We start from the raw sequence: 56,949 nt of genomic DNA, 5'->3' as shown, positions 1-56,949 counted from the left end.
TCAGTTCCAGGTGCAGCGCCTGCACCGAGATCCGGATCTCCTGGATCGACAGGGCCAGCGACAGCATCATCAACACGAGACTCGCGCCGAACGTGTACTGCGCAGCCGTCAGCAGGCCACCAAAAAGCAGGAACATGCACAGCACGCACAACAGCAGACTCGCCGCTCCGGCCACCTGCATGTTCCGGATGAGCAACACGCGCCGCCGGAGGTTGGCGATCTGGCGCCAGATGACCCGATCCGGGCGTTCTACATATTTCGCGTGCAGCTCCCGGATCAATGACGCCAGGCCGAGGAATCGATTGGTGTAGGCCAGCAGCAACAGGGAGATCGCCGGGAACAGCAGCGAGGGTGTGGCGAGTGTCAGATCCATCGGTTACGGAACCATCATGCAGCTGCAGGGAGATCGGGCCGGTCGCCCGACTCAGCGTAAGTATTATACGGCAAGCGGACGAATGCCTTGTGCTTCGCGACAGGCTCGGCAGCGTTAATCCGAGGCGCGCGGCAGTAAGGTCCGGAACGCCCGATTGATCGCCTGCAGGCGTTCGGCATCACCGCCCCGGTCGGGATGATGGCGCATGGCGAGGCGCCGGTATTGGCGACGGACGCTCGCCTCGTCGAACGGTTCGGTGAGCTCCAGTGTCGCCAGCGCATGCGCGCGGTGCTCGCGGCGGCGCAGCCGGGCATCGAAGCCCTTCAGCATGCGGGCCACGTCGGCGGCATCCATGTTCTCGAGGTTATTCAGATCGAGATAGTAAGCGCGCAGGCTGTCGTGCGAACTCACGGCGGATTCGCCCGGCACATAGCCGCGACGGCGAATACACATCGGATCGATCTCGATACCGCCGGTGCCGCTCTGACGCAGGCGGTCGCGCAGTCGATAGAGGACATGAAACAACAGGAAATGACTGCGGAACAGACCGAGCCCGCTGATCTGGCGTTGCGCTTCGAATCCACTGTCCGGATGCGCGCGCAGGCGCTGCAGGCAGGCCTGTTCGTCGAGCCCTTCGGGGTGATCCAGCAGAATCCGCTCGACCAGCGGTTCCAGGGTATCGGCGTTGATCGCTCCCATAGCCGTTGCAGGGCGCCTTTTACAGGCGCGCCCGGCCGGCCCAGTCGAGCGCGAACTGACGCGCCACGCGGCCGCTTCGGGATCCGCGGGCCAGCGCCCACTGCAGGGCGGCCTGACGCGCGTCGTCGTCAAACGGCAACTCGGGATCAAGGCGCTGCAGCCAGGCCTCGACGATGTCCAGGTAGTCGTCCTGGCGAAACGGGTGGAACGAGAGCCAGAGACCGAAGCGCTCGGACAGGGAGACCTTTTCCTCGATCGCCTCGCCGGGATGGATCTCGCCGTCGACCGCGCGGGTGTCACGATTGTCTTCCATGAACTCGGGCATGAGATGGCGCCGATTGGAGGTGGCGTAGACGATGACGTTATCCGGCGCGCCGGCGACGGAGCCTTCGAGTATCGCCTTGAGGGCACGATAGCCGGCGTCGTCGGCGTCGAACGCGAGATCATCGGCGAACACGATGAAGCGCTCTTTCCGGTCGACGAGCGGTTCGACGATATCGGGCAGGTCGACGAGATCGGTGGCATCGACCTGGATCATGCGCAGCCCATCGCGCTGGTACTCGCGAAGCAACGCCTTGACGACGGACGACTTGCCGGTGCCCCGGGCGCCCCACAGGAGCGCATTGTTGCTCGGCAGGCCGCGCATGAACTGGCGTGTATTGCGGTCCAGTTCGGCCTTCTGGTCGTCGATCCCGCGGAGATCGTCGAGCCGAACCGTCGCCGGATTGCGGACCGGCTGAAACCCACCGCCGCGCTGGCCGATGCGGCGCCAGCGCCACGCGACGGCGTCACCTTTCGGGGTCGCCGGCGGGGGCGGCGGCGGCAGGGCGCGCTCGATCCGGCCCATGAGTTCGTCGGCCCGGTCGAGGATGCGGTTCAGGCGGTCGCTGTTGAAGATCACTTGGCGTCTCCCTGTGTGCGGCATCAGTGTAGCCGTGCTGTCATCCGTACCCCAACGATGCCAGGATTGGCGGCCGTGCCCGGGTGGTTCACGCCCGCCGGCACCGTACTCCGGAGTCCTCGATGACCGCGACACCCACGTTTGCCGATCTCGGCCCCAGTGTGGTCCTCGACGCGGTCGAGTCGCTCGGTTTCGTCTGCGACGGCCGCCTGCTGCAGCTGAACAGCTTCGAGAATCGGGTGTATCAGGTCGGGCTCGAGGACGATACGCCGGTGATCGCCAAGTTCTACCGCCACGGGCGCTGGTCGGATGAGCAGATCGCGGAGGAACACGCGTTCGCCGGCGAATGCGCCGATCACGATCTCCCCGTGATCGCACCGCTCGCGCGTGATGGCGTGACGCTTCACCGCCACGCCGGCTTCCGCTTCACGCTGTTCCCGCGCTACGGCGGCCATGCCCCGCCCCTCGACGACCCGGCGGCCCACCGGGTGATCGGCCGTCTGCTTGGGCGGCTGCACAACGTGAGCGCGACCGGCCGTTTCTTCGAGCGGCCCCGGATCGACGTGGAGCATTTCGGACGCCGGCCCAGCCGGGCGGTGCTGGACGGCGATCTGCTGCCGGCATTTCTGCAGGACGCCTACGGCACGCTGGTCGATGATCTGCTGGCGCGCATCGAGACGACGCTGGAACAGATCCCGTTTACGCCGCTGCGCCTGCACGGCGATTTCCACCCCGGCAATGTCATCTGGCGCGACGATGCCGCGGCGATCGTCGATCTCGATGACGCCCGCATGGGGCCGGCAGTCCAGGACCTTTGGATGTTCCTCCCCGGCGAGCGCGAGGAGCGCGAAGCCGCGCTGGGAGCCCTGCTCAGCGGCTACACGTCATTCCGCGATTTCGACCCGATGGAGCTGTCGCTCATCGAGCCGCTGCGCACGCTGCGCCTGATCCACTACGCCGGCTGGATCGCGACGCGCGCGAACGAGCCGGCTTTCCGCCAGGCGTTCCCCTGGCTGCTGCAGCCGCGCTGGTGGGAAGATCACGTACTGACGCTCAGGGAACAGCTTGGCGCACTCGATGAACCGCCGATCGCGTGGCAGCCGTAGCGCTACCCGCTTCATTGCGTTGCTCGACCGCGATGGTGCCGCCTGATTCTGGTGGGCTTTCGTGGAAAACGACCAGCGCGTCATAACGGCTCAGTACGTGCTGGTTGAGCAGCCCGAACCAGTCCCCGAGAAGTGGGTGCAGGCGTGCCGTGTCCTCGATCACGAAATGACCGGGCGCGATGCCGATGTGGTCGAGGAAGTAGAGGAACGCCGCCAGCGGCTCAAACTGATATTCCCCCAGCACCTGGATGTTGCGCATCGACACCGCCTGCCGCTCGCCGGCCTGGGCTCGCAGATGCCCATACAGCCACCCCGGCTCGTCGGCACAGTGGAGCGCGCCGTAGAGTACGACGTGATTCTCCCCCGGGCGGAAATGGCGCCAGAAGTTCCGTGCCAGCGATCGGTCGCGCGAACCCTCCGCGCTCTGGCGCGCCCGGTACTGTTCGCGCGTCTCCTCGATCCCGTGGATGCGGACATCCGGATTGGCGCTGCGCGCCTGGCGGATAACGGCGCCGATATCGGCGTCCAGCAGCGGGGTATATTCCCGGCCCTTCGCCACTTGCTGGTGGATGCGCCGCAGCTCGGGCGGGCGCACCTCGAGCAGGAGCCGATCGGTCGGGTAGCGGCTGAAGAAGAACTCGGCCAGAAAGGCACGGGTATCCGGCTCGTGAATCTCGCCGACGCAGAGGACGCCATAATTCGCACGGCGAAGGTTGCGCAGCCAGCGCTGCGGCGATACGACCGTCCGTGCGAGCGTGACAAGGACGGCCTCCTGCTCGGCCGGGGCCAACTGCTCGAACTGCTCCAGCGCCTCCCGGCCGACACGGCGCGCCCGCGGATAATCGACCGTCGTGCCCGAGAACCGGGCCTCGGGCGGCTCCGGGAACGCCGTCCGATACCACTGATAGCCGCTCACGAGCGCCACCACGACGAGCGGCCAGGCGAGAACGATGAGGCAGAGTCGGATCATGTGCGCGCGGGCTCCGTCGCCCCGCGGCCGCCGATACCCCTATCTATACGCCGGCGGCGGTGCCGCCGCAAGCCGGCCCGTGGTCGCGGCCTTCAGTCCATTTCCACCCAGGCCGGGACCCACCGGCGGGCGTCGCGCAATTCGTCGTGGTTGCGGCGCCACTCGGGATCGAGTCGGGCCAGCAGTGCCCAGAAGTGCCGCGAGTGGTTGAGATGACGGGTGTGGGCGAGCTCATGGAGCATGACGTGCTCGACCAGCCGCCAAGGCAGGAACAGCAGACGGAAATTGAGGCTGATGGTGCCGCGCCCCGAGCAACTCGCCCAGCGCGTGCGCTGGCCACGCACGGTGGTGCGCTCGAATCGCAGGTTGTGGCTTTGAGCCAGTTCGCCCAGCCGCGGCACGAGCGCGCGTTTGGCCTCGGCCTTGAGCCACGCCTCCAGCCGCGCCCGGCCGTCCGCGGGGTCGGTGACCCCCTCCAGCCGCAGGTGGTCGCCGGCATCGACGACCCGTTGCCGATCCGCCTCCATGGTCTGCACCGGCAGGCTGCGATCGAGCGCGCGCAGTTCCAGCTGATCCGGCAGCGCCGCCGTATCCGCGGGCGCCCGGGCGGCGGCCTCGGCAGCCACCCGATTGCGCGCGCGCCGGATCCAGTCGCGCTTGTCGAGCACGAATCGGTTGATCACCTCGCTGGGCGTACCCTCGGGAGCGACAACGACTACCCCGCGGCGGGCGGTCACGTCGATGCGCAGGCGGCGGGCCCGGCGCGAGGTGCGGATCTGGATTTCCCCGTCGGCCATGCAGTGGTCCGGAACTGGCGCGGTTTCGATCATACCGGATCGGCCGAAACGATTCGCGTGAGCGGATCAATGCGCTACCCTGCGCGTTCCTTATGACCCCGTTTCACTTCCCCGAACACCGGCATGCGGAGGCATTGATGGCGACTGTCACATTACAGGGCAACCCGATCCACACCAGCGGCGACCTGCCGTCCCAGGGCAGCAAAGCGCCGGACTTCCGCCTGGTCGACCGCGAGCTCAACGAGCGCTCGCTGGCCGATTACGCCGGCAAGCGCAAAGTGCTGAACATCGTCCCGAGTCTGGACACCCCGGTCTGCGCCGCCCAGGCGCGACGCTTCAACGAGGAGGCGGCCGGCCTCGACAATACGCAGGTGCTGGTGATCTCGGCGGATCTGCCCTTCGCGCAGAACCGTTTCTGCGAGACCGAGAACATCGACAACCTCGAGACGCTGTCGATCGTCCGCTCGCAGGATTTCGGTGATGCGTATGGCGTGGCGCTGACAGAGGGCCCGCTGGCCGGTATCTGTGCACGCGCGGTGATGGTGCTCGATGAGAACGACGTCGTGCAGTACACCCAGCTGGTACCGGAGATCTCCGAGGAACCCGATTACGAGGCGGTGCTGAAGGCGCTCGGCTGACAGTCCGTCCAGCCGCTCGGCGAAGACGTCCTTTCCGACGGGAGTGGCCCCAACGGCGACAGGACTCCTGTAGGAGTCCCGCCGGCGTTGGGTCGCGTGACCACGCCGCGTCGCGGCCGGTCATTCGGCAAGTCCCGGGAGCGCCGCCGGCATCGCTTCGACCCGTCCACTGCCCCAGAGCCTTTGCAGGGTCGGCGTGAGCGCCTCGACATCGCCCGTTGTCCAGAACCGTTCATGCCCCTTGCGATCATGCGGCGCGCTTGATCCTGCAGTCTGGACCCGGCGCTCCAGCTCACGGGCCACCGCCGTGCCCGTGTCGATGATGGTGACATCGCGACCGGCCACCGCCTCGATCTCGGCACGCAGAAACGGGAAATGCGTGCAGCCGAGCACGATCACGTCCGCGCCGCGCGCGAGCAGCGGCTCAACCGCCGCGACCACCAGTTCCCGCCTGGTCTCTGAATTGTCCCGTTCGACCGCGGTGACGAGTTCCGGCGCGGGACGGGTGATGACCTCGAGCCCCGAGCCGTAGCGTTCCAGCAGGGCCGAGAAGCGCGAACTCGCGAGCGTCCCCCCGGTGCCCAGAATCCCCACGATCCCACTGCGGGTCGCGGTCGCTGCCGGCTTGACGGCCGGCTCCATGCCGATAACGGGCAGATCGAACGCAGCCCGCAGATCATCCGCGGCGGCGGCCGTCGCCGTATTGCAGGCGATGACCAGGGCGCGCACGCCCGCATCGATCAGCCCACCGGCGATATGACGGCAGCGGGCACGCACGACGTCCGGGTCGCGCTCGCCCCAGGGCATCCAGGCGTGATCGGCGCAGTAGATCAGATCCTCCGAAGGCAGCCTCGAGCGGATTGCCCGCAGCACGGACAGGCCGCCGAAGCCGGAATCGAAAACACCGATTGGAGCGGGAGACGTCATACGGGTATTGGACCGTCAACGACGCGCGCCCGCAAGGACCGGCACGGGTTTTCATCCGGCGCCGCCTGGCGGCCCGCCCGTCCGTTCCCTGCCGTGCGCGCGCTCTGGGAGTCGGACGGCAGGAGGGTTCCTCACCGATCGCTCCTCTTTTGACTACTCGCAGGGTTTGTGTAATCGTTCATTTTATTGAACGATATTGACAAGTCCATTCCAGCGGGAGACGCGACATGCCCTGGCCGTACAGCACGCCTCACACTGCACCGCTCTACCCGGAACTGCCGTATCACTATCGCGGCATCCGCAAACTCAGTGCGTTCTGCCGCTGCGACCGCGCGTCACTGGAGGCCTTCCTGCCGCCCGAGTTCGAGCTGCTGGGGGATGTCTGCGAGGTATTCGTGATGCAGGCACCGGATGCCGGCGCGCTCGGCAGCTATGACGAGGCGGGGCTCGTGATCCCGGTCCGCTACGACGGCACGGACGGTGCGCACGTCAGTCTCGAATACGTCACCACCGACGATGCGCTGTGCGCCGGACGCGAGATCTGGGGGTATCCGAAGAAACTCGCCGCCGTCTCGTTCGACGAAGCCGACGATCGCAGTGTCCGCGGCCATGTCAGCCGCCGCGGTCAAACGCTGATCGACGTGCAGTTCACCCCCGCCGACCGCCAGTTCGAAAAACCCGCCATGCAGCCGCGCCTGCAGATCAAACTCTTCGCCCGCGCCGACGGCCAAGGCCTCGACTACTACCAGGTCGTCCGCAACGACCTGCAGAACCCCTCGCTGTGCGCGCGCTTTACCGGCGACGCCGAACTCCGGCTCGACGGCAACGCCGACGATCCGCTTCACCGGCTTGGCGTTCGCCACATCGTCGGCGCTGAGCTTGTCGTGAGCGATTTTCTCCTGACCCACGGCCGGATTCTGGCCGACCTCGCCCCGGGACGGTAACGAGGCTTTTTCTATCCAGATCGGATACCCGCTAACCAGAGGAAAGCCAGATGGAAAACATCCCGATACCGGCCCTGGTCACCTTCGCGATCTATCTCATCGGCATGATCATGATCGGCGTGTACGTCTATCGCCGCACGCATACGCTCGGCGACTTCGTGCTCGGCGGGCGCAGCCTCAACAGTACGACCGCCGCATTGAGCGCACACGCAAGCGACAGCAGCGGCTGGTTGCTGCTCGGGTTACCCGGCTGGGCCTACGCGGCGGGCATGGACGCGATCTGGATGATCGTAGGGCTCGCGATCGGCATCTATATGTCCTGGCTGCTGGTCGCCAGCCGGCTGCGCGTATACACGGCCAAAGCGGATGACGCCCTGACCCTGTCGGCCTTCTTCGAATACCGTTTCGAGGACCGCTCGCGAATGCTGCGTCTGTTCTCGGCGGTCATCATTCTCGTGTTCTACACGCTCTACGTCTCTTCCGGCCTCGTGGCCGGCGGGCTGCTGTTCGGCAAGGTGTTCGGGATGGACGCCACGACCGCCATGGCCGTGTCGGTCGGGGTGATCGTCATCTACACGTTCATCGGCGGCTTCCTCGCCGTCAGTTACACGGACGTCGTGCAGGGCATGCTGATGGTCGTCGCACTGGTGATCGTGCCCCTCGTCGCGGTCGCGGCCATCGGCGGTTTCACGCCACTGTTCAGTGGCATCGCCGCGAAGGAACCGGCGCTGCTCGCGATCGGACGACAGGCGTCGTTCAACGCCGAGACGGGGATCTGGGAAGCCGGTGGCGCCTTCGGCCTGATCGCGATCATCTCGAGCATGGCATGGGGGCTCGGCTACTTCGGTCAGCCGCACATCCTCGCGCGTTTCATGGGCATCCGCTCCGCGGCCCACATTCGATCGGCCCGACGGATCGGCATGACCTGGGTCATCACCTCGATGCTGGGGGCGCTGCTGGTCGGCCTCGCCGGCATCGTGTACTTCGACGCGCCACTGGGCGATCCGGAAACGGTCTTTCTGGAACTCATCGACGCGCTTATCAACCCATGGATCGGCGGCTTCCTGCTGGCGGCGGTGCTGGCGGCCATCATGTCCACGGCGGATTCGCAGCTGCTCGTGGCCTCATCGGCACTCACCGAGGATTTCTATCGGGCGTTCATGAAACGGGACGCCTCGGACGACAGCCTCGTGTGGATCGGCCGCTTTACGGTCGTGGCGGTGGCGATCGTCGCATTCGTACTGGCCCTCCAGGGCGGTGGCGTGCTCGATCTGGTCGCCTATGCATGGGCCGGCTTCGGCGCGGCGTTCGGACCGCTGGTGCTGCTGTCGCTGTACTGGCGCGGGGTTACGCGCAACGGTGCACTCGCGGGGATGATCGTCGGCGCGGGTGTGGTCGTGCTGTGGCGCCAGCTCGGTACCCCAATGGGGCTGTACGAAATGGTCCCCGCCTTCGTCCTGAGCGGTGTCGCGATCGTCGTGGTGAGCGTGATCACGAGCGCATCGCTGCCCTCGAAACAGGCCACCGACCTCGTGGGCAGCGCGCACGAATAGCCGGCCGACCGATCGACCCGCTGCGCGGCCACGGCGGTATGAGTACCGCCGTGGCCGGGGAGAAAACGATGGAGACGTTCGATCTGACCGGCCGTACCGCGCTCGTCACGGGGGCGGCCGGTGGTCTGGGCACCGCCCAGGTCGACGCCCTGATGCAGGCCGGGGCCCATGTCGTCGCCACGGACCTGGATCCCGAACCGATCAAGCGCCGACTCGCGCGGACCGCAGCACCCTTCCGGCGCCTGACGACACTCGAACTCGATATCACCGACGAACAGCGGATCGCGGCCTGCGTGCAGCACTGCGAACGGGAATTCGGCGGCATCGATATCCTGAGCAACAATGCGGCGGTGTCGATGCCGGCGCCCCTGATCGATTACCCACTCGCGGATTTCGACCGGACGATGGCCGTCAACCTGCGCGGCCTGTTCGCCATGAGCCGTGACGTGGCCGGATTGATGACGCGCGTGGGCCGTGGCGGCAGCATCATCAATATCGCGTCGATCGGCGGCATGGTCGTAGACGGTCCGACCTCGGCCGTCTACGACGCGAGCAAGGCCGCGGTAATCCAGCTGACGCGCAACCTGGCAGTGGAACTCGCCCCGGCAGGCATCCGCGCGAATGCGATCGCACCCGGTTATATGTTCACGGAAATGACCGAGCGCTACACCTCGGATCCCGGCTACATGGAACGCCTCACCCGTTCGAAGATCCCGCTCGGCCGCGTGGGTGAGCCGCGGGAGATCGGCGGCGCCACGGTCTTCCTCGCATCCGATGCCGCCTCCTACGTCACCGGCCACACCCTGAACGTGGACGGTGGGTGGGTCGCGATCTAGCACCCGATGCGCCGTCCCGATGACCGGGGGTCAATCGGTTTCGGCGGGATAATCCATGATGAGCAGGGCCCGGGAGAGCCCGTCTTTCGACCAGTACAGATGTGCTTCGTCACCGGGGAAGCTCGTGTGGCAACCGGCGGTCAAATGCACGGGGCGCTCGACCGGACCGACCTCCGCCGCGCCATCCAGCAGCAGCAGATGTTCGGTCCCACCGTGGGTGGGCGAATAGATCGGCTCATCGGTCCAGGGGATCACCGTTTCGTAGAGCTCCCAGATCGACGCGGTGCGGATACTGCCAATGAACTGCATGCCGAGACCGGGTCCCTCGAGCCGCGGTGATTCGCCGCTCTGACCGTCGTTACGCACGAAAAAGTCGCTGGGCGTGACGTGCAGTTCCCCGGCCAGCGCGGCCAGCGTCATGATCGTTGGATTGCCCTCGCCGACCTCGAGCCGTGACAGGGTGCCCTTGGCGACACCGGCTCGACGGGAAAGCTCGGACAGCGAGAGCCCACGATGGTGACGGTAATAACGAATGCTCTCCGCGAGTTGCTGCGAGAACGTGGCGGGCCGCGCGGGTTCGGTTCCGTCCTCTCGCCCGTATATCGAATTTGGATCGGCCATCAGGGATTCCATTGCGCAGGCGAGTGTCCTTACCGGCATGATACACGCGCGCGAAATATCGCCCCATCGCTTTCCATCGGCGGCGCCGGCCACGGGCCACCCGGGTGCCTCTCCCGCACCCGGGCCGCCGTCCACGAAAGCCCTGATCAAACCGGCCGACCGGCCTCAGTCCGGTGAATCGCTCCGGTACAGCGCGCCGCCACCGGCCCGGAACTCATCCGACATCTCCGCCATGCCGCGAGCGGCCGCGGCTTCGACATCCTCCCCCCGGGCCGCCGCGTATTCGCGCAGCTGCTGCGTGATCTCCATGGAACAGAATTTCGGGCCGCACATGGAGCAGAAGTGGGCGGTCTTCGCCCCCTCCTGCGGCAGCGTCGCGTCGTGGTACTCACGCGCCCGCTCGGGGTCGAGACCGAGATTGAACTGGTCGTGCCAGCGGAATTCGAAGCGCGCCTTGGACAGCGCGTTGTCGCGGATCTGGGCGGCCGGATGGCCCTTGGCCAGATCGGCGGCGTGGGCGGCGATGCGGTAGGCAACCAACCCTTCGCGGACATCGTCGCGGTTCGGCAGCCCAAGGTGTTCCTTCGGGGTGACGTAGCAGAGCATGGCGCAGCCGTACCAGCCGATCTGGGCGGCGCCGATCGCCGAGGTGATGTGGTCGTAGCCGGGGGCGATATCGGTGGTCAGCGGACCCAGCGTGTAGAACGGCGCTTCCATGCAGTCGGCGAGTTCACGCTCCATGTTCTCCTTGATGAGCTGCATGGGGATATGGCCCGGTCCCTCGATCATCACCTGGACATCGTGATCCCAGGCGATCTTCGTCAGTTCGCCCAGCGTCTCCAGTTCGGCGAACTGGGCGCGGTCGTTGGCGTCCGCGATGGAGCCGGGGCGCAGGCCGTCGCCGAGCGAGAAGGAGACGTCGTAGGCCTGCATGATGGCGCAGATATCGGCGAAGTGCGTGTAGAGGAAGCTCTCGGTGTGATGCGCGAGACACCACTTCGCCATGATGGAGCCACCGCGCGAGACGATCCCCGTGACGCGATTCGCCGTGAGCGGGATATGCGCCAGGCGCACGCCGGCATGAATGGTGAAGTAGTCGACGCCCTGCTCGGCCTGCTCGATGAGCGTGTCGCGGAAAACATCCCAGGTGAGGTTCTCGGGGCGGCCGTCGACCTTCTCCAGTGCCTGGTAGATCGGCACGGTGCCCACCGGCACCGGCGCGTTGCGCAGGATCCACTCGCGGGTCTCGTGGATATGCTTGCCGGTCGACAGGTCCATGATCGTGTCGCCGCCCCAGCGCGCCGACCAGACCATCTTCTCGACCTCTTCGGCGACGGAGGACGTGACCGCCGAGTTGCCGATGTTGGCGTTCACCTTCGTGCGGAAGTTGCGGCCGATGATCATCGGCTCGAGTTCCGGATGATTGATGTTCGCGGGGATGATGGCGCGCCCGCGGGCGACTTCCTCACGCACGAACTCGGGCGTGATTTCCTCGCGGATATCAGCGCCAAAGGCCTCGCCCGGATGCCGGGCATGCAGGTCGAGATCGCTCACCGCCTCGCGCTTTGCGTTCTCGCGGAGGGCGATGTACTCCATCTCCGGCGTGACGATGCCGCGGCGCGCGTAGTGCATCTGGCTGACGTTGGCGCCGGCCTTCGCACGGCGCGGTTTCGGGATCGCCGGGAAGCGCACGCCGGCGAGTTTCGGGTCGTTGGCGCGCTCGCGCCCGTATTCGGAGGTGAGATCGTCGAGCACCTCGGTGTCGCCGCGTTCCTCGATCCACGCGGTCCGCACGGGGGACAGACCGGCGGCGAGATCGATGCGCGCGTCGGCATCGGTGTAGGGGCCGGAGGTGTCGTAGACCGGCAACGGCGCATTCACCCGCGGGCCGTCCGCCGTCTCCGTGGGGCTCAACTCGATCTCGCGCAGCGGCACCCGCAGGTCCGGACGCGAACCCGTGACGTGAATTTTGCGGGAAGCGGGGAAAGGTCGGGTGACTTCGGCCGACAGGCGCTCGGCGGCGCTGGCGACATCGGACGGGTTCGCACTCATGGTTCCTCCAGGGAAAACGCGGACCGGCGGAGGAACCGGAGCATGGACACAGTCCACACGACCCGATTGCCGGACCTTCCCTCCGCCGGTGGGCACGCGCGACGTGCCGCCGGATCAGGTTCGAGGGGACTCTCTCAACCCGCGCTCGCGGGTACCCCCAGGTCCGATGACGGCAAGCTAACCCAGGCAGGGGCGGGGCACAACCGCCCGCGCCGGGTTCACTCCGTAACCCGGCGCGGGCGAACGGGGGGGAATCAGACCTCGACCGGCTCCTCGGCCTGATGCTCGCGGGCGAGCACGAGGTAGACCCCTGGCAACACGAACAGCGTGAACAGCGTGCCGATCGTCATGCCGCTGGCGATCACCAGGCCCATGTTGAAGCGGGCACCGGCACCGGCACCGGTCGCCAGGATCAGCGGGACCACCGCCAGCACCAGCGCCGCCGTGGTCATGAGCACCGGCCGCAGGCGAATCGCCGAGGCGTGCTCGATGGCGGTCCGTTTGTCATAACCCTCGCGCTGCAGCTGATTCGCGAACTGCACGATCAGGATGCCGTGTTTGGAGATCACGCCGATCAGCGTAACCAGTCCGACCTGGGTGTAGATGTTGATCGACGCGTCCCACGGGATCATCGGTGTACCGCCGAGCGTGACGAAGATCAGCGCACCGGCCACCGCCATTGGCACCGTTACGAGGATGATGAGCGGGTCACGGAAACTCTCGAACTGCGCCGCCAGTACCAGGAAGATCACGGCGATCGCGATAAAGAAGGTCACGACCAGCGCGCTGCCCTCCTGCACGTACTGCCGCGAGCTGCCGGCGTAGTCGACGGTGTACCCGCGCGGCAGGGTCTCCTCGGCGGCCTGCTGCAGGAACCCGATGGCCTCGCCGAGCGAAACACCCGGGCGCGGCACGCCCTCGATCTTGGCCGAGTTCAACTGCTGGAAGCGGCGCAGTTCCTGGGGCTGTACGGTCCGCTCCAGCGTGACCAGCGTCGACATCGGCACCAGTTCGCCGTTGCTTGCACGGATGTGGTAGTCCTGCAGCTGCTCCGGATTCAGGCGCTCCATGCGCGTGACCTGCGGCGTGACCTTGTAGCTGCGGCCCTGGATGCTGAAGCGGTTGACGAAACCACCGCTCATCATCGAGCCGAGCTCGCGGCCGATTTCGGCCATGGTGATACCGAGGTCGGCGGCCTTCTCGCGGTCGATCTGGATGCTCACGCGCGGCTTGTCGTAGTTCATGTTCGAGCTGGCGAACACGAACAGGCCCGACTCCTGCGCCTTGCGCAGCATTTCCTGCGATACGTCGTAGAGCTGGCGGGCCTCATCGGTGGTGCCGATCACGAACTGCACCGGCAGGCCACCGCTGGAACCGGGCAGCACCGGCGGCTCGAACGCGACCGAGTCCATGCCCGGCACCTGCGATGCCTTGGCCTGCAACTCGTTCTTGAGTTCACCCGAGGTCTTCTCTCGCTCGCTCCAGGGCACGAACGCCATGCCGGTAATGGCCGTGTTCGACTTCGGCGGACCGCCGAAGGCGACGCCGTTGAACTGGAATACACGGGCCACGGCGTCCATGTCCATCGCCATGTCCGTGATTTCCGAAGTGAACAGCTCGGTCTGATCGAGCGACGCGGTGGGCGCACCGTCGGACTTGACCAGCACGAAGCCCTGGTCCTCGTCGGGCGCCAGTTGCGACTTCGCGCTGGTGAACAGGAACACGCAGCTGACCAGCACGACGGCGCCGAAGACGAGGATCACGGGCAGCGTGTTCAGCGCACCGTGCAGCCGCCGCTCATAGGCGCCCTGGAATTTGTCGAAAACGCGATCGAGAAACGCCTCCAGGCGTCCGCGCTGCTCACCGTTACCGTGCCCCTTGAGGATCTTAGAGCACATCATCGGCGACAGCGTGAGCGCCACGATGCCGGAGATAATCACGGCGCCGGCGAGCGAGAAGGCGAACTCGGAGAACAGCGTACCGGTGAGCCCGCCGACGAAACCGATCGGCGCGAACACGGCCAGCAGCGTGATCGTCATCGCGATGATGGGGCCGCCGAGCTCGCGCGTACCCTTGATCGCCGCCTCGTAGGGCGTCATGCCCTCCTCGATATGGCGATGGATGTTCTCGACGACGATGATCGCGTCGTCCACCACGAGGCCGATCGCCAGCACCATCGCCAGCAGGGTCAGCAGGTTAATGGAGTACCCGAGCGTCAGCATGATGAATGCCGTGCCGACGATCGACAGTGGCACGGCGATCACCGGGATAGCGACACTGCGCAGTGAGCCGAGGAAGGCGAAGATCACCACGATCACGATCACGATCGCCTCGATCAGGGTCATGACGACCTCGTTGATCGATTCCTGCACCGCCTCGGTCGCATCGTAGGGGATCGCCGACTCGAGCCCCGTGGGCAGCTGCGACTTGATATCGGCGTAGGCCTCGCGCACACCCGCCGCGACATCCAGCACGTTGGCGCCGGGCGCCGGATCGATGCCGATGAACGTCGCCGGCGTGCCGTTGAAGTTCACCGAGGTGTCGTAGCTCTCGGCCCCGAGTTCGATATCGGCCACGTCGGACATGCGGATCGTGGCGCCCTCGGTCCGCTTGATGACGAGGTCGCGGAACGCCTCGGTCGAATTGAGGTCGGTGTCCGCGGTCAGATCGACCGTGATCATCTGCCCGCGTGTGGAGCCCACCGCTGCCTGGAAGTTGTTCTCCTCGAGCACCTGGCGTACCTGCGCGGCCGTCACGCCGAGCGAGGCCATTTTGTCGGGCTGCAGCCAGACGCGCATCGCGAATGTGCGCGCACCGATGATCCGCGCCTGCTGCACACCCGCGACGGTGTTCAGCTTCGGTTGCACGACGCGCACCAGGTAATCGGTGATCTGGTTGTTCTCCAGCACGTCGGAGAAGAAGCTCATGTACATGAGCGAGGTCGACTCGCCGACCTGCAGGTCCAGCGTCGGCGCCTGGGCTTCCTGCGGCAGGTCGCTGCGGACCTGGTTCACCTTGGACGTGATCTGGGTCAGCGCGTCATACGGGTTGTAGTTGAGTTCGAGATTGGCCGTGATGATCGACACGCCCTGCACACTCGTCGACTCGATGTAGTCGATCCCCTGAGCGGTGGCGATCTCGGTCTCCAGCGGGGTCGTGATGAATCCCTTGACCAGGTCCGCGTTGGCGCCGGTGTAGACCGTCTGGATGGTGATAGAGGCGTTCTCGGCCTGCGGATATTCGCGCACGGTCAGGCCGAGATACGAGCGCACGCCCACGAGCACGATCAGCAGGCTGATGACCGTGGCGAGGACCGGCCGGCGGATGAAGATGTCGGTAAAGTACATGGAGTGACCTCGACCGCCGGCCTACTGGTTACCGAGCTCGGGCGACGGATCGTTCGTCGGCTCGGGCGTGTTGTCGATCTTCACCTTCGATCCGTTGCGCAGCTTGATCTGGCCACTGGTGACGACCCGCTGGCCGGGCTCCACACCCTGCGTGACCTGCACCTGGTCGCCGCGACTCGCACCGGTCTGCACGAACTTGCGCTCGACAGTCAGCTGCGTCTCGCCGCCTTCGGTCTGCGTCTCGTTGACGAGGAAAACGGAATCGCCGTACGGGTTATAGGTGATCGCCGTCTGCGGGAGCGTCACGACGTCGGATTCCTGCGGCAACTGCACGGCGGTCTGCACGAACATGCCGGGACGCAACCGGCCCTCCGGGTTGCCGATGCGGGCGCGGACCGCGACATTGCGTGTCGACTGCTCCACCTTCGGACTGATCGCGGTGATCTGCCCGGTAAAGGTCTCGTTGCCCCAGGCATCGACCCGCGCGCGGACGGGCTGCCCCGCCTCGATACGCGAGAGTTCCTGCTGCGGCACGTTGAAATCGACGTTGATCGGATCGAGCGTCTGCAACGTGACCACGCCCGCACCGATATCGAGGTACTGACCCCGATCGACGTTGATGATGCCGATGCGGCCCGCGAACGGCGCCCGGATCGTCTTCTTGTCGAGCGAGGCCCGAACCGCATCGACGCGCGCACGGGCCTGTTCCAGCTGGCTCTGGGCGCGGTCCACGTCCGACTCGGAGTTGGCGTTCTGCTGCCGCAGGCGCCGCTGGCGCTCGAGCTCAAGCTCGGCGAGCCGGGCCTCGGCCTGGGCACCGCGCAGCTCGGCGCGCAGACCGTCGGCATCCAGCTCAACCAGCACCTGCCCTTCCTCGACGACGGCACCGTCGTCCACCTCGACCGCGGTCACCCGCCCGTCGATCTCGGCGGTGATGTCGACGCCGCGCACGGCGGTGAGCGATCCCACGGCGCTGATGACCGGCTTCCAGGTCGTCACCGCGGCCTCCGTGGCACTGACGGTGTGCACCGGGGCCGGTTGGTTCGACATCGCCTGCTCGGTCATGCGCGCCACCCACGCCTTATAGCCGAACACGCCCCCGAAGATGATCAGGCACCCCAGCAGGGTGAAGAACATGCGCTTCTTCATTCGTTATCCCCTTCCCCGTCGCCCCCGTGCTCCCGCGGGCGCAGACCGTCAAACAGTACGCGACCGACCAGCGCCGCATAACGCGCCGGATCGTCGACGAAATCAACGCCCGGCAGGTGTTTCAGTACATGCTGCGACTGGAACATGAACACATTACAGGCGAGCAGCATCGACGCCGCCAGGGCCGGCGGCACATCGCCCGCGATCTCGCCGCGGGCCTGCCCTCGCTCCAGCACGGCCACGATGCGGCCGAATGCATCGTCGAAGACCTCCGTGGCGAGCGCCTGACCGCGGCGCGGTCCGCTGTCGAGGATCTCGCGCAGGATCAGATGAGAGTAATCCGACTGCGCTGCCATGGTCGCCAGGTCCGCGCGCACGAAATCCGCCAGCCGCTGCCCGAAATCACTGCGCTCCCCCTCGAATGCGTCGATCGAGGTTTCAAACCGGCCGCAGGCATCGCGCATGACCGCCAGGTACAGCGCGTCCTTGCTGCCGAAGTGATGGAACACGTTGGCCTTGCTCGTGCCCGCGCGCACGGCGATCGAATTCATCGAAACGGCATCGAACCCGGACTCGGCGAACAGGTCGGTCGCCGCGCGGAGGATTTCGTCCCGACCGGCGGACTGGTTTTGCGGCGACTGCGGCATGTGATCTATACTCCGGCTGACCGACCGATCGGTCAGCGGCGCAGTTTACGCCAGCTGATCGGCAAGCGCAAAACCCCGGCGGGGCGCGCCTTGCCGGTCTCACGCAAAGACCGTACCCTCGGCGGGCTGACGGTATAGGGGACACGGGCATGGACGAAATGAACTTCGAGCGCGCGCGCTACAACATGATCGAGCAGCAGATCCGGCCGTGGTCCGTGCTCGACCCGTCCGTGCTGCGCACGCTCGGCGCCCTCCCGCGTGAACGCTTCGTGCCACCGGATTACCGCCGGCTCGCCTACTCCGATACCCGCATACCGTTGGGCCATGGTCACACGATGATGCCACCGGTCGTGGAAGGACGCCTGCTGCAGGCGCTGGAACTGACCGGGGACGAAAACGTGCTCGAGATCGGCACCGGCAGCGGCTATGTCACGGCCTGCCTCGCCGGCATGGTGCATTCGGTGGAATCAGTGGACATCCACGAGGAGTTCACTGCATCCGCGCGGGAGCGTCTGCGCGAACTGGACATCGATAACGTCACCCTGGCAACCGGCGACGCCGCGGCGGGCTGGAATGGCGGTCATCGGTTCGACGCGATCGCCCTGACCGGGTCCGTGCCGGCCGTACCCGATGCCTACCGCCAGGCCCTGACGCCGGGTGGCCGGCTGTTCGCGATTATCGGCGACACCAGCCAGCCGGTGATGGAGGCGATACAGATCACCCGCGTGGGCGACGAGGAATGGTCGGTCGAGAGCCTGTTCGAGACGTGGATCGCGCCGCTGGAGAACACCAGCCGGCCCCGACGTTTCGAATTCTGAACATCGCCGCAGCCGGGAGTCTTTGCGCGTCAGCATGATCCCATCCAGTGCGCGCCGGCCTGAGCGGATGCGCCGCGCCGCGACCATGGTCCGCGTAGCGACCGTTGGCGGGGCGGCGGATGCCACGTCGGCGGCCCGCCCGGGATGGCCATCGTGACTCGTGAATACCGCCCGGAAGGCCCCACGGAGTACCGTATCGATGTTTTTTGATCGCCCTCTGCGAACCACCGCCTGCGCGGTCGCGCTCGGCCTGTTGCCGGCCACGGCGCTGCACGCGGCAGACCTCGTCTCCATCTACGAAATGGCGTTGCGCAACGACCCCACGTTCGCCGCCGCCGAATCCGAATACGAAGCCGAGCTGGAGGCCCGGCCCCAGGCCCGCGCGGCACTGCTGCCACAGATCAACGCCTCGGCCGGGTATTCCGACAACACCGAAGACAGCGGCCGGGTGGAGAGTGATTACACCCGCGAGCAGTACCAGATCGAGCTGCGCCAGCCGCTGTTCGACTGGGCGGCGTTCGCGGGACTGGATCGGGCCGATGCCCGGATCGGACGGGCCGAGGCGAATCTGGCCGCGGCGAAACAGGACCTGATCCTGCGGGTATCCGAGGCCTATTTCGAGGTGCTGAGCGCGCGCGACGGTGTCCGCTTCGCCAGAGCGGAGAAGGAAGCGATCGCACGCCAGCTCGAACAGGCTCAGCAGCGCTTCGAAGTGGGCCTGATCCCGATCACCGACGTGAAATCCGCGCAGGCCAGTTACGATCTGGCGGTCTCGCGGGAGATCGAGGCGGAGAACGCGCTCCAGAACGCCCGCGAGGCACTGCGCACGGTGATCGACCGCCCGCCCGGCCGGCTGGATATCGTTTCGGATGACCTGCCGCTGACCCGCCCGGAACCGAACAATGTCGAGGCCTGGGTCGAGCGCGCACTCGAGCAGAACCCGAATTTTCTGGCAGCCCGGGCCAACGCCGAGGTCGCGCGTGAGGATATTCAGCAGGCCCGCGCGGGGCATTATCCGGAGGTCGATCTCTACGCCCGGCGCAGTGACTCCGATTCCTCCGTGGATGGTGTGGGATCGCAGGGGCAGTCGCTGGATTCGACCACCGACTCGATCGGCGTGGAACTGAGCTGGAATCTGTTTGCCGGCGGCGCGACCAGCTCGCGGACCGATCAGTCGCGCTCGCTGTTCCAGGCCGCGCAATCGCGCATGGTCGAGGCGCGCCGCGGGGCGAGTCAGAGCACACGCGACGCATTCCGCGGCCTCTCCTCGGCCATCAGCCAGGTGGAGGCCCTCGCGCAGGCGGTGGAATCGAATGAGGCGGCGGTCGAGGCCGAGCGCGCCGGCTTCCGGGTCGGTACGCGCACGGCGGTCGACGTCCTCTCGGCCCTGCGCGATCTCTACGGCGCCCAACGCGATTATGCCGACGCGCGGTACAATTACATCCTCAACCGGCTGCGGCTGAAACAGGCCGCCGGCACGCTGACGGTGGAGGACGTGCGGGCGGTGAACGCCTGGCTTCAGGAGGCCGAGGAAGGCGACAACGCAGGCTGATTCAGCCGCCGCGGCACCCGTGCTGGGAGGAACGAGCCACGCCATGACACGCCCCATGCTGCTCGATGCCGAGGATTCGGTCCTGCTGATCGTGGACATGCAGACCCGCCTCGGGGCCGCCATGCCCGCCGACGCCTGGGCCGACACCCGGGCGACGGCCGTGCTGCTGGCCCGGGCCGCGGACATCCTCGACCTCCCCGTTATCGTCACTCGCCAGTACCCCAAAGGCCTGGGCGACACCGTCCCGGAGGTCGCCACGGTGTTGCCCGACGCGAGCGTGACGGTCGACAAGACGGCCTTCTCTTCGGCTGACGCGGACGGCGTGCGCGACGCCCTGGACATGACGGGGCGGAATCAGGTGGTCGTGTGCGGCATGGAGGCCCATGTCTGCGTCCTGCAGACGGCCGCCCGGCTCGACGCACTGGGGTACACGCCCTTCGTGGTCTCCGACGGTGTCTGCTCACGCTCGCCGACCCATCGCGACAACGCGCTCGGGCGACTCGGTCATGGCGGCATTACGGTCACCAACCGCGAGTCCTGCCTGTTCGAGTGGCTGCGCGATGCACGCCATGAACATTTCCGGGCCGTCACCTCGCTGATCCAGTGAGCACCGCCAGGCGTAAACGCGGCTCCCGCAAGCCACACCACGCGAGCGGCGCGGCCCTGGCCTTGCCACGCTGGTGGCCAAGCTGGCTGGGCATCGGCCTGCTGTGGGTCATCGGCCATTTGCCGCTGCGGATCCAGCGGCCGATCGGGCGCGGTATCGGTCTCCTGCTCTATGCGCTGTCCCGGGAGCGTCGACGGGTTACGCGGATCAATTTCCGACTCTGCTTCCCGGAACTCGATGATCGGGAGCGCGAGCGCCTGGTCCGGGCCCATTTCGCGATGCTCGGCGAGAGCGTGTTCGAGATGGCCTACGGCTGGTGGGGTCCGGCCCGCCGCCTGCAACGCCTCGGCGCCATCGTCGGGCGGGAACACCTGGATGCCGCGCTCGCACGCGGCCGGGGCGTCATCCTGCTGCAGGGGCACTTCCTGACCACGGACATCGCCGGACAGATCCTCGGCATGGAGGTCGCATTCACGGCGACCTACGCACCGCCCAAAAACCCGGTCATGCGCGCCATGACCGAGCGCGTGCGCGGGCGCTTCATCCAACGCCAGATCCACCATGCCGAAGTCCGGACGATCCTGCGCGCACTGGCCGACAACGAGATCGTCTGGCACGGCCCCGATCAGGTCGCGAAGCATGGGGCCGGGATCCAGGCCCGATTCTTCGGGCAACCGGCCCAGACCAACACGGCGACGGCGAAACTGGCCCGGATCAGCGGTGCCGCGGTGGTGCCGTATCACCCGGTGCGACTGCCGGACGGCCGCTACGAACTGCGGCTCGAGCCACCATTGGCCGAATTCCCCGGCAAGGATATCGAGGCGGCGACACAACGGGTCAATGACACCATCGAGGCCCATGTCCGCGCCGCGCCCGAGCAGTACCTGTGGTCCCACCGCCGCTTTAAGCCGGTGCGCAAGGGCGACCCGAGTCCGTACCGATGAGCCGCCCCCCGCTGCGCTACCGCCTGGCGAGCCTGGGCCTCGCCCTCCCGCTCGCCGGCTATACGCTGGTGCGCACCGCACGCGACGGGGGTGCCGCCTATCTGTACGGGCGCTACGGCTATACCGGCACCCGCACCGACGGCGCCGTGTGGATTCACTGCGCATCGGTCGGGGAAGTCGCGGCCGCGGCGCCGTTGTTGCGCGAACTCGACGACCACGGGATCGGCCCGCTGCTGATTTCGACGGCCACACCGACCGGTCAGACGCGGGCCCGCGCCCAGGCCCCTGCCGGGGCGGCCGTCGCCTACCTGCCGGTGGACCGTCCCGGCCCCGTGCGCCGGTTTCTTGAGCGCACGCGCCCGCGGGCCGCGCTGATCCTCGAAACCGAACTCTGGCCACATCTGTTCGGGGCGCTCGAAGACCAGGCGGTCCCGATCGCGCTGGTCAATGGCCGCCTGTCGCCACGGACACTCGAGGCCCCCGCGTGGTGGCGCCACACCGCCGCGTGGTGCCTGCGGCGCATCCGCCAGGTGCTGGCGCGCTCGGACACGGATCGCGACCGTTTCCGGGATCTCGGGGTCGATCCGGACCGGCTGGAGGTCGTCGGCAACCTGAAGTTCGCCGCGCCGGGTGGCGCGCCGGCCACGGCCATCGAGCCGGGCGCCCCGTTCGTGCTCGCCGCATCCACCCACGAGGACGAGGAACTGCAGCTCGCCCGCGCCTGGGCCGAGGCGGGTTCCGGTGAGCATCTGCTGGTGATCGCGCCACGGCACCCGGACCGCGGCGCCGACATCGCGTCGGCCCTGCGTGCCGAGAGCTTCGAGGTACGGCGCCGGAGCCAGGGCGAGCCCGCGGGTACGCCCGGCTCAATCTATCTGGCCGATACGCTGGGCGAGCTCACCGGACTGATCGCCGGGGCCGAGGCGGTCATAATGGGCGGTTCGCTGATTCCCCGCGGCGGCCAGAACGTGCTTGAACCCGCGCGTGCCGGACGGCCCATCGTGACCGGCCCGCACATGTTCAACTTCGCCGATGAAACGGAGCGGCTCGAGGCGGCGGGCGCGTTGCTGCGCCGGGCCGATGCGTCGGAGGTCATCGCGGCCGTCACCGGACTGCTGGCGGCGCCGGACGAGCTCCAGCGGATGGGCGCGGCCGGGCGGGAACTGATGGAACGCGAAGCGGATATGGGCGAACGCTATCTGCGTGCCCTGCTCAGGGCCGTGCCGGAATTGTCCGATCCGGAACGCGGTACCGCTCAGTCGGGCCGCGGATAATCCAGAGAGCAATCGCGAGCAAGCTCGCTCCTACAGATAAAGCTGCAACCGGGTGGCAGGATTCATGTAGGAGCGAGCTCGCTCGCGATCAACGCCCGCCACCGTCCCGGGACCGAAATCCCGCCGCAGAGCGACGCGGTGCTGCCATCATTCACCCCGCCGACCGATACCCCGCCAGCAGCCGCTGCCACTCGCCCTCACCAAAGCCGAAGTCCGGATCCCCCGCCCGCAGCTTGCCGAGCGAGCGATGCAGACGCGCCAGGTTGCCATGGCTCCAGCGCCCGCGTGGCCGCAGCCGCAGGCGGGCGCGATCGAAATCAATCAGATAGACCTTCCCCGCGTCATCGAGCAGCACGTTGTGCGCATTCAGGTCCGCGTGATCGACGGCGAGTGCATGGAAGCGGGCGATCGTGAAGCCGATCTCCGGCCAGGTGGCCACGTCCAGCGGCCCCTGAGTCAGGGCCTCGGCCAGCGTACGGGTACCGGGCAGATACCCGGTCACCAGATCGCCACGATACCAGGGCGACAGCGGGCCGGTCGGTGCGATGCGCGCGGCGACCGGCGCCGGTACCGGCATACCACCCGCATACAGGCGCGTAAGCAGCGCGAGTTCACGCCAGGGGCGACTATTGCGCAGCCCCGTGCGCACATAGAGATCGTCACTCAGATGCCGGATGAGACCGCCACGGCGGTAGTGGCGCAGGACGAGGCGACGACCATTGGCCTCGAACAGGACGGTGGCGCCGCGCCCGGCCGTGCCGCTGGCCCCCGTATGCCCCGCCGCGGCCAGCGCGGCCGGATCGAACCAGGCGTCGTCGGGGCGCGGGCCGTTGTCGGGCCAGACGACGAACGTGCCGCCCCGGACCTCCAGCCGCAGGTTGCAGGTCTGGTTTCCCTCGGTATCGTTCACCGGCAGTTCTCCCGGGGCGGACCGGCGATTCGTGTGGACGCTTCGTTCATGGCCCGCGAGTCTGCGGCAGGCGTTGCCACGATGCGACCCCAAAGCGCGGCCGGACTTTCAAGCGGGCCGCCGATGGCCGAGAATCGGCGCCCTCATCCCGCTGGCCGATCACCGATGGAAACGCCGCCTTCAAGCCTGTGTCTGCTGCGCCTGTCTGCACTGGGCGACGTAACCCATGCCGTGCCGGTCGTGCGCACCCTGCAGAAGGCCTGGCCGGAGACGCGCCTGACGTGGATCATCGGCCGGCTCGAGGCCGAGCTCGTCGGCGACCTGCCGGGTGTCGAGTTCATCGTCTTCGACAAGGGCCGCGGTTTCGCGTCGTACCGGGACCTGTATCGCCAACTGCGCGGCCGCCGGTTCGACGTGCTGCTGCAGATGCAGGTCGCACTGCGAGCGAATATCGCGGGCCGGCTCGTGCGCGCGCCCCTGCGGATCGGTTTCGACCGCGCCCGTTCGCGGGACGGCCATGGGCTGTTCGTGAACCGGCGGATCGAGGACAACCCGCGTGTGCACGTGCTCGACGGTTTCTTCGATTTCCTCCGTGCCCTGGGAATCGAGGAACGCGAACTGCGCTGGGATATCCCGGTACCGGAGGACGCGGCGGATTTCGCCCGAAGGCACTTACCGGACGGCGAACGCTATCTTGCGATCAACGCCTGCACGAGCGCGCGCGTGAACAACTGGCGCAACTGGTCGGCGGAGCGCTACGCGGCCGTCGCCGATTACGCCGCGACCGCACATGGCCTGCGCACGGTCCTGACCGGCGGCCCCGCCCCCGCGGAACGCGCGATGGCCACTGCGATCGCGTCCCGCGCACAGCATCCGGTGATCGACCTGGTCGGCGCCACCCGGCCGAAGGAACTGCTCGCGGTTCTGGGACGCGCGGACCTCGCAATCGCGCCGGACACCGGACCGCTGCACATCGCGGCGGCGGCGGGAACGCCGGTCATCGGGCTGTACGCCACCTCGAATCCCTGGCGCACGGGCCCGTATCGCTGGCGCGAATGGGTCGTCGACCGCTACCCCGAGGCATTGGCCGCGGAGACGGGGCTACACCCGGAAGACACGCGCTGGGGGCGGCGGGTGCGTGACCCCGCCGCGATGCAGCGGATCAGCGTTGACGATGTCACGGCCCGCCTCGATGCGCTCCTGGCCAACCATCAGGCCCCCTCAAGTCCGTAATCCCGAAACGCGCGCCGGAACTCCTCGGCGATCGAAAGCTCTTTGTGCCAGCGCTCGACGAGTTGCCGTACATCGCGCCGCGCATAACGCCGAAAGACGAGCGACCAGGGCGGATGGCGCACGGTCACGTCGAGATCGATCAACACGGGCCGGCCCTCATGAATCATGAAGTTTTCAGGCCGGTTGTCACCGTGGGTAATCCGCGCACGATGCAGACGCGCATAAATATCCACGATCGCCTTGATCAGCCGGGTACGCTCACCCGGGTCGATGTCCGGAGCCGTCAGACAGGTGCGTGCGTCCTGGCCGGACACCCACTCCGAAATCAACCAAGACCGACCGCGGAACGGGCCGTGCCGGGCGTCGACATACGCGATCGCGCTCGCGGTCGGCACCCCGAACGCTTCGACGGTATGGGCCGCATACCAGCCGCGTGCCGCCCGGCTCGGCAGGAAAGCGCGTTTGAACGCCTTCGACGCCGTCTTGGCGTGGCTTTGCTTGACCACCACGTCGCGCCCGTCGATGCGACCATGCACGACCCGTGAACGGGCGTTGTCCTTGAGTACCGTGACCGCGTCCGAATGAGTGAACGCGAGTGGATCGGCGAGCACGCAGCGCAATGCTGGAGAATTGTAATCCAGCACTATCTCCCCCCGGAGGCGTCCCCCCTCAAAGCGGGCCGGACCGACGGGGCGCTCGCCCTTGAGATAGAACATGTGTTATCCCGCACGCCGTCGTTCAGTACTCTGCACGGGCCGCCGGAGGCGCCGTGATCCCAGTTCCTGGCGGTTTACGACCAATGGGCAGACCGTTCCGCCGCGATCCGGGCAATCAGATCGGTGGTCGAGTAACCTGCTGCAAAATCGACGACACGGACCTTCCCCCCGTAGGCGGTCACGGCGTCATAACCGGCAATCGACTCGGGCTCGTAGTCCCCACCCTTGGCCAGCACATCCGGGCGGACCCGGGCGATCAACTCCGCGGGGGTATCCTCGGAGAACGGCGCGACGAGATCGACGCAGTCGAGCGCCACCAGCATCGCCATCCGGTCCGCGAGCGGCGTCACCGGCCGCTCCGGACCCTTGAGGCGGGCAACCGACGCGTCGTCATTGACCGCGACGACCAGTCGATCGCCGAGCGCACGCATGGCCCGCAACGATTGCAGGTGACCGACGTGGAGCAGATCGAAACAGCCGTTGGTCATGACCACGCGCTCACCGCGTCCGCGCGCCGCCTCGACCTCGGTGACCAGCCCGGCCGCATCGACGATGCGCCGGTCGCCGGGGCGGTCGACGGTCTCGACGGCGTGGCGGAGCTCATCGTAGGTGACCTGGCTCGCACCGAGCCGCGAGACCACGATCGCCGCCGCGTGGTTCGCCAGCCGCACGGCATCCGCCAGCGCGACGCCCGCGGCGGTGGCGGCCGCGATGACGCCGATGACCGTGTCGCCGGCGCCGGTCACGTCGAACACCTCGAGGCGATGCGCGGGGATGTGCAGCCCGCGCTCATCAGACGCGATGAGACTCAGTCCCTCCTCGCTGCGCGTCACCAGCAGCGCTTCGAGCCCGAGGCCCCCCACCAGTTCACGTGCTCGCGCCTCCAGCGTCTCGACATCCGCGCACGGCCCCACGACACGCTCGAACTCGCCGCGATTCGGGGTGATCAGGTGGGCGCCACGGTAGCGCTCGAAATCATCGCCCTTGGGGTCGACCAGGACCCGGCAGCCGGCGTCCCGGGCGATCGCGATGACGTCACGGACGGCGGATCCCAGCGTGCCTTTGGCGTAATCGGAGATCACCACGACATCAGCCTCGGTCACGCGCGCGCGCACGCGATCAAGCAACGGCGCGTGATCCACCGTGGTGAAGCCATCCTCGATATCGAGCCGCATCAGGTGTTGATTGCGGCTCAGGACCCGCATCTTGGTGATCGTCGGCGAGCCGGGAACGATGACCAGATCGTGCGCGACCCCGGCGGATTCCAGCCCGGCGCGCAGCACATCCGCCGCCTCGTCCGCCCCGACCATCCCGATCAGCGTCGCCCGCGCGCCCAGCGTGGCCACGTTCAACGCCACGTTCGCCGCGCCGCCCGGCAACGCCCGGAAGTCATTGACGTCCACCACCGGCACCGGCGCCTCGGGCGAAATCCGCTTCGTCCCGCCGGCCCAGTACCGGTCCAGCATTACATCGCCGACGAGCAGCACCCGGGCGGTGGACAGGGATTGTTGATCGGGGATCATTGGCGGACGCTCACTCCGGGGTTACGCGAACCACTGCGAAACTGCTGTTAGAACCACGAATGAACACGAATGGTTCTCGTGCATCATCGGCCTTCCGGGAGCTTCGCTGACAGGCTTTGGTTCCGATTCGCGTGTAATGCGGGACCCACACATCAGCGAAGCTCCCCAAAGCGGTCTGACCCCCGCGAGCCATTCGTGTCCATTCGTGTCCATTCGTGTTCATTCGTGGTTCCAGAAAACAACCTCAATCGAACGTATATCCGAGTCGCTCGATATCGGGCGCGTAGTGTCGGGCGACCAGTTCGCGGGATTCGTCGTCATAGTATCGGCGGTAGTCGTCGCGGTCGACCGCGCGGCGTTCATGCGGTAGTTGTATGCGCGGGATACCGATGCGGTCGCAGGCGGTGTCGAAGTCGGTCTGCAGGTTTTCGTAGCGGCCGATGAAATCGACGATCGTGTTCCCGTGTAAATCTACGATGTAGTCCGACTGCAATTCGCGCGAGATGTCGAGCATGTAGTCGTACGGCCGTTCCGGATCGAACTTGCGGCGCAGGAATTCCGGGAACGTCTTCACACCCTCCAGCACGTGCGGTTTCTCGCGCCCGATGTGATGCCACGAACTGACCTGCAGATCCCACGGATTGCGCACGAACACGAACTTGAACATCGAATCAAACACTTCGGCCGGGATCATCTCCTTCGCCGCGATGCACTTGGCATGCCGCGGGAACTTGACGCCCAAGCGGTGCCGCGGACAAGTCATCTGGCTCATCATGCTCGCGAAAAACAGTGCCGGCGCGTAGCGACCGGACCATCGATAAGGACGCAGCGCCCGCCGTACACTCGTGCCCCCCGTCTTTGCGATGTGCACGAACAGGAAGTTGTGGGGATGCGAGATCAGCATGGCGACTTCGGCGGTTCGATGCCGAGGACTTCGAGATAACGCGCGGTGCTGCGCTCGCGGGTGTATCCGGCGACAGCGACGCGCAGTGTAGCGCCGTCCGGCGGCGCGTCGAGCGTGGCGACGATAGCCGCGGCCATCGCCTCGAAGTCGCCGACCGGTACCAACGGGGCGATACGTCCGCCATCCAGCACCTCGCGCGGGCCACTGCGGCAGTCGGTCGCGACCACTGGCACGCCGAGATGCATCGCCTCGGTCAGCGCGTTGGGCGAGCCTTCCCAGGCGGACGAAAGCACGAACAGGTCGGCTCGGACCATGTATGCGTACGGGTTGGCGGCGAACCCGGCCAGATCCAGCGCATCGGCGATGCCGAGTTCGTCCGCCAGGCGTTCCAGTGCCCGCCGGTCTTCCCCCTCGCCAAGGATAAGCAGACGCGCTTCGCGTTGCCGACGGACCCGAGCAAAGGCCTTCAGCAGGGTGGGGAAATCCTTCTGCCGCGTAAGGCGGCCGACGCTCAGGATCACCGGCGCCGCGCCCTCACAGAGCCAAGGATGGTCTACGGATTCGCGCGCGCGTTCATCCAGTTCGCGCGTAATAACGGGATTGGGCAACACTGCAACCCGCGCCCGATCGACACCGCTGGTCGCCACCACGTCGTCGGCCACGCCTTGGGAGACCGCCACAATCGCGTCAGCGAGTGGATACAGTCGACGAATCGGGCCATAGCGCAGCATCCTGCGCAGTCGGCTCCGGCCTGCGAGCGATTGTGAAAGGGTATTACCAATGCGCACGACGATCCGCGTCGGCACGCCGGCCAAGCGCCGTGCCCGGATGGCCACACGCCCGGCACGGTCCTTCGCCGCGAGCAACGCACGCGGGCGCGCCCGCCGCAGGTAGAGCACAAGCCCAGGCAGGGCGAACACCGCATGGCGCGTACCTAAACGAACGACGTTCGCGCCCGCCGGGAGCGCATAAATGTGACCGCCCTCATTTCTCAACACGATTACGTCCACGACGCACCCGGCATCGAGCAACCCCTGTACAAGGTTGTTGATCATTCGTTCGACGCCGCCATCACCGGAGTAGGACACCAGCACGGCAACATCCGTCGGGGGAACAAAGCGCGACGATTTCATGCGCTCCCCGGCGCCGAATGGTATCCAAGGCGTTCCAGCCGCGACGCGACCTCGTCCGCGAAGGCACTCGTGGCTCGATTGCGGCGAAACGCATAGGCACGCGATGGATCGACCCGTGCGCCGATCTCGTTGATCTGATCCGCACTCAGTTCGACCCCGCAGAAACTCAGTACGCGGGAGAGCTCGTCACGCGGATTCAGCAATACCGACTCGTATTGGACTTCGAGCGCGCGAGATCCAAGGACCGTAGTATGCTCTCGGGCACGCGCAACGTAGTACTCCCATAGATCGAAGGCCCCGTCGAGCGTGGCGCAGCGCGCCTGGGGGCCGAAACCGCGGCGCTTGGGCGCAAACGGATTCCAGCAATACAGGTTACGGTGTCGCTCGTACCGGCGCGTGCGCCGACCTACCTCGCGCTCTCGCCGTACCCGCAGGCTCTCGGCAACATCGACACCGTGGCGCACTATATGAAGGACGCGCGCCTCAGGAAACAGGTCCAGCCAGAGCGGCAGCGTGCAGGTATTGCGCGGGTCCTTCCAGCCCCACGGCTCAGCAACCTGGTCGAGTCCCCGATAACGCAGCCAGCGGCGCGCACCGAGAAAACGAACCGAGGCCGGTCCCCGGACGATTCCGCCCAAATAATCGGTCAACCACGGTCGCAATGACTCGTCCTCGAGCAGCCAATCGACCGACTCCGGACGATCCCAGGTTGCGGAGGCCTGGTGTAACAGCCAGGCATTGACGGCATTGGTGAACCCAGCCTCCTCGTTCCGACTTGCGCCCCGCCCCATGAACAGGCCGGCCTGCCCCAATACGCGCGTCAAAAGGCTGGTTCCCGAGCGATGCATGCCGATTATGATTATGGGCGGGCGACCGGTCGTCATATCCCATCTCCTGAAGGGCAACCCATGACCTGAAGGTAGCGCCGCGCGGAAGCGCGCGCGTCGAACGATTCGACCGCCGCCCGCAGTGTTTCCGCTGGCGGTGGCTGATCGAGCATCTGTTCGATGGCGGTGGTCAGTTTTTGTTCGTCGCCGACTGGTATAACCGGACCAATGCGTCCATGCTGAAGAATGTCGCCAGGGCCCGTCGGACAGTCGGTTGCGACAGCCGGGGTACCGCATGCCAGCGCTTCGACGAGCACAGCTCCCGACCCCTCACGCCGTGAACAGAGCACGAATACTGCGGCTCTTCGCATCCAGCGATACGGGTTGCTCTCAAAGCCCGGAAGACGCATGTCTTCGCTGACTCCCAACTCACGTGCAAGTGCCTCAAGCCTTCCACGTTCCCCGCCCTGACCCAGGATGACCAGGCGCAGAACGCGAGTCCTTCGGAGAAGCCCGAAGGCCCGCACGAGGGTTGCGAAGTCTTTGCGCGGTTCCAACGATCCGACGCCCAGAATCACAGGCGGTGCGTCCGGTGCAAACCAGGGATCATCCAGAGGTTCCGTTGCGGCATGATCAAGGTGCTCGTTGACGATCGGATTCGGGATCACGTGCAGACGCTCCGGCGATACCCCGGCATAGTCCAGCAAATCACGGGCGACGCCTTCTGATGGCACGATTGCGGCGTCGGCGTACGGGTACCAGCGACGCATGGAGCGAAACAGTCGACGGCTTTGATGTGGCCTCATCGATGCCGCGAGCCCCGTAACGGACATGCCCATACGGATTGTTACTCTCATCGGCACGCGACTGATTATCCGCGCCAGCAGTGCTGCTCGGTTCAGCTTATGACTCGCCGTGATCAGTGCTGCCGGCCGTTCGCATCGAAGATACGCGATCAACGGAAACAGAACCGTACCCCGATGGGCTGCCCGCAGAGGTCGATGGGTCACATTGTCGGGAAGGATATCGATATAGGGACCGTGTCCGGCCACCGTCAGCAGATCGAATTCGCAACCCGCGTTGGCCAATTCCGGCAGGAGGTTGGCAAGTACACGATCCACACCGCTGTGCCCCGACGTAACAAACAATAGAGCAATCCGTTTCATGGCCGTATCCTCACGGAGGCTCGCGACCCTATCCCGAGAGCCGCGAGGTAGGCGTCGGCCACCCGGCTCGGCGCAAAACGATCGGCAGCACGCATCAAGACTTCGCTATCCGGCGGCGCATCCAGTACCTGCGCCATCGCCTCCGCGAACGCCGCGACATCGCCCACCGGCACGAGTGGGCCGAAACGCCCCGCTTCCAGAATTTCCGCCGGACCGCTCGGGCAATCGGTCGCGACCACCGGCGTCCCCGCGGCCAGCGCCTCGGCGAGAACGATGCCGAACCCCTCCCAGCGGGAAGAAAGTGCGAACAGAGCTGCCCCCCGAAGATAGGGAATAGCGCTTGAAACTTGGCCGGGGAGGTCAACGTCATCGGCGACGCCGAGTTCGGCAGCGAGCGATTCAAGGACGGAGCGCTGAGAACCTTCTCCGAGGATAAGCAACCGGCAGCGGCGTTGTGCGCGGAGACGGGCAAAGGCGCGTACGAGGAGCGCGAAGTCCTTTTGCGGTTCCAGACGACCAATCCCAAGGATTACCGGAACGCGATCGGCTTCCTCGTACGGCGCATTCGGGGCCGTCGATACAACCGTAGCGACGTCACCTGATTCGCCGGCCGTTTCGACTGGATTGTAGATCACCTGCACGAGATGTTCCGGAATCCCGAAATGGTGGCACAAATCCCGTTTCACTCCTTGGGAGACCGCGATAATCCCGTCGGCCTTCGGGTAGAGCCAGCGCACGAAAAGTCGCTGAACCCGGCGGGAAATAACGAGGCTCCACATATTGGTCACCGTGACATACACGGGCACTTCCAGGTGATAGATCATGCGCGCGAGCAACGTGACCTGAGCACCATGATCCTTGGCAGTTATAACCGCGTCGGGCTGCTGATCTCTCAGGAACGTGGCAACCTTTCCGATTCCGTCGAGTTTTGACCGGGTGTCGAGATCATACACGGCGACATCGCTCGGCAATTCCTCCGGATACGGTGTCTGACTGTCCCGAAGCATTGCGAGTATCACAGTCACATCGCGCCTGCGGAACTCGCGCACGAGCGTCATCAGCGTGCGTTCTATTCCGCCGTAAGACTTCATCGGCGCCACGAAGGCGACCTTCATGAACAAACTCCGTGTTTCCACAGTGAGGATTTCACCGGTCCGTCGCCTGCGGACAACCAGGCTCCTCGGCAGTTGCGTGATCGATCAGCCCGGAAAGCGCCAGATACCGACGCGCCGCATAGTCCGCCCGAAATGGTCGAATAGCATTTTCCGGAATCTGTGGCGAGTGGCCGTCGGTCAGCGCCATTTCCATCGCGTCCGCGAGCGCAGCGACATCACCGACAGGCACGAGTCGGCCCCAGGCACCGTCTGCGAGGATCTCCCTCGGTCCACTCCGACAATCGGTGGACACGATCCGAAGGCCGAGACCGAGCGCTTCCGCTACCACGTTGCTCATTCCCTCGGAGCGGGATGAGAGCACGAACAGATCGGCACGGGCCATCCACGCGTACGGATTTTCCGCGTAGCCGGCCAGGTCCACCTCGTTCTCTATCCCAAGCTGCCGGATCCGCGCCTGCAGCGCGTGGCGCTGTGCCCCTTCCCCGATAATAATCAGCCGACAGTCAATCCGTCGCCGCAATCGAGCGAACGCCTCGACCAGCGTGGCGTAGTCCTTGACGAGCGCGAGGTGGCCGGCACTGAGAATGACCGGGCATCCCCGATTGTGGAACCACCGGTGGTCGACCGGTTTTCGAGCCCGTTCGGGCAGGTCCTGCATCAGGACGCCGTTGTAAATCGCATGGATCGGAACTCCCCGCAGTCCCACGACGTCGCGCAATTCCGCTGCGAGCCCCCGCGAAACGGCGACCACGTCATCGGCATGCCGATATATCCGGCGGATTTCCCGAAGACGTTCGTTTCGGCGGTGTGCCCGTTCCGGGCGCACGCTCACCGTCGGGGAACTGTGCACAGTCAGGACACATCGCGCCCGGACACCCGGGAGTCGTTTCAGATACGCAACGACCAGATTGGACAGGTGCCCCGTGCCAATGACAATACGCGGTCGACATCTGCGCTCGTACCGCCAGAGTCGAAGCAATGTCGACCACTTGCTATTCGTACCAAGATCGAGAAAACAAGTATCGGCCGGCGCTTCATCAGCGTAAAACATGGTCGAGTCGCGGAAGCCAACGACGTCGACGCGGTAGCCCCATTGCTCCCAGCAACGGATATAGTTCATCAACAGGCGCGCAACGCCACCGGCGGCCTCGAACGTGCCGAACACGGCAATATCGACACGACGACGATTCATTTGCCCGATCCTTGCACGGACGGCAGTTCAAACATGGGAGCGCAACGCAGCCATCCCGTCATTCGTCACTCCCCATGCGTAGTCGACCGGTATCGCCGTCTACAGTGGACGTGACCTCCGCCGCATCGCGCAACGCCGAAGCCCGGGACCGCGCACTCCGGAAATAGGTCGCGCATGTGAACGTCATAACGATGACGTAGAGCGCTGCACCGGTGGAATTCCAAAAGCGCACCTCGAAGAGAAGGTCACCGAAGTGGCTCAGCAGCGCGCCGGCGATTCCGAGTGCCAATGCCAACTCGCGATCGACAACAATCACCCATCCCAGACCGCGCCACACGACCCAGCTGTGCGCGAGTATCCACAGTATCGCCCAGGGGAGGCCCATCGCCACGGCGAGATTGATGTACGTATTATGGTAATTACCGTATCCCCAACCCTCTTGGCCCCAGATCTGCTGGAGGGCATCGCGCACTGAGGCGGGACCGATACCGAGCAGCGGGTGCGCAGCAATGTCGGCCCCTCCCTGAAGGATCATGCGTAGGCGAATCGCCCACGACCCGCCGATTTCAGAATCGAACCGCCCATCGACAAGAGCTGCGACCACGTCGGCATCAGCAAGGAGTCGATCCATGACCGCATCCCGGAAAAGAATCACGATCACGATCAGGAAAAGCAACCCGGCGGCCAAAACGCTCGGGCTGGAAGTCCGGCGGGCCGTTCCTTCCGTGCGCTGCCATCGCCACAGAATGACGGCAAGCACCCCGAGCCCCGCCAGCGTCACCAACCACGCGGAACGCGAGGCCGACAGAACCAGGCAGACCGCACTGCTCCCCATTAGCGCACCGCCGATTACGAGAACGGACCAGCGCTTACGCGCGCCCCCATCCGCCCAGTGTTCCCTACACCACGCGATGACCCCGATCGCGATGAAAAACATGACGCTTGCGGTAGCACCAAGCTCTTGTACCGGGCCGATTGTCCCGGCAGCGCGCTGGGCGATCATACCCCACTCCGCCTTAAAGTAGATGAACGCCCCGGCGATCAATATCAACACGAACGGACCGCGCCATCGCCACTGTTCACACAGCAGCCAACCGAAGAGGAGCGGTATCAGCAGCGAATAGCGTGCGTGATGCCACACGGAGTCAAGCGCCTCGCCATCGCCCGACCCTGCTACAACCGCCGGATCGAACCAACCACGAAGCAGGACGGCCGCCCACAAAATCAGTGCAAACCATACGGCGGGGAAGGACAAAAAGCGCGCAATGCGCTCGCGGCCCTCGGCCAGGAACGCGGCGAGGCCGATCACGAGGCTAAGATAGAACGCGGGCGGGCTGCGCAAGCCGAACAACAGAAGCAGGGCCAAGGCCGCCAGAGCCGCAGGTGCCGCGAAACGAGTCCTCGTCACCCGCGCCAGGCGCATTGCCATCATACTCACGGCTCCTGCCCCCCGGATGTTGATACCCCAACACAAGTGTTGATGTCAGCGATGCTCATCGACCGCCCATCCGGCGATCCGAACTCACCTCGTTCCCGGTCGCCGATTCCCGCTCTGCGGCGTGCGCCAATACGTGATCCCCCGGACCGTTCTGCAGTAGTTCATCGGCCACGGCAGTCAGCCTCGCCCATTCCCGTTCATAGTGGCTTTCGATTCGATCGCGCATGCCGTGACTTTCGAGCAAGTCCCAGTCGCGGTATACGATCCGGTCGAAACCATGACGAATAAGGTTCGTGCGGAGCTGTCGCCCAAGCGAAAGCAGCCGGGGCAGGGAGCCATCAGCCGGCGTATCGGCGGCGGACGCCGGCGGGGCCGCGGGCGCACTGCGGACACCCCGGAAGAATAAATGAATGGCGAGTGCAGAGAACGCTCGGTTGCCACTGACACGTGCCGGAGCAGGCGGCAGCACGTCGATTCCGAGGGCCTCGGCCAAGCGTGCATACACGGCATCGGGAGATCGGCGCAGATCCTCCTGGCGAAACAGATAAACACTCTCAGCGCCGAAGCACTCGGCATAAGCGCGGTATATCTCCAGGAAACGAAGAGTCATTGCTTCGATCGTGCGTGCGCCGTAGACGCGTCGGCCGACCCGCGCCCTGAAATCGCCGTCATAGAAATTCAGGAAGCGCTCGATCGGGATTCCCTTGCCCTTGACCAGAGACTGTCGATACGCCGACTGCAGCCAGTCCGACTGACGCCGCACGAAATACAGGATCCGCGCATCGGGGAACAGATGACTGACAAGGTCGAGATTCGCTTGATAGTCCACGTGACTGCTGTACATATCCCCCGAAATCGAAGGGTCGGATAACACGAGCGTCCGCCCGCCGGCCTCTTGGCGGACTTTCTCAGCGGCACGCTTGGCGGCCGCCGCCCAGTCTGGATCCCGGGGATGCCGCACGGCCTGGCGAAGATCATGGAACAGGGGTTCAGGGTTGACCAGGAACTGCTCGTCATCCAGTTGCCGAAAGACCGCCCGCTGAAGAAACCGGGTCGCGGTCTTGTGCAGCCCGATATGGATTACAATCCGCGAGAACGACATTCGCTACAGCTTCTGTCAAAAGAGCGAAGGATACCGCCCCGTTTGAGCCATGGCCAGCCAGCAGGGCACCGACACTTGGTTGGGAGACGAACTCGGAAAGTGCTACCTTTCCAGCAACCTATCTTGTCCGCCTGTTCTTGGAACCTAAATGGCGTCGCCTGAGCGGAAACCCGATCTCGCCGTCCTGATGTCCGAAATTGGTAGTGGCGGCATGGGCAAGATGCGGATTAACCTGATGAACGCGCTCGCCGAGGCCGGTTACACGGTGGATCTCGTGCTCGGCAAGCACAAGGGCGAGCACCAGTTGCCCCTGAACCCGAGCATTCGCGTGGTAAGACTCGGCACTACGCATGCCGTGTTCGCGGCACCTTCCCTTGCACTGTACCTGCGACGGAGCCGTCCGAAGGCCCTGCTCAGCCAGCGAATCCGGGTCACCGTACTGGCGCACCGGGCCCGCGCCCTAGCGCGTGTGTTGACGCGCATCTACGCGACCGGGGACACCCACGAATCCCGCTCGGTATCGTCATACCCCCCGCGGGAACAACGCAAGCGCCTGGCACGCATTCGCAAGTATTTTGCGCGCAATGACGGCATGATAGCCGTCTCCCACGGCGTGGCGGAGGATCACGCCGCGCTGATGCGGTGGCCCGTCGAGGCGATTCACATCATCCCGAACCCGGTAATCACGCCCGGGATCGAGGAACTAGCCCGCGAACCGGTCGACCACACTTGGTTCCAGGACGACGGTCCGCCGGTCGTACTCAGTATCGGGCGGCTGGCGGAACCGAAGGATTTCCCGACCCTGATCCGCGCCTTCGCCCTGTTCCGGCAGCAGCACGCCGCCCGCCTCGTCATCCTCGGAGAGGGCCGCTTGCGCGGCACGCTTGAAGCGCTGGCACGGGAGCACGGCGTAGCAGCCGATATCGACATGCCCGGGTTCGCGGACAATGTGTACGCTTATCTTTCCCGAAGCCGCATGTTGGTGATGTCGTCGGCATGGGAGGGGCTCGGCAACGTCTTGATAGAAGCGATGGCCGTCGGCACTCCCGTCGTTTCCACGAACTGCCCGAGCGGACCATCCGAGATCCTTAAGGATGGGCGTCTGGGACCACTGGCCCCCGTTGGCGATGCCGCTGAACTCGCGCGTTCGATGACAGAGGCCTGGGATGACCCCGTGGACCCCGACACACTGCGACACTCTGCGCATGAGCGCTACTCCGTCGCGCGTAGCGCGGCAAGCTACATCATGGCCATGGGTCTGGATCGAACGAACGAACGAACGAACGAACGAAACATGAAGCCCGCGCGGGCCGGGGCCAGACAAGTTCGTAACCGGAGCATCTGACAAGCAAATATAACGGGCGCAGGCCTTCATGCCGCTGCCGGTCAACGCAGGACGTCGTTACCCGTCGCGGGGCCCCGGGTGGACATATCGGAAACGGCGGGCTCGACGGCCGGGAACGCGTAACGGTCCACCCGCAGTGCATGGAGGCGTTCGGCCAGCGCGCCATAGCGCTCCAGGTCGAGGCGGGCCTCGATGCGGCGACGTCCGGCGACATCGAACAGTTCGCGGAAACGGGAGCGGGCGGCGCGCGGCGGCGCGACATCGACTTTCTCGACGGCCGCTTCCGTGGCACCGCTCTCGACATTGAGACCGCATTCGTGCGCGAGGCGCGTGAGTTCGCGATGCGGGTAATGGATCAGGTCTTCGTAGAAGACGAAGCTGTGCCCGCTGCGCCCGAAACAGCGTGCATGCACGGCCAGCGCGCGATTCCAGCACTCGATGGCGCTGCGCGCATCGTTGGCGCGGCTGTAGCGGCCGCGTTGCCTGGCCGTCTGGGCACAGTGGGAGGCGACCACGTCGCGGCCATCGCGAATGACATGGACGATGCGCAATCGCGGAATGAGGCGTTCGAGCGGGCGTGCCTGAAGGGCGAGGCCGGGCGTGTGTTCGACCCAGCTGCGGCAACCGGAGGCCAGGGCCACACGATCAAAAGTCGCGACGGTGCCGGCAAAGGCGGTTCGGAGACGGGCCTCGCGCGGCGGCAGGGTCGGTGCGTCGGCCGCGCATTCGGCGTAAGCGCGGTCGAGCAGTTCCCCGAGCCGCCGACGCTCGCGCCCGATCGACAGGCCGACCATGGTCCAGGGTCGATAGCGACGCGGCTGCCCGGACAGTTCGGAGAATACGCCGCTCTCGCCGAAGTCGTACACGCCCGGGTAGCCGCCGAGCAGGCGGCGCACCAGGCTGCCGCCAGAGTGCGGTCCGGCCAGGACGAGCATCCGACGTTTGATCGCGCTTGCGGGGATACGGGCGGGGGTTGGAGCGGTGGTATTCAAGGTGTTTTCGGCATGCCGGTTGGCGTACGGGGCCACCGTTGAACCGGTGACGGGGCCATCGTGTCAGTCACTGTCCATATCCGTGCGTACGTATTCGGCGCCGCAGTAGAGGCACTTGCCGAAACCCTCTTCATCGAGCGCGATGTAAATGCGCGGATGCGAGTTCCACAGGCTGCTCCCGGGCAGCGGACACTGGATCGGCAGATCAGCGGCGGTCACCTCGTAGCGGTTCTCGTCGTTGGGCATGCGCAGGCCCTGCTGCTTCGCTGTCTCTGGATTCGGCATCGCGGATGACTCCTTCTGCTGGCGCGCCAAGGCACATCTGATCGTTGTTGTCCCGCGCGTTCAACCGCATTCCTGTAGCTCGGGTGTCACCCGACGCTGGCAAGCCGCTGATCTGTCGGGCTAAAGCCCGACCTACGGCCGTCTGCGCTCCATGGCGCACGGTAATCAGCCCAGAATACCACGGGGTCGCCCGCGCAGCGTTGCCCGTGGCCGGACAGGCTCCTAACGGACCGGCGTCAGCCAGTCCGGATACTGGCTGCGGCGGCCCTCGACCTGATCGAAATACATCTGCTGCAGGCGCTCGGTCACCGGCCCGCGCCGCCCCGATCCGATCGTGCGCCGGTCGATCTCGCGGATCGGGGTCACCTCGGCCGCCGTGCCCGTGAAAAACGCCTCGTCGGCGATATAGACCTCGTCCCGCGTTATTCGTTTCTCGACCACGGGCACGTCGATCTCCTGCGCAAAGTGCAGGATGGTGTCACGCGTAATGCCATTGAGCGCGGAGGTCAGTTCGGGCGTGTACAGCGTGCCGTCGCGCACGACGAACAGGTTCTCGCCGCTGCCCTCGGCGGCATAGCCGTCGACATCGAGCAGCAGCGCCTCGTCGTATCCGTCCGCGGTCGCTTCGCCCAGCGCGAGCATGGAGTTGATGTAGTGCCCGTTGGCCTTGGCGCGGCACATGGACACGTTCACATGATGGCGCGAGTAGGACGAGGTGCGCACGCGAATGCCGCGCTCGATACTCTCGTCACCGAGGTACGCGCCCCAGTGCCATGCCGCGACGATGCAGTGGACCTTCAGATTGTCGGCGCGCAGACCCATGCCCTCGGAGCCGAGGAAGCACATCGGGCGGATGTAGGCGGATTCGAGCCCGTTGTCGCGGACCACGGCCTTCTGGGCTTCGTTCAGGGTCTCGGCGTCCCAGGGGATGGTCATGCCCATGATCTTCGCCGAATCGAACAACCGCCGGGTATGCGCGTCCAGCCGAAAGATCTGGGCGCCCTGTTCGGTTTTGTACGCCCGTACGCCCTCGAAGACGCCCATGCCGTAATGCAGGGTGTGGGTCAGTACATGGACGCGGGCCTCGCGCCATGGGACGAATTCACCATCGAACCAGATGGTGCCGTCATGATCATCGAAGGACATGCGCCCCTCTCCCGGAATCAGTGGGTTACTGTTCGTTGACCGCGCCGCCCATCCGGCGCTCCCAGAGCGCGGCGATCGTATCGACATAAGCGGCAAGCTCGTCGTCCGGCTCTACCACGGCCGGCTCGTCGAGCAGGGCAAGGCGATGGATACGGGTACGGAAGCCCCGGTATGCGTCGGCCAGCAGACGCGCCTCGTCGGCATCGAGGTGGTCATGCGCGGCCAGCGCCTCGATCAGACGGATATTATCGGTATATTCGGCCAGCGCGGGTGTCGCGCAGGCCCCGGCCAGCACGCCGTATTGGACCATAAATTCAATATCCGCAACACCGCCGCGGTCCTGCTTGAGATCGAACCGGTCGCGGCCGCCGCGGGCGAGTTCCCGACGCATCCGCTCCCGCATCGAGACCACCTCATCGCGCAGCGTATCCGGATCGCGCGGGCGCTGCAGCACCTCGGCACGCACGGTCTCGAAACGCGTCGCCAGGGTTTCGTCACCGACGACCATCCGCGCCCGCACGAGCGCCTGGTGTTCCCAGGTCCAGGCGTTCTCGTGCTGATAGCGGGTGAATGCATCCAGCGTGCTCACCAGCATGCCGGCCGAGCCGTTCGGGCGCAGGCGCGTGTCGATCTCGTAGAGCACACCCGCCGGCGTCGGCGTATTGAGGAAATGGATGATGCGCTGGGCGAGACGCGCGAAGAAGGTGGCGTTGTCCAGTTCGCGCTCGCCGTCCGTGCCCAGATCCTCGCCCTCGGCGTCGTACAGGAATACGAGGTCCAGATCGGAACCGTATCCGAGTTCGATACCACCCAGTTTGCCGTAGGCGACGATACCGAACGCCGGTTCGCGCTCCACGCCGTCGAGCCGGGAACGCGGCCGGCCATAGCGGGCAACGGTCTGGTTGTAGACCAGGCGATGAACGGCTTCCAGCACCGCCTCGGCGATCCAGGTCAGATAATCGGAAACCCGCATCAGCGGCAGCCGTCCCGTGATATCGACGGCGGCGACCCGCAGCACGTTGGTCTGCCGGACGCGGCGCAGCGCGTCCATCTGCGCCTCCAGGTCGTCGCTGTCGACGCCGACCAGCGCCTCCTCGATCTCCGCCGCGACCGCAGCGCGATCGAGCGGCTCGTAGAGCGAATCCGGATCGATCAGCTCATCCAGCAGGATCGGGTGACGGGTCACGAAGTCCGCAATCCAGGCGCTCGCCGCGCACAGCTCGACCAGGCGCCGCCGGGCGGCGGCGTTCTCGGCCAGCAGGGAGAGATACACGCTGCGCCGGGCGACGGCCTCGATCAGCGCCAGCAGGCGTCCGAGCGTGCGGCCGTTTGCGGCCACGGCGGCGACGTCGGCCAGCAGCAGCGGCATCAGTGTGTCCAGCCGGGCCCGCGCCGTCGCGCTCAGCGTGCGGAAACGACTGGACTGCTGCAGCGTCGTCAGCCGGCGGCGCACGTCCGCCGGCTCGCTGAAACCGGCCTGTGCCAGCACCGCTTCGGCCTCGTCTTCGGCGAGTTCCGCTTCCCAGACGGGGCCCAGCCCAGCGTCGACTCCGTCATCAGCGCCCTCACCCTCCGGCCCTGGCAGGTTGAAAACCTCGTTGAAGCAGGCCTGTACCCGCCCCGTGTGATGGTCGAGTTCGCGCTTCAGATCGGCCTCATCCTCCAGCCCCAGCACCCAGGCCAGCCAGGCGCGGCCGTCAGGATCGCGCGGCAGCGCATGGACGCGTTCATCCGCACGCGCCTGCAGCCGGTTCTCGACGCGGCGCAGGAAGCGGTACGCGGCGGCGAGATCCGCGATCACTTCGCTCGGCAATTCCCCGAGCTGATCGAGCGCGCCCAGGATACCGAGCAGCGAGCGCTGGCGCAGGCGCGGCTCGCGCCCGCCACGGATCAACTGGAAGGCCTGGGCGACGAACTCGATCTCGCGGATCCCGCCGCGGCCGTACTTGACGTTGCCGTGAAGGCCCTTGCGGGCCATTTCCCGCTCAAGTCGCGCCTTGAGATCACGCAGAGACTCGAAGGCACCGAAATCGAGGTACCGGCGGAAGACGAACGGCCGCAGGAGTTCTTCGACCGCCTGCACGGAGACCTGGTCGCCGCTGATCGGGCGTGCCTTGACCAGGGCGAAGCGCTCCCACTCGCGCGCCTGCGTCAGCAGATACTGCTCGAGCTGCGCGGTATGCATGACCAGCGGGCCACTGGTGCCGAACGGCCGCAGCCGCATGTCGACGCGGAACACGTAGCCGTCGGCCGTGCGCTCGTCGAGGATCCGGATCAGCCGTTGGCCGAGCCGCATGAAGTACGCATCGTGCTCGAGCGGCCGATCGCCGTCGGTGGTCCCCGGTTCGCCGTAAAGCAGAATCAGGTCGATATCGGAGGAGAAGTTCAGCTCGCCGCCGCCGAGCTTGCCCATCCCCAGCACGACCAGCGACTGCGGCTGTCCGGCCGCATCGCGCGGCACCCCATGACGGGCCTGCGCCCAGACCTCCAGGCGGGCCAGCGTGACCCGGATACAGGCATCGGCGAGTGCCGACTGGGCCGCCAGGGTCGCGTCGATCGTGGCCTGGCCGGTGAGGTCGCGCCAGGCGATACGCGCGCTTTCGAGGGCGCGAAACCGGCGCAGCGCACGCATCAGGCCAGGCTCGTCTTCCGCGTCGATGAGCGTAGCCGCGACCGTCTCTTCCAGTCGCCGGGCCAGCGCATCGGCGTCGCCCGGTGCAGGCATACCCGCAGCGGCCAGTTCCGCGAACGCCGCCGGCTGCCGCTCGGCGACCCGGGCCACGAACTCGCTGGCCCCGAACACCGCACGCGCGGTGTCGCACCACGGCTCGTCGGTCGGCACCCCGGCGTCGCGCACCGAAGCCGCCGCGGCGACCGCGTCGAAAGCGCGCTCACCGGCGTTGGCGACCGGCGCGGGCGGCGGCCGCAGCAGCGGGTTGGACGACAAGCGGTCGGGGTCAGGGCTCATGGTGGCGCGATTATCGCAGCCGGCGGGAAGCACGGACAGGATCGCGTCCCGTTGCCATGGTGCCGGTCATTCACGAAGCGAGGCGGCATCCGTACGCACAGGGACACGATGAGGGGCTCGATCAGGGCCTGGATGTCGTACATGCGTCCCCGTCAGGACGCAAGCTGTGTCAGGGGCCTGAGGATCAGTATGGTAAACGGCCGGGGTCGGCCTCAGCGGCGGTCGCGGCCGTCGTCACGGTTGCGGACACGGATGACGAGGTCCATCCCCTCGATCTCGGTGCCGCTCGGCAGTCCGGGATCGCCATCGATCTGAACGCTGCTGGCGGGGATATCGGTCAACTGACCGCTGTCGACGTTATACAGGTGATGATGATCGCGGGTGTTCGAGTCGTAGAACGTCCGGCCGGGCTCGATCAGCACCTCGCGCACGAGGCCGCGCCGCACGAACAGACCGAGCGTGTTGTAGACCGTCGCCTTGGATACATGCCCGTAATCGGCATTCACCTTCGCCAGAACCTGCTCCGCGGCCAGATGCTGGGCGCGCTGGAACAGCAGGTGCGCGATGTCGATGCGCTGCTGGGTCGGAAGGATCCCGTGGCGCTCAAGCAAGGCGCTGACCTGGTCGCGGTTCAGCGGAAAATTGTGGATTGGCTCGATCATTGCGAAGAAATTATAGCACGGCAGTGCCATTGGGCTCACACGGCAGAATTCGCATGCGCGCCATGAACCGGATGCATTGGCGGCAGGCGGCAGGTTTGTAGGCGCGTTTTCGCCGAAGGCGAACGCACGCATTTGGAGGTTCGGCGGGATCAGGCGCTTCTGGCGGGCTACGCGCATTCGACCGGTGCGGTGGCTCCGGTCGAAGACGCGCCTACGGCGTATGGAGCCGTTGGCGGTGCCGATCCGTCTTAGCGGGCACGATCGCGAGCAAGCTCGCTCCTACAGGGGCTTTGGGGGAGCGTAGGCCGCCGCAATACGTGAATTGGTTTGCTTCGCGACCTTGGCGAACTCCGCGCCTCTGCGAGAAAAAACGACAGCGCCGGAACCGCCCGAATCACCCACCCAGCCATGGAACGATCGGCTGGCGATAGGGGTCATGAGCCTTCAGGCGTTCCCCGTTCCGTGCACCTGCACCCGGCTCTCGCTGGCGAAGTCGACCATGCGCTGGACCGAGCGCAGGGCCTCGACCCGGACGTCCTCGGGGACGGTGACCTCGTTGAGGCCGTACTCCAGGGTATTGGCCAGGTTGCCGAGGCCGTTCATCGCCATCCACGGGCAATGCGCGCAGGAGCGGCAGGTCGCGCCTGCACCGCCGGTCGGGGCGTCGATGAAGCGCTTGCCGGGCGCGGCCTGCTGCATCTTGTGGAAGATGCCGCGGTCGGTGGCGACGATGAACGTGTCATTGGGCAGTTCTTTGGCCCCGCGGATCAGCTGCGTGGTCGAACCCACCACATCCGCCATCTCGATGACGTCGGCGGGTGATTCCGGATGGACCAGCACGCCCGCATCAGGGTACGCGGCCTTGAGCTTGTGCAGTTCGCGCGCCCGGAACTCGTCGTGGACGATGCAGGACCCCTGCCACATGACCATGTCCGCACCGGTCTCGCGCTCGATATACCGGCCCAGATGGCGATCCGGCGCCCAGAGGATTTTCTCGCCGCGATCATCCAGATACTCGACCACATCGAGGGCGATACTGGAGGTGACGACCCAATCGGCCCGCGCCTTCACCGCCGCGCTGGTATTGGCGTAGACCACCACCGTGCGGTCCGGGTACTGGTCGCAGAACGCGGCGAATTCATCGGCGGGGCAACCGAGGTCGAGCGAACAGGTGGCCTCCAGCGTCGGCATGAGCACGCGTTTTTCCGGATTGAGGATCTTCGCGGTCTCGCCCATAAAGCGCACGCCGGCCACCACCAGCGTCTGCGCCGGGTGGGCATTGCCGAACCGCGCCATCTCGAGCGAGTCGGACACCGTCCCGCCGGTCTCATCGGCCAGCGCCTGGATCTCCGGATCGGTGTAGTAATGGGCCACCAGGACCGCATTTTCGCGCTCAAGCAGCGCTTTGATCCGCTCGACCAGCGCCGTGCGTTCATCATCGGAGCGATTCGGGTGCGCACGCTCCACTTCCGCAGTCAGCGGCACGGTCCGGGCACGTACGACCGGATCGTCCAGCATACCGTTCATTGCGATTTTCCCCCACGGCGCCCGCGCGGGGCCCTGCCCGCCGGATATCGACTTGCTCATCAGCTTCAATGTGCGGCCATGCCAGCGGGGATGCAAGCCCCCGCATACGCGTGTGATAGCGGTCCTCGCCGGACCGGCTTGGCGCCCGCCGCGCCGACCGCTATGGTTGCCCCTATGAATGCCCTGCCAATGCCCGCACCGGACTGGGCGCTGTTCCTCGATTTCGACGGCACGCTGGTCGAACTCGAGGATCATCCGGACCACGTGATACTCCCGCCGGGGATGACTCAGCGCCTGCGCCACCTGCAGGGGGCGCTCGACGATGCGGTCGCGATCGTGAGCGGCCGCGCGCTCTCCGATCTCGAGCGTCTGCTGCACCCGCTGCGGCTGCCGCTCGCCGGCCTGCACGGCCTTGAACGGCGCGACGCCCGGGGACGCATCCACAGCGACGAGCGCGACCGCGAACGACTGGACGCGGTACGCGAGGCGATCGCCGGCTTTGTCGCCGCGCGGCCGGGGCTGTATGCCGAGGACAAGGGCGGAGCGCTCGCCCTCCACTGGCGCGGCGCACCGGAACGCGAGCAGGAGGTCGCGGCCTTCCTCGAACGCCAGCGCCGGCTGCTCGGCGACGGTTTCCATATTCAGGCGGGCAAACAGGTATTTGAGCTCAAGCCGGTCGGCCGCGACAAGGGGCGGGTGGTGCGCGAATTCATGACCGAGGCGCCGTTTCAGGGCCGCGTCCCCGTATTCCTTGGTGACGACCGGACGGACGAGGACGCATTCGCGGCCGTGAACGCCCTCGGCGGCTTCTCGATCCGGGTCGGCGAACACCACCCGGACACCGCCGCCACGGCCACGCTGCCCTCGGTTGCGGCGACGCTCGAGTGGCTGGACCGCCTGCCGGAACAGCTGCAGGCCATGGCGCCGGATCAATCATGACCCGCGGGGCGGACGCGATGCCCGACCTTGAACTCGGCCTGATCGGCAACTGCCAGATATCGGCGCTGGTCGATACCCAGGGCACGATCGTGTGGGGCTGCTTCCCGCGCCTGGATGGCGAGCCCGTGTTCTCGCACCTGATCGATGACGGCAACGACCGCGGCCGTTTCGCGATCGAACTGCAGGACCAGACCTCATCCCGCCAGTACTACCTGCGCAACACGCCCATCCTGTGCACGGAACTGCACGACCGCCATGGCGGCGCCCTGCGCATTACCGATTTCGCGCCGCGCTTCGCCCAGTACGGCCGCCGCTTCCGGCCGGTCATGCTGGTACGACACGTGGAGGTCATGAGCGGCACGCCCGTCGCCCGGATCCGCCTGCGCCCGACCGCCGGCTACGGCGCCGACACTCACACCGTGACCCAGGGCAGCAATCATGTACGTTTCGTGTTCGACGACCAGGTCCTGCGCCTGACGACCGACGCCCCGGTGACCTCCATTCTTCAGGAACAGGCGCAGGTCCTCGAACGCGACGTGACCCTGATCCTGGGGCCGGACGAGAGCGTCACCGAGTCGGTGGCCGAGATGGGGCGCCGCTTTTTCGACGAGACCCGCACGTACTGGCATGAGTGGGTGCGCTCTCTGGCGGTCCCGTTTGACTGGCAGTCCGCCGTGATCCGGGCCGCGATCACGCTCAAGCTGTCGACCTTCGACGATACCGGCGCGGTGGTCGCCGCCATGACCACCTCGATCCCGGAGGTCGCCGACAGCGGCCGCAACTGGGACTACCGCTACTGCTGGCTGCGGGATGCGTATTTCGTGGTCCATGCGCTCAACCGGCTGGGCGCCACCGGCACGCTGGAACGGTATCTGCGCTACATCATCAATCTGGTGGCCGGCAGCGACGACGCGCTGCTGCAACCGCTGTACGGCATCGGCGGCGAGACCACGCTGACCGAGAGCGAGGCCGATCACCTCGGTGGCTACCGCGGCATGAAACCGGTGCGGATCGGCAACGATGCCTACCGCCAGATCCAGCACGACAGCTACGGCGCCGTCGTGCTGGCCGTGACCCAGGCGTTCTTCGACGAACGCCTCACGCGGCCGGGGGATGTCGCGCTGTTCCGGCGGCTGGAGCCGCTGGGCGAGCACGCCGCACGCCTGTTCGACCAGCCCGACGCGGGCCTCTGGGAATACCGCGGCCACGAGAAGGTGCACACGTACTCCGCGGTGATGTGCTGGGCCGCCTGCGACCGGCTTGCCCGCATCGCCGATCGGCTGGAACTGCCCGACGCGCATGATGCATGGCGACGGCGTGCCGGGGACATGCACGCGGTCATCTCGGAGCAGGGTTGGAGCGAGCGCCGTGGTGCCTTTGTCGAGAGCTTCGGCGGCGAGCGTCTGGACGCGAGCCTGCTACTGCTGCACGAACTCGATTTCGTCGCCGCCGACGATCCGCGCTTCGTAGCGACCGTCGAGGCGATCGAGGGCGAGCTGCGCCGCGGCGACCATATGTTCCGGTATATCGGCGACGATGACTTCGGGACGCCGGAGAACGCCTTCAATATCTGCACCTTCTGGTACATCGACGCGCTCGCCGCCATCGGGCGGGGGGCGGAAGCGCGGCGGCTGTTCGAGAACATGCTGGCCTCCACCACGCGACTGGGTCTCCTCTCCGAGGACATGGACCCGACGACCGGCGAACTCTGGGGCAACTTCCCGCAGACCTATTCGATGGTGGGGCTGATCAATTCGGCGCTCGCGCTGAGCCGCCGCTGGGAGGATGCGTTTTGACCCGTCTGGTCGTCGTCTCCAACCGGGTGACCGTGCCGAAATCACGGCAGAAGCCGCAGGCGGGCGGGCTGGCTGTCGCGCTGTCCGGGGCCCTAGCCGAGTACGGCGGTCTGTGGTTCGGCTGGGACGGGCGCGTGGAGGAGACGCTGCCGGCGGCCGCGGAGAAAACCGAAGTGGACGGCATCACCTATGCCACCACGCCCCTGACCCCCTACGAATACGACCACTACTACGCCGGCTACTCGAACACGGTGCTGTGGCCCCTATGCCATTTCATGCTCGGCCGCATGGAGTACCACGGCGACTACCGGCGCAGCTACGAGGCGGTCAACGAGCGCTTCGCCGACCAGCTCACGCCGCTGCTCGAGGGAGACGAGCTCATCTGGGTGAACGATTACCACCTCGTGCCGCTCGCGCGGGCACTGCGCGCGCGCGGCGTCGAGCGCCCGATCGGCTTTTTCCTTCACATCCCCTTCCCGAGCTACGGACTGCTCAAGGCGATGCCGGGCTGGCGCGACTGGCTGCGCGCTTTGGCGACCTATGACCTGGTCGGCCTGCAGACCGCCGAGGACCGGCGCGCGCTGGAGACCTCGCTGGTGTATGGGCTGGGCGCGGAATGGGTCGAGGGCGGGGTCCGCCTCGACGGCCAGGTCATCCGCACGACCGCACGCCCGGTGGGCGTGGACGTCGAGGAACTCGGGGCGCTGGCGGCGGACTCCACCGGCAGCCGGCGCGTGAACCGGCTGGTGGAGAGCCTTGGGCCCCGCGATCTGATCATCGGTGCCGAGCGGCTCGATTATTCGAAAGGGCTGCCGCAGCGTTTCGACGCCTACGAACGGCTGCTGGAGGAACAGCGCCGGCGGCGGGGCCGGACGGTCTTCATGCAGATCGCGAGTCCGTCACGCGAGAACATCGGTGAGTACGAGGCCCTGCGGGAGACGCTGGAATCACGCGCAGGCCATATCAATGGCCGCTTCGCCGATTTCGACTGGGTCCCGACGCGCTACATGAACAAGACCTTCGCGCGCGGCTCGCTGCTGGGCTTTTTCCGGATCGCGCGCGTGGGATTCGTCACACCACTGCGCGATGGCATGAACCTGGTCGCGAAGGAATTCGTGGCGGCCCAGGATCCCGCCGATCCCGGCGTGCTGGTGCTGTCCGAACTGGCGGGCGCCGCCGCCGAGCTCGAGGCCGCGGTGATCGTCAATCCCTACGACCGCGAGGGCATGGCGGCGGGCCTGGAGCAGGCCCTGTCGATGTCGCAGGCGGAGCGCCTCGAACGCTGGCGGCACATGATCGACGTGCTCAGCGCCAACAGCCTGACCGCCTGGCGTCGCAATTACCTCGCGGACCTCGAGACCGCCGCGGCGGCGCGCGCGAATCCGTCCCGCCCGCCGGCGCATCCTTGAGCCCGTCAGCACGGCCGGGTCCGAACGCCTGAGGGTCCGGATCAGGTCAGATACCAGACCAGCCCGCCGCCGGCGAGCGCCGGGGCGAATACCACAGTCAGGCGCAGGGCCATCCCGGCCCGCCCGAGCAGGGCGGCAAGGACGACCTTCACCGCCGTGTTCACGGCGGCCGCGATCAGGATTGCCCCCACCGCCGAATCCGGCGCGAGGCCGTCTCTTGCCATGCGCGCCATGGAAAGGGTGATCGCATCCACATCGGTCAGCCCCGACACCGCCGCGAGCACGAACACGCCGGTGTCACCGAACCACTGACGGGCCGCCTCGGCCAGCACCATGACCCCCGCCAACAGGGCCGCGAACTGCAGCGCCGGCGCGATCTCGAAGGGATTCTTCAGACTGACCTCCCCGCTCTCCACCGGACCGGGGCTGCGCCACCACAACAGCGCCGCCCCGAGCAGCATCAGCAGGGTCACGACGGCAAGCACCGGCGCGAGGGCAGCCAACAGCGCGGGGTTCACCACGGCCACCTCGAGCAGGATACGCGGGAACATCGTGGCCGCGGCGATGGCGATACCGCTGGCCAGAATCGGCCCCAGCGTCGGCTGCCGCCGACCCATGCGCGCGAAGCTCAGCGTGGTGGCGGTCGATGAGGTCAGGCCACCGAACAGACCGGTCAGCGGGATTCCGCGTCCCGGCCCGAGCATCTTCATCGCGAAGTAGCCCACGAACGATATCCCGGCGATCAGCACGACCAGCCACCAGATCGCCCATGGATTCAATACCTCCCACGGCCCATATCCCCGGTCCGGCAGGACCGGCAGCACCACCACCGAGATCAGCCCCAGCTTGAGGACCGCCAGCAGCTCATCCCGGGACAGGCGCTCGAGCCAGCCATGGAGGGTCGGCTTGAGATTCAGCAGGAGCGCGGTGACGACCGCCCCCGCCGCCGCGACCCCGGTGTAACCCACCCCGGCCAGACCGCCCAGGGTCAACGTCAACAGCCCGGCGACGAGGCTGGTGATCCCTCGATCCGCTTCATCCCGCGCGCGCACGCTCTGCAGGTAGACCAGCACCAGCACGGCCGCCAGCGCCGCGAAACCGACCGCGAGCACGAGCGCACCAAGTTCGTGCGCCAGCAACGCCAGGATACCGCCAAGGAGCCCCATCAGGCCGAAGGTTCGCAGGCCGGCGACGCGCGCGCCCTCCGCCTCGCTCCGCCGCTTCCAGCCGCGTTCCAGCCCGATCAGAAGGCCCAGGGCCAGTGCGACGCCGAGGCGCTCGAACTGCATTACGGTATCCATCGCCGCTCCACGAATCGGGACATCCCCCGACTGCACAATGACCGGGCATACCGGCCGGTTCAATACGGCCGCCATCCCCCAAACGAAGAAAGCCCCGCCAGGGGCGGGGCTTTCGTTCTTCGGTCGGCTGTAGGAGCCGGACGGCTTACATCATGCCGCCCATGCCTCCCATGCCGCCCATGCCGCCCATGTCGGCACCGCCACCACCGTGCTGGTGGTCGTCTTCCTGCGGCGCATCGGCGATCATCGCCTCGGTCGTGATCATCACGCCCGCGATCGAGGATGCGTTCTGCAGCGCAGTACGCGAAACCTTGGTCGGGTCGATGATGCCGAGTTCGATCATGTCGCCGAACTCGCCGGTCGCGGCGTTGTAGCCATAGTTGCCCTTCTCGTTGCGGACCTGGTTCAGGACCACCGAGGGCTCACCGCCGGAGTTGTAGACGATCTGGCGCAGCGGCTCTTCGAGCGCGCGGCGGACGATACCGATGCCCATATCCTGGTCATGGTTGTCGCCCTTGACGCCGTCGATACCGGCGATGCAGCGCACCAGCGCCACGCCGCCACCGGGGACCACGCCTTCCTCGACCGCGGCACGGGTGGCGTGCAGCGCGTCGTCGACCCGGTCCTTGCGCTCCTTCATCTCGGTCTCGGTCGCGGCACCGACCTTGATGACGGCAACGCCGCCGGCCAGCTTCGCCAGCCGCTCCTGCAGCTTCTCCTTGTCATAGTCCGACGTGGAGTCCTCGATCTGCTGCTTGATCTGCTTCACGCGGCCGTCGATGTCGGCCTTCTGGCCGCCGCCGCCGACAAGCGTGGTGCTGTCCTTGTCGATGGTCGCCTTGCTGGCGGTACCCAGATGCTCGATGGTCGCGTTCTCGAGCTTCATGCCGACCTCTTCCGAGATCACCTGGCCGCCGGTCAGCACGGCAAGGTCCTGCAGCATGGCCTTGCGGCGGTCACCGAAGCCAGGCGCCTTCACGGCACAGACCTTCACGATGCCGCGGATGTTGTTCACGACCAGGGTCGCCAGGGCCTCGCCCTCGACTTCCTCGGACACGATCAGCAGCGGCCGGCTCTCCTTCGAGGTCGCCTCGAGGATCGGCAGGAGATCACGGATGTTCGAGATCTTCTTGTCGTGGATCAGGATGTAGGGATTCTCGAGCTCGGCCTGCATGCTCTCGTTGTTGGTGACGAAGTACGGGCTCTGGTAGCCGCGATCGAACTCCATCCCCTCGACTACGTCGAGTTCGTTCTCGAGGCCGGAGCCCTCTTCGACCGTGATCACGCCTTCCTGACCGACCTTCTCCATCGCATCGGCGATGAGTTCACCGACTTCCTGGTCGGCATTGGCGGAGATCGCACCGACCTGCGCGATCGACTTCGAGTCGTTGCAGGGCTTGGAGAGACTCGCGAGGTGCTTGACCGCCGCCTTCGTCGCGCTGTCCATGCCGCGCTTGAGGTCCATCGGGTTCATGCCGGCCGTGACCGACTTCATGCCCTCGCGGACCATGGACTGGGCCAGCACGGTCGCGGTGGTGGTGCCGTCACCGGCCTCGTCGGACGTCTGCGAGGAGACCTCCTTCACCATCTGCGCGCCCATGTTCTCGAACTTGTCCTCGAGTTCGATTTCCTTGGCGACGGTCACGCCGTCCTTGGTGCTGTTGGGTGCACCGAAGGACTTGTCGATGACCACGTTGCGACCGCGCGGGCCGAGCGTGACCTTGACGGCGTTCGCCAGGGTATCGACACCGCGCTGCATGCGCTGGCGCGCGTCGTTGCTGAAGCGTACTTCTTTCGCTGCCATTTTCCGTACCCTCTACTGGAGTTTTCTGTTCCTGAGTCGCGTTGAATCGGTGTTGCCGGGCTCAGCCTTCGAGCACGGCGACGACGTCGTCTTCGCGCATGACGAGGTAGTCCTCGTCGTCGATCTTGATCTCGGTACCGGCATATTTGCCGAACAGCACCTTGTCCCCGGTCTGGACTTCGGGGGTGCGGACACCGCCGTCGTCAGTGGGCTTGCCCTTGCCGACGGCAACGACCTCGCCCCGCTGCGGCTTTTCGGCCGCCGTGTCGGGGATCACGATGCCGCCCGCGGTCGTGCGCTCCTCTTCCAGGCGCTTGATGACGACGCGATCGTGCAACGGACGGATATTCATGGACGCCTTCTCCTTTCTGATAACGGCTGTTGAATCAAGTGCCTACAGTAATTGTTAGCACTCTCTGGAAGTGAGTGCCAATGATAGGCGCAAATCAGCGGATTTCAAGAGCCTCCGCTCACGGCTCGAAAACGGTTCAGTCGCGACGGCGGAATTCGCCTTCGATCGTGCCGCGGGTGCCGCCCGTCCCTCCAGGGTCATCCGGCCCACCCGGTCCCGAGCTCGTGTAGCGCACCTGCATACGGCGCAGCGCGGCGGCGATCAGCGCCCGGCGGGTCCAGGGGATCAGGCAGAGGAAGCCGGCCATGTCGGTGACGAAACCGGGGGTGAGCAGCAGCGCGCCGCCCATCGCCAGCGCGACGCCCTCGAACATCTCCATAGCGGGAATCTGGCCCCGATCCATGTTGCGCTGGGCCCGGCGCAGGGTCTGGAAGCCCTGGTAGCGGAGCAGGCCGCCGCCGAGGATGGCGGTCCCCACACAGGCGAGCACGGTCGGCAGGGCGCCGATGATGGTCCCGATCTCGATCAGCACGTAGATCTCGACCAGCGGGACGACAATAAAGATCAACAGGAGTGCCGGCACGGCGCCCTCCATCGTTATGCGATGCAGCCCATCTGGAGGCGGGCACCCCCCGTTTCAACCCGGCGGGTGTATTTCGCCGTAGACTGATTCACGCCGACGTGCCACCAGCAGCGGATCGCGAGCAAGCTCGCTCCTGCATGAATCCTGCCACCTCGGCGGGAACTTTCCTGTAGGAGCGAGCTTGCTCGCGATCGTTCGCCGGCGGCAGTGCGCATGCAATTAACGCACGGTAAGTACAGCCCGGTGCCCCGCGCCTGTTAGAATCGCGCGCCCATTACGTGCGGATAATGACCGATGAGCGACAGCGGACAACTGATCGTTTTCTCCACCGTCGACAGCCCGGAGGCCGCCCGCCGCCTGGCCGACAGCGTCGTCGGCGCCGGGCTTGCCGCGTGCGTCAATATCCTGCCCGCGGTGACGTCGGTCTTCCGCTGGGAAGCCGGCGCCGACGATCCCGGCCAGACGGGGGTACAGGCCGAGACCGAGGTCATGCTGCTGATGAAGACCTCGACGGCCGCGTACCCCGCGCTCGAACGCCACCTGCAGGCCGAGCATCCGTATGAACTGCCGGAGATCGTCGCGGTCCCACTGACGCGGGGCCTGCCCGCATTCCTCCAGTGGATCGAGGGGAGTACCACACCATCTGCCTGAATCGACTGCTCCCGGCCATCGCGCTGCTCATCGGCCTCGCGTTCGCCCCGGCGGGGGCCGAAACACTCGGCGACAGCGTCGGCAACGCCAGCCAGCCCCAACTGCTGCCGGCGGACGAGGCGTTCGTGCTGGGCGCGGAGCGCCAGGCGGACGCCACGATCGTGCTGCACTGGACCATCGCCGAGGACTATTACCTCTACCGCGACCGCAGCGAATTCCGCCTGGTCGATGGGGGTAACGCCAGCCTCGGCAAACCGCGGTTTTCGCCCTCGGATACGAAACAGGATCCGTTCTTCGGCGAGGTCGAGGTGTTTCACGACGAGGGCTCGGTCCGCCTGCCGCTGAATGGCGAGCCCGATCCGGGCGCGCGCCTGGAGGTCACTTACCAGGGCTGCAACGACCCGGTCGGCGTCTGCTATCCACCCATCGAGAAGAGCATCGATCTCGGCTCGATCGAACCGGCATCCGTGTCTGCATCCGCCGATGGGGGCAACCGTTCGGAGCAGGGCGAGATCGCCGCGGCACTCGCCGACCGTGGCCTGTGGCTGACCGTACTCGTTTTCATCGGCTTCGGCCTGCTGCTGACACTGACCCCCTGTGTGCTGCCGATGGTGCCGATCCTCGCCGGCGTGATCGCCGGCGATCCGCACGGCGGGCGCGCGCACCGCGGCGCGGGGCTCGCGACCGTGTTCGTGGTCACGATGGCCCTGACGTACGCGGCCGTCGGCGTCGTCGTCGGCCTCACCGGCGCCTCGATCCAGGCATGGTTCCAGCAGGCGTGGGTCCTGGGCGTATTCGCCGGGCTGTTCGTGCTGCTCGCGCTGGCGATGTTTGGTCTGTTCGACCTGCAGTTGCCGGACCGCCTGCGCGGCGCCGTGGAGAACCGCACGCGCCGGCTGGGCGGATCCTTCGGCGGCGCGGCGGCGCTCGGCGTGGTCTCCGCGATTGTCGTCAGCCCCTGCGTGACGCCACCGCTGATCGGCGCGCTCATCTACATCGCGGACACCGGTGACCCGTTGACCGGCGGCTTCGCCCTGTTCGCGCTCGGCATCGGCATGGGCCTGCCATTGATCGCCGCGGCCGGATTCGCCGGCCACCTGCTGCCGCGTGCCGGCCCGTGGATGAACCGTGTCCGGGCCGCCTTCGGCGTACTCCTGCTGGGTGTCGCGATCTGGCTGTTGCAGCGGGTCGTGCCGGTGCCGGTCTCGATGGTCCTTTGGGCGGTACTGCTGATCGTCGTCGGCGTCCAGCTTGGGGCGCTGGCGAGCGCCTCGACGGGTTGGGCGCGTCTGTGGAAGGGGATCGGCCTGATCGCCGTGCTCTACGGCTCGATCCTGCTGGTCGGGGCGACCGCGGGCGGCCAGAGCCTGCTCCAGCCCCTGCGCGGCGTGATCGGCGGCGGCGCGGCAACGCAACAGACCGTGGATTTCGAACCCGTCGAGGATGCCGCGGATCTGCGTCAGAAGCTCGCCGCGGCGCAGCGTGCCGGCCGCCCCGTCATGCTCGACGTCTACGCCGACTGGTGCGTGTCCTGCAAGGAACTCGAGGCGTTTACCTTCCCCGATCCGCGCGTGCAGGCCGCGCTCGAAGGCGCCGTCCTGCTGCGCGCCGACGTGACGCCGAACGACGCGGGCGACAAGGCGCTGCTGCAACGCTTCGACCTCTACGGCCCGCCGGCCGTGCTGTTCTTCGGCACCGACGGCGTCGAGCGGCGCGGCTACCGGGTCGTCGGTTACAAGGGGGCAGCGGAGTTCGCCGAGCACACCCGCCAGGCATTCGGCCGCACGGAGTCGCCGTCTTGAACAGCCGCCTGTGGATCATCGTCGTCGTAGCCGGTGCCCTGGGTCTCGGCGCGGGCGCTGCGGTCCGCCACTGGCTGCCCGCCCCGGAAACCGCGAGCGCGGAGGCGACGGCCGAACCGGCCGCCACTGGCGGCGGGCAGGACGAAGCGCCCGATGTCGTGGGCGCGCGGCGCCCGGATTTCCGTCTGCCGGACCGGAGTGGCGAGCCCCGCTCAATCGGCGATTTCGGCGACCGGGTCGTCCTGCTGAACTTCTGGGCGACATGGTGCCCGCCCTGCCTGGAAGAGATCCCCGCCCTGGACCGGCTCCACCAGGCACTCGGCGACCAGGGGTTCAGCGTGGTCGGCGTGGCGCTCGAAGGCGCGGAACCCGTGCGCGCATTCGCGCAGAAACATGAGGTCGGCTATCCGCTGCTGGTCGGCGGGCGCGAGGCCTTCGACATCGCCGCCGAGTACGGCAACGGCCGCGGCACGCTCCCCTACAGCGTGGTGATCGATCGCTCGGGGACCATTCGGGCCACCCACCAGGGCGCGTTGACGCGCGATGAGGCGCAGGCACTTGTCGCCCCCTGGCTGTAGATCACGCATGCCGGAAGTATCGGCCAATCGTCGACCATCTTCGTAAAACGCGCAGAGAAAACACACGATCTGGACACCCGGCAACACATCGGTCAAACTTGCGCCCCAAGTTGCGAAGGGCACATCGCGGCATGGCCGACATACTCGTACTGCATGGTCCCAACCTGAACCTGCTCGGCAGCCGGGAACCCGATCAGTATGGCCACACCAGCCTCGCCGCGATCGACCAGCGACTCGGCGAGCGCGCGCGAACGGCGGGGCGTAGCCTCGAAAGCTTTCAGTCCAACGCCGAGCACGCGCTCATCGACCGACTGCATGCGGCCCGCGAGGAAGGAGTCGCCTGGGCGATCTGCAACCCGGCGGGGCTCACCCATACCAGCGTGGCGCTGCGGGACGCACTGCTCGCGACCGCGATCCCGTTCATCGAGGTCCACCTGTCGAACGTGCACGCACGCGAACCGTTTCGCCATCACTCGTATTTCTCCGACGTCGCGACCGGAGTCATTACCGGACTCGGCGCGCGCGGTTATGAACTCGCCCTGGAGGCGATTCTGGACCGATTCGAGAACTGACACGGCCGGCACGACCCGGCCCCCACACCAGACACCACGGACCCGGATAACGCGATGGACATCCGAAAAGTCAAAAAACTGATCGAACTGCTCGAGGAATCCGGCATTGCGGAGCTCGAGATCCAGGAGGGCGAGGAGTCGGTACGCATCTCCAGGCACGGCAGCCATGCACCCGCGCCGGCGCCGGCACCGGCCGCGCCGCCGGCGCAGGCGCAGGCGCCAG

General features: G+C 66.5%; 51 protein-coding genes and 1 pseudogene (1 of these 52 only partly in view). 20 read left to right on the top strand and 32 right to left on the bottom strand.

Translation table 11 applies throughout. The features are described 5' to 3' along the window. From A0W70_RS04405 to A0W70_RS04395, 3 genes are all read right to left on the bottom strand, one after another. Positions 1-373, bottom strand: the 5' portion of a protein-coding gene (locus tag A0W70_RS04405; RefSeq protein ID WP_067560869.1) for a DUF2721 domain-containing protein. Its footprint begins 41 nt before the window's first position; the window shows 373 of its 414 coding nt (coding positions 1-373); its start codon is at positions 371-373; its stop codon lies off the left edge, out of view. Between the two features lie 114 nt (positions 374-487). Then, entirely contained in the window at positions 488-1,072 is a 585-nt protein-coding gene (locus A0W70_RS04400) for a DNA-J related domain-containing protein (protein ID WP_067560867.1), read from the bottom strand. 19 nt (positions 1,073-1,091) lie between these two features. Next, on the bottom strand, positions 1,092-1,919 hold the full coding sequence (locus A0W70_RS04395; RefSeq protein WP_245675824.1) for an ATP-binding protein: 828 nt from the start codon (positions 1,917-1,919) through the stop codon (positions 1,092-1,094). A gap of 176 nt (positions 1,920-2,095) precedes the next feature. Between A0W70_RS04395 and A0W70_RS04390 the strand changes: the two genes are divergently transcribed. Further along, positions 2,096-3,079, top strand: a complete 984-nt coding sequence (locus A0W70_RS04390) for a serine/threonine protein kinase (protein WP_067560863.1) — start codon at positions 2,096-2,098, stop codon at positions 3,077-3,079. Here A0W70_RS04390 and A0W70_RS04385 read toward each other — a convergent pair. Together A0W70_RS04385 and A0W70_RS04380 are read right to left on the bottom strand one after the other, a co-directional pair. Beyond that, complete coding sequence (locus A0W70_RS04385) at positions 3,027-4,049, bottom strand: hypothetical protein (protein ID WP_067560861.1); 1,023 nt, start codon at positions 4,047-4,049, stop codon at positions 3,027-3,029. The two genes, A0W70_RS04390 and A0W70_RS04385, sit on opposite strands and share 53 nt — an antisense overlap. 92 nt (positions 4,050-4,141) lie before the next feature. Further along, a complete protein-coding gene (locus A0W70_RS04380) occupies positions 4,142-4,846 on the bottom strand; it encodes a M48 family metallopeptidase (protein ID WP_070988400.1) in 705 nt (234 codons plus the stop codon). Positions 4,847-4,983: 137 nt separating this feature from the next. Here A0W70_RS04380 and tpx point away from each other — a divergent pair, with 137 nt between their 5' ends. Further along, the gene (tpx, locus tag A0W70_RS04375) at positions 4,984-5,484 is read left to right on the top strand and encodes a thiol peroxidase (protein ID WP_067561564.1); all 501 of its coding nucleotides are present in this window, start codon (positions 4,984-4,986) and stop codon (positions 5,482-5,484) included. 120 nt (positions 5,485-5,604) lie between these two features. Here the strand turns inward: tpx and murI are convergent, their stop codons facing one another. Further along, positions 5,605-6,411 carry a glutamate racemase gene (gene murI, locus A0W70_RS04370; protein WP_067560857.1) on the bottom strand — a complete coding sequence of 269 codons (807 nt, stop codon included), beginning with the start codon at positions 6,409-6,411 and terminating at the stop codon, positions 5,605-5,607. Between the two features lie 227 nt (positions 6,412-6,638). Between murI and A0W70_RS04365 the strand changes: the two genes are divergently transcribed. From A0W70_RS04365 to A0W70_RS04355, 3 genes are all read left to right on the top strand, one after another. Further along, positions 6,639-7,355 (top strand): acetoacetate decarboxylase family protein, encoded by a 717-nt coding sequence (locus tag A0W70_RS04365; RefSeq protein WP_067560854.1) that lies wholly within the window; start codon positions 6,639-6,641, stop codon positions 7,353-7,355. Between the two features lie 50 nt (positions 7,356-7,405). Further along, complete coding sequence (gene putP, locus A0W70_RS04360; RefSeq protein ID WP_067560852.1) at positions 7,406-8,908, top strand: sodium/proline symporter PutP; 1,503 nt, start codon at positions 7,406-7,408, stop codon at positions 8,906-8,908. Positions 8,909-8,976: 68 nt separating this feature from the next. Continuing rightward, complete coding sequence (locus A0W70_RS04355) at positions 8,977-9,744, top strand: SDR family NAD(P)-dependent oxidoreductase (protein ID WP_067560850.1); 768 nt, start codon at positions 8,977-8,979, stop codon at positions 9,742-9,744. 30 nt (positions 9,745-9,774) lie between these two features. On the opposite strand, the gene A0W70_RS04350 is transcribed toward A0W70_RS04355, so the two are convergent. From A0W70_RS04350 to A0W70_RS04330, 5 genes are all read right to left on the bottom strand, one after another. Beyond that, the gene (locus A0W70_RS04350; RefSeq protein ID WP_067560848.1) at positions 9,775-10,365 is read right to left on the bottom strand and encodes an XRE family transcriptional regulator; all 591 of its coding nucleotides are present in this window, start codon (positions 10,363-10,365) and stop codon (positions 9,775-9,777) included. Between the two features lie 165 nt (positions 10,366-10,530). Further along, a complete protein-coding gene (thiC, locus tag A0W70_RS04345) occupies positions 10,531-12,417 on the bottom strand; it encodes a phosphomethylpyrimidine synthase ThiC (protein ID WP_067560844.1) in 1,887 nt (628 codons plus the stop codon). 254 nt (positions 12,418-12,671) lie between these two features. After that, positions 12,672-15,764 carry an efflux RND transporter permease subunit gene (locus A0W70_RS04340; RefSeq protein WP_067560841.1) on the bottom strand — a complete coding sequence of 1,031 codons (3,093 nt, stop codon included), beginning with the start codon at positions 15,762-15,764 and terminating at the stop codon, positions 12,672-12,674. Between the two features lie 21 nt (positions 15,765-15,785). After that, positions 15,786-16,913, bottom strand: coding sequence for an efflux RND transporter periplasmic adaptor subunit (locus A0W70_RS04335; protein WP_067560839.1), 1,128 nt, complete (start codon positions 16,911-16,913; stop codon positions 15,786-15,788). Next, positions 16,910-17,560, bottom strand: coding sequence for a TetR/AcrR family transcriptional regulator (locus tag A0W70_RS04330; protein ID WP_067560837.1), 651 nt, complete (start codon positions 17,558-17,560; stop codon positions 16,910-16,912). The genes A0W70_RS04335 and A0W70_RS04330 overlap by 4 nt, the downstream gene beginning before the upstream one ends. 149 nt (positions 17,561-17,709) lie before the next feature. Here A0W70_RS04330 and A0W70_RS04325 point away from each other — a divergent pair, with 149 nt between their 5' ends. The 5 genes from A0W70_RS04325 to A0W70_RS04305 all read left to right on the top strand — a co-directional run bounded on the left by A0W70_RS04325 (position 17,710) and on the right by A0W70_RS04305 (position 22,755). Then, the gene (locus A0W70_RS04325) at positions 17,710-18,378 is read left to right on the top strand and encodes a protein-L-isoaspartate O-methyltransferase family protein (protein ID WP_342670070.1); all 669 of its coding nucleotides are present in this window, start codon (positions 17,710-17,712) and stop codon (positions 18,376-18,378) included. A 199-nt stretch (positions 18,379-18,577) separates the two neighbouring features. Then, positions 18,578-19,930, top strand: coding sequence for a TolC family outer membrane protein (locus A0W70_RS04320; RefSeq protein WP_067560834.1), 1,353 nt, complete (start codon positions 18,578-18,580; stop codon positions 19,928-19,930). A 43-nt stretch (positions 19,931-19,973) separates the two neighbouring features. Beyond that, positions 19,974-20,537: an isochorismatase family protein gene (locus A0W70_RS04315; protein ID WP_067560832.1), complete on the top strand. Its 564-nt coding sequence runs from the start codon at positions 19,974-19,976 to the stop codon at positions 20,535-20,537. Then, positions 20,534-21,481 (top strand): lysophospholipid acyltransferase family protein, encoded by a 948-nt coding sequence (locus A0W70_RS04310; RefSeq protein ID WP_067560830.1) that lies wholly within the window; start codon positions 20,534-20,536, stop codon positions 21,479-21,481. Before A0W70_RS04315 ends, A0W70_RS04310 begins: the two co-directional genes overlap by 4 nt. Further along, positions 21,478-22,755, top strand: coding sequence for a 3-deoxy-D-manno-octulosonic acid transferase (locus tag A0W70_RS04305; protein WP_067560828.1), 1,278 nt, complete (start codon positions 21,478-21,480; stop codon positions 22,753-22,755). Before A0W70_RS04310 ends, A0W70_RS04305 begins: the two co-directional genes overlap by 4 nt. A 151-nt stretch (positions 22,756-22,906) precedes the next feature. Here the strand turns inward: A0W70_RS04305 and A0W70_RS04300 are convergent, their stop codons facing one another. Next, entirely contained in the window at positions 22,907-23,665 is a 759-nt protein-coding gene (locus A0W70_RS04300) for a 3-deoxy-D-manno-octulosonic acid kinase (RefSeq protein ID WP_067560826.1), read from the bottom strand. 165 nt (positions 23,666-23,830) lie between these two features. On the opposite strand from A0W70_RS04300, the gene A0W70_RS04295 reads away from it, so the two are divergent. Beyond that, the gene (locus tag A0W70_RS04295) at positions 23,831-24,898 is read left to right on the top strand and encodes a glycosyltransferase family 9 protein (protein ID WP_139150720.1); all 1,068 of its coding nucleotides are present in this window, start codon (positions 23,831-23,833) and stop codon (positions 24,896-24,898) included. Here the strand turns inward: A0W70_RS04295 and A0W70_RS04290 are convergent. The 10 genes from A0W70_RS04290 to A0W70_RS04250 all read right to left on the bottom strand — a co-directional run bounded on the left by A0W70_RS04290 (position 24,877) and on the right by A0W70_RS04250 (position 36,014). Then, positions 24,877-25,614, bottom strand: coding sequence for a lipopolysaccharide kinase InaA family protein (locus A0W70_RS04290; protein WP_067560821.1), 738 nt, complete (start codon positions 25,612-25,614; stop codon positions 24,877-24,879). The two genes, A0W70_RS04295 and A0W70_RS04290, sit on opposite strands and share 22 nt — an antisense overlap. Positions 25,615-25,688: 74 nt before the next feature. Next, the gene (gene hldE, locus A0W70_RS04285) at positions 25,689-27,137 is read right to left on the bottom strand and encodes a bifunctional D-glycero-beta-D-manno-heptose-7-phosphate kinase/D-glycero-beta-D-manno-heptose 1-phosphate adenylyltransferase HldE (protein WP_067560819.1); all 1,449 of its coding nucleotides are present in this window, start codon (positions 27,135-27,137) and stop codon (positions 25,689-25,691) included. 244 nt (positions 27,138-27,381) lie between these two features. Then, positions 27,382-28,041 (bottom strand): sulfotransferase family 2 domain-containing protein, encoded by a 660-nt coding sequence (locus A0W70_RS04280; RefSeq protein WP_067560817.1) that lies wholly within the window; start codon positions 28,039-28,041, stop codon positions 27,382-27,384. Further along, complete coding sequence (locus A0W70_RS04275) at positions 28,035-29,174, bottom strand: glycosyltransferase (RefSeq protein ID WP_067560814.1); 1,140 nt, start codon at positions 29,172-29,174, stop codon at positions 28,035-28,037. The genes A0W70_RS04280 and A0W70_RS04275 overlap by 7 nt, the downstream gene beginning before the upstream one ends. Continuing rightward, positions 29,171-30,058, bottom strand: coding sequence for a sulfotransferase family protein (locus A0W70_RS04270; RefSeq protein ID WP_067560812.1), 888 nt, complete (start codon positions 30,056-30,058; stop codon positions 29,171-29,173). Before A0W70_RS04270 ends, A0W70_RS04275 begins: the two co-directional genes overlap by 4 nt. Beyond that, entirely contained in the window at positions 30,055-31,167 is a 1,113-nt protein-coding gene (locus A0W70_RS16400) for a glycosyltransferase (RefSeq protein ID WP_075109832.1), read from the bottom strand. Before A0W70_RS16400 ends, A0W70_RS04270 begins: the two co-directional genes overlap by 4 nt. Further along, complete coding sequence (locus tag A0W70_RS04265; RefSeq protein WP_070988363.1) at positions 31,164-32,282, bottom strand: glycosyltransferase; 1,119 nt, start codon at positions 32,280-32,282, stop codon at positions 31,164-31,166. Before A0W70_RS04265 ends, A0W70_RS16400 begins: the two co-directional genes overlap by 4 nt. 31 nt (positions 32,283-32,313) lie before the next feature. After that, entirely contained in the window at positions 32,314-33,474 is a 1,161-nt protein-coding gene (locus A0W70_RS04260; RefSeq protein ID WP_067560810.1) for a glycosyltransferase, read from the bottom strand. A gap of 58 nt (positions 33,475-33,532) precedes the next feature. Beyond that, a complete protein-coding gene (locus A0W70_RS04255) occupies positions 33,533-34,906 on the bottom strand; it encodes an O-antigen ligase family protein (protein WP_067560808.1) in 1,374 nt (457 codons plus the stop codon). 61 nt (positions 34,907-34,967) lie between these two features. Next, positions 34,968-36,014: a sulfotransferase family protein gene (locus A0W70_RS04250; protein WP_067560806.1), complete on the bottom strand. Its 1,047-nt coding sequence runs from the start codon at positions 36,012-36,014 to the stop codon at positions 34,968-34,970. Between the two features lie 211 nt (positions 36,015-36,225). On the opposite strand from A0W70_RS04250, the gene A0W70_RS04245 reads away from it, so the two are divergent. Continuing rightward, entirely contained in the window at positions 36,226-37,359 is a 1,134-nt protein-coding gene (locus A0W70_RS04245; protein WP_175443065.1) for a glycosyltransferase, read from the top strand. Between the two features lie 41 nt (positions 37,360-37,400). Here the strand turns inward: A0W70_RS04245 and A0W70_RS04240 are convergent, their stop codons facing one another. The 6 genes from A0W70_RS04240 to nadA all read right to left on the bottom strand — a co-directional run bounded on the left by A0W70_RS04240 (position 37,401) and on the right by nadA (position 44,939). Further along, positions 37,401-38,351 (bottom strand): sulfotransferase, encoded by a 951-nt coding sequence (locus tag A0W70_RS04240; RefSeq protein ID WP_139150717.1) that lies wholly within the window; start codon positions 38,349-38,351, stop codon positions 37,401-37,403. Between the two features lie 63 nt (positions 38,352-38,414). After that, on the bottom strand, positions 38,415-38,636 hold the full coding sequence (locus tag A0W70_RS04235) for a zinc-finger domain-containing protein (protein ID WP_067560800.1): 222 nt from the start codon (positions 38,634-38,636) through the stop codon (positions 38,415-38,417). A gap of 222 nt (positions 38,637-38,858) precedes the next feature. Continuing rightward, on the bottom strand, positions 38,859-39,782 hold the full coding sequence (locus A0W70_RS04230; protein ID WP_067560798.1) for a branched-chain amino acid transaminase: 924 nt from the start codon (positions 39,780-39,782) through the stop codon (positions 38,859-38,861). A 25-nt stretch (positions 39,783-39,807) separates the two neighbouring features. Then, positions 39,808-42,750: a bifunctional [glutamate--ammonia ligase]-adenylyl-L-tyrosine phosphorylase/[glutamate--ammonia-ligase] adenylyltransferase gene (gene glnE, locus A0W70_RS04225; protein ID WP_083330773.1), complete on the bottom strand. Its 2,943-nt coding sequence runs from the start codon at positions 42,748-42,750 to the stop codon at positions 39,808-39,810. Between the two features lie 212 nt (positions 42,751-42,962). Beyond that, complete coding sequence (locus A0W70_RS04220) at positions 42,963-43,412, bottom strand: Fur family transcriptional regulator (protein WP_067561555.1); 450 nt, start codon at positions 43,410-43,412, stop codon at positions 42,963-42,965. Positions 43,413-43,856: 444 nt separating this feature from the next. Continuing rightward, positions 43,857-44,939 (bottom strand): quinolinate synthase NadA, encoded by a 1,083-nt coding sequence (gene nadA / locus A0W70_RS04215; RefSeq protein WP_083330772.1) that lies wholly within the window; start codon positions 44,937-44,939, stop codon positions 43,857-43,859. 174 nt (positions 44,940-45,113) lie between these two features. Here nadA and otsB point away from each other — a divergent pair, with 174 nt between their 5' ends. From otsB to A0W70_RS04200, 3 genes are read left to right on the top strand one after another with little or no spacing between them, the layout of a single operon-like run. Beyond that, positions 45,114-45,878, top strand: a complete 765-nt coding sequence (gene otsB / locus A0W70_RS04210) for a trehalose-phosphatase (RefSeq protein WP_067560794.1) — start codon at positions 45,114-45,116, stop codon at positions 45,876-45,878. After that, entirely contained in the window at positions 45,875-47,674 is a 1,800-nt protein-coding gene (locus A0W70_RS04205) for a glycoside hydrolase family 15 protein (RefSeq protein WP_083330771.1), read from the top strand. The genes otsB and A0W70_RS04205 overlap by 4 nt, the downstream gene beginning before the upstream one ends. Continuing rightward, positions 47,671-49,083: an alpha,alpha-trehalose-phosphate synthase (UDP-forming) gene (locus A0W70_RS04200; protein WP_067560792.1), complete on the top strand. Its 1,413-nt coding sequence runs from the start codon at positions 47,671-47,673 to the stop codon at positions 49,081-49,083. Before A0W70_RS04205 ends, A0W70_RS04200 begins: the two co-directional genes overlap by 4 nt. Before the next feature lie 41 nt (positions 49,084-49,124). On the opposite strand, the gene A0W70_RS04195 is transcribed toward A0W70_RS04200, so the two are convergent. The 4 genes from A0W70_RS04195 to A0W70_RS04180 all read right to left on the bottom strand — a co-directional run bounded on the left by A0W70_RS04195 (position 49,125) and on the right by A0W70_RS04180 (position 53,123). Then, the gene (locus tag A0W70_RS04195) at positions 49,125-50,384 is read right to left on the bottom strand and encodes an MgtC/SapB family protein (protein ID WP_070988362.1); all 1,260 of its coding nucleotides are present in this window, start codon (positions 50,382-50,384) and stop codon (positions 49,125-49,127) included. A gap of 145 nt (positions 50,385-50,529) precedes the next feature. Further along, on the bottom strand, positions 50,530-52,188 hold the full coding sequence (gene groL / locus A0W70_RS04190; RefSeq protein ID WP_067560786.1) for a chaperonin GroEL: 1,659 nt from the start codon (positions 52,186-52,188) through the stop codon (positions 50,530-50,532). 61 nt (positions 52,189-52,249) lie between these two features. Continuing rightward, positions 52,250-52,540 (bottom strand): co-chaperone GroES, encoded by a 291-nt coding sequence (groES, locus tag A0W70_RS04185; RefSeq protein ID WP_067560784.1) that lies wholly within the window; start codon positions 52,538-52,540, stop codon positions 52,250-52,252. A gap of 136 nt (positions 52,541-52,676) precedes the next feature. Continuing rightward, positions 52,677-53,123 (bottom strand): FxsA family protein, encoded by a 447-nt coding sequence (locus A0W70_RS04180; RefSeq protein WP_217495384.1) that lies wholly within the window; start codon positions 53,121-53,123, stop codon positions 52,677-52,679. A gap of 294 nt (positions 53,124-53,417) precedes the next feature. Here A0W70_RS04180 and cutA point away from each other — a divergent pair, with 294 nt between their 5' ends. The 5 genes and pseudogenes from cutA to A0W70_RS17130 form a co-directional block, all read left to right on the top strand. Then, entirely contained in the window at positions 53,418-53,774 is a 357-nt protein-coding gene (gene cutA, locus A0W70_RS04175) for a divalent-cation tolerance protein CutA (RefSeq protein ID WP_067560779.1), read from the top strand. Further along, positions 53,741-55,576 (top strand): protein-disulfide reductase DsbD, encoded by a 1,836-nt coding sequence (gene dsbD / locus A0W70_RS04170; protein ID WP_067560776.1) that lies wholly within the window; start codon positions 53,741-53,743, stop codon positions 55,574-55,576. The genes cutA and dsbD overlap by 34 nt, the downstream gene beginning before the upstream one ends. Continuing rightward, a complete protein-coding gene (locus tag A0W70_RS04165) occupies positions 55,573-56,154 on the top strand; it encodes a TlpA family protein disulfide reductase (protein ID WP_067560773.1) in 582 nt (193 codons plus the stop codon). Before dsbD ends, A0W70_RS04165 begins: the two co-directional genes overlap by 4 nt. A gap of 131 nt (positions 56,155-56,285) precedes the next feature. Beyond that, positions 56,286-56,726, top strand: coding sequence for a type II 3-dehydroquinate dehydratase (gene aroQ, locus A0W70_RS04160; RefSeq protein WP_067560770.1), 441 nt, complete (start codon positions 56,286-56,288; stop codon positions 56,724-56,726). Between the two features lie 54 nt (positions 56,727-56,780). After that, positions 56,781-56,949: pseudogene (locus A0W70_RS17130) on the top strand (acetyl-CoA carboxylase biotin carboxyl carrier protein); the annotation flags it as partial.

It is taken from the genome of Halofilum ochraceum, from assembly GCF_001614315.2.
GTDB classification, from domain to species: Bacteria; Pseudomonadota; Gammaproteobacteria; order XJ16; family Halofilaceae; genus Halofilum; species Halofilum ochraceum.
The sequence above is the reverse complement of the archived record's forward strand: the minus strand, read 5'-3'. Positions and strand labels throughout refer to the sequence as shown.

Excerpts from the sequence above, each read along its gene's own strand:
- A0W70_RS04400 (WP_067560867.1), bottom strand. The coding sequence starts at position 1,072 with ATGGGAGCGATCAACGCCGATACCCTGGAACCGCTGGTCGAGCGGATT.
- A0W70_RS04395 (WP_245675824.1), bottom strand. The coding sequence starts at position 1,919 with ATGGGCCGGATCGAGCGCGCCCTGCCGCCGCCGCCCCCGCCGGCGACC.
- A0W70_RS04390 (WP_067560863.1), top strand. The coding sequence starts at position 2,096 with ATGACCGCGACACCCACGTTTGCCGATCTCGGCCCCAGTGTGGTCCTC.
- A0W70_RS04385 (WP_067560861.1), bottom strand. The coding sequence starts at position 4,049 with ATGATCCGACTCTGCCTCATCGTTCTCGCCTGGCCGCTCGTCGTGGTG.
- A0W70_RS04380 (WP_070988400.1), bottom strand. The coding sequence starts at position 4,846 with ATGGCCGACGGGGAAATCCAGATCCGCACCTCGCGCCGGGCCCGCCGC.
- tpx (WP_067561564.1), top strand. The coding sequence starts at position 4,984 with ATGGCGACTGTCACATTACAGGGCAACCCGATCCACACCAGCGGCGAC.
- murI (WP_067560857.1), bottom strand. The coding sequence starts at position 6,411 with ATGACGTCTCCCGCTCCAATCGGTGTTTTCGATTCCGGCTTCGGCGGC.
- A0W70_RS04365 (WP_067560854.1), top strand. The coding sequence starts at position 6,639 with ATGCCCTGGCCGTACAGCACGCCTCACACTGCACCGCTCTACCCGGAA.
- putP (WP_067560852.1), top strand. The coding sequence starts at position 7,406 with ATGGAAAACATCCCGATACCGGCCCTGGTCACCTTCGCGATCTATCTC.
- A0W70_RS04355 (WP_067560850.1), top strand. The coding sequence starts at position 8,977 with ATGGAGACGTTCGATCTGACCGGCCGTACCGCGCTCGTCACGGGGGCG.
- A0W70_RS04350 (WP_067560848.1), bottom strand. The coding sequence starts at position 10,365 with ATGGCCGATCCAAATTCGATATACGGGCGAGAGGACGGAACCGAACCC.
- thiC (WP_067560844.1), bottom strand. The coding sequence starts at position 12,417 with ATGAGTGCGAACCCGTCCGATGTCGCCAGCGCCGCCGAGCGCCTGTCG.
- A0W70_RS04340 (WP_067560841.1), bottom strand. The coding sequence starts at position 15,764 with ATGTACTTTACCGACATCTTCATCCGCCGGCCGGTCCTCGCCACGGTC.
- A0W70_RS04335 (WP_067560839.1), bottom strand. The coding sequence starts at position 16,913 with ATGAAGAAGCGCATGTTCTTCACCCTGCTGGGGTGCCTGATCATCTTC.
- A0W70_RS04330 (WP_067560837.1), bottom strand. The coding sequence starts at position 17,560 with ATGCCGCAGTCGCCGCAAAACCAGTCCGCCGGTCGGGACGAAATCCTC.
- A0W70_RS04325 (WP_342670070.1), top strand. The coding sequence starts at position 17,710 with ATGGACGAAATGAACTTCGAGCGCGCGCGCTACAACATGATCGAGCAG.
- A0W70_RS04320 (WP_067560834.1), top strand. The coding sequence starts at position 18,578 with ATGTTTTTTGATCGCCCTCTGCGAACCACCGCCTGCGCGGTCGCGCTC.
- A0W70_RS04315 (WP_067560832.1), top strand. The coding sequence starts at position 19,974 with ATGACACGCCCCATGCTGCTCGATGCCGAGGATTCGGTCCTGCTGATC.
- A0W70_RS04305 (WP_067560828.1), top strand. The coding sequence starts at position 21,478 with ATGAGCCGCCCCCCGCTGCGCTACCGCCTGGCGAGCCTGGGCCTCGCC.
- A0W70_RS04295 (WP_139150720.1), top strand. The coding sequence starts at position 23,831 with ATGGAAACGCCGCCTTCAAGCCTGTGTCTGCTGCGCCTGTCTGCACTG.
- A0W70_RS04290 (WP_067560821.1), bottom strand. The coding sequence starts at position 25,614 with ATGTTCTATCTCAAGGGCGAGCGCCCCGTCGGTCCGGCCCGCTTTGAG.
- hldE (WP_067560819.1), bottom strand. The coding sequence starts at position 27,137 with ATGATCCCCGATCAACAATCCCTGTCCACCGCCCGGGTGCTGCTCGTC.
- A0W70_RS04280 (WP_067560817.1), bottom strand. The coding sequence starts at position 28,041 with ATGCTGATCTCGCATCCCCACAACTTCCTGTTCGTGCACATCGCAAAG.
- A0W70_RS04275 (WP_067560814.1), bottom strand. The coding sequence starts at position 29,174 with ATGAAATCGTCGCGCTTTGTTCCCCCGACGGATGTTGCCGTGCTGGTG.
- A0W70_RS04270 (WP_067560812.1), bottom strand. The coding sequence starts at position 30,058 with ATGACGACCGGTCGCCCGCCCATAATCATAATCGGCATGCATCGCTCG.
- A0W70_RS16400 (WP_075109832.1), bottom strand. The coding sequence starts at position 31,167 with ATGAAACGGATTGCTCTATTGTTTGTTACGTCGGGGCACAGCGGTGTG.
- A0W70_RS04265 (WP_070988363.1), bottom strand. The coding sequence starts at position 32,282 with ATGAAGGTCGCCTTCGTGGCGCCGATGAAGTCTTACGGCGGAATAGAA.
- A0W70_RS04260 (WP_067560810.1), bottom strand. The coding sequence starts at position 33,474 with ATGAATCGTCGTCGTGTCGATATTGCCGTGTTCGGCACGTTCGAGGCC.
- A0W70_RS04255 (WP_067560808.1), bottom strand. The coding sequence starts at position 34,906 with ATGATGGCAATGCGCCTGGCGCGGGTGACGAGGACTCGTTTCGCGGCA.
- A0W70_RS04250 (WP_067560806.1), bottom strand. The coding sequence starts at position 36,014 with ATGTCGTTCTCGCGGATTGTAATCCATATCGGGCTGCACAAGACCGCG.
- A0W70_RS04245 (WP_175443065.1), top strand. The coding sequence starts at position 36,226 with ATGGGCAAGATGCGGATTAACCTGATGAACGCGCTCGCCGAGGCCGGT.
- A0W70_RS04235 (WP_067560800.1), bottom strand. The coding sequence starts at position 38,636 with ATGCCGAATCCAGAGACAGCGAAGCAGCAGGGCCTGCGCATGCCCAAC.
- A0W70_RS04230 (WP_067560798.1), bottom strand. The coding sequence starts at position 39,782 with ATGTCCTTCGATGATCATGACGGCACCATCTGGTTCGATGGTGAATTC.
- glnE (WP_083330773.1), bottom strand. The coding sequence starts at position 42,750 with ATGAGCCCTGACCCCGACCGCTTGTCGTCCAACCCGCTGCTGCGGCCG.
- A0W70_RS04220 (WP_067561555.1), bottom strand. The coding sequence starts at position 43,412 with ATGATCGAGCCAATCCACAATTTTCCGCTGAACCGCGACCAGGTCAGC.
- nadA (WP_083330772.1), bottom strand. The coding sequence starts at position 44,939 with ATGAACGGTATGCTGGACGATCCGGTCGTACGTGCCCGGACCGTGCCG.
- otsB (WP_067560794.1), top strand. The coding sequence starts at position 45,114 with ATGAATGCCCTGCCAATGCCCGCACCGGACTGGGCGCTGTTCCTCGAT.
- A0W70_RS04205 (WP_083330771.1), top strand. The coding sequence starts at position 45,875 with ATGACCCGCGGGGCGGACGCGATGCCCGACCTTGAACTCGGCCTGATC.
- A0W70_RS04195 (WP_070988362.1), bottom strand. The coding sequence starts at position 50,384 with ATGGATACCGTAATGCAGTTCGAGCGCCTCGGCGTCGCACTGGCCCTG.
- groL (WP_067560786.1), bottom strand. The coding sequence starts at position 52,188 with ATGGCAGCGAAAGAAGTACGCTTCAGCAACGACGCGCGCCAGCGCATG.
- groES (WP_067560784.1), bottom strand. The coding sequence starts at position 52,540 with ATGAATATCCGTCCGTTGCACGATCGCGTCGTCATCAAGCGCCTGGAA.
- cutA (WP_067560779.1), top strand. The coding sequence starts at position 53,418 with ATGAGCGACAGCGGACAACTGATCGTTTTCTCCACCGTCGACAGCCCG.
- aroQ (WP_067560770.1), top strand. The coding sequence starts at position 56,286 with ATGGCCGACATACTCGTACTGCATGGTCCCAACCTGAACCTGCTCGGC.